At 32.8% G+C, this 57671-nt stretch carries 49 protein-coding genes and 2 tRNA genes (2 of these 51 cut by a window edge); 22 read left to right on the top strand and 29 right to left on the bottom strand.

Translation table 11 applies throughout. The annotated features are described in order from the left end of the window. Both EF513_RS00470 and fsa read right to left on the bottom strand, forming a co-directional pair. Positions 1-329, bottom strand: partial view of a tyrosine recombinase XerC gene (locus tag EF513_RS00470; RefSeq protein WP_125215457.1) — the 5' portion only. It extends 613 nt beyond the left edge of the window; 329 of the gene's 942 nt are visible here — the first part of the coding sequence; its start codon is at positions 327-329; its stop codon lies beyond the left edge, outside the window. Between the two features lie 3 nt (positions 330-332). Further along, complete coding sequence (fsa, locus tag EF513_RS00465; RefSeq protein ID WP_125215456.1) at positions 333-986, bottom strand: fructose-6-phosphate aldolase; 654 nt, start codon at positions 984-986, stop codon at positions 333-335. A 144-nt stretch (positions 987-1130) separates the two neighbouring features. On the opposite strand from fsa, the gene EF513_RS00460 reads away from it, so the two are divergent. Continuing rightward, the gene (locus EF513_RS00460) at positions 1131-2249 is read left to right on the top strand and encodes a hypothetical protein (protein WP_125215455.1); all 1119 of its coding nucleotides are present in this window, start codon (positions 1131-1133) and stop codon (positions 2247-2249) included. A gap of 977 nt (positions 2250-3226) precedes the next feature. Here the strand turns inward: EF513_RS00460 and EF513_RS00455 are convergent. Together EF513_RS00455 and EF513_RS00450 are read right to left on the bottom strand one after the other, a co-directional pair. Then, complete coding sequence (locus tag EF513_RS00455) at positions 3227-4525, bottom strand: citrate synthase (RefSeq protein ID WP_125215454.1); 1299 nt, start codon at positions 4523-4525, stop codon at positions 3227-3229. A gap of 14 nt (positions 4526-4539) precedes the next feature. Continuing rightward, complete coding sequence (locus EF513_RS00450; protein ID WP_125215453.1) at positions 4540-5343, bottom strand: uracil-DNA glycosylase; 804 nt, start codon at positions 5341-5343, stop codon at positions 4540-4542. A 135-nt stretch (positions 5344-5478) separates the two neighbouring features. On the opposite strand from EF513_RS00450, the gene EF513_RS00445 reads away from it, so the two are divergent. The 4 genes from EF513_RS00445 to EF513_RS00430 all read left to right on the top strand — a co-directional run bounded on the left by EF513_RS00445 (position 5479) and on the right by EF513_RS00430 (position 9404). After that, positions 5479-5554 (top strand) — tRNA-Lys (locus EF513_RS00445). Positions 5555-5661: 107 nt separating this feature from the next. Next, complete coding sequence (locus EF513_RS00440; RefSeq protein ID WP_125215452.1) at positions 5662-5967, top strand: hypothetical protein; 306 nt, start codon at positions 5662-5664, stop codon at positions 5965-5967. A gap of 9 nt (positions 5968-5976) precedes the next feature. Next, complete coding sequence (locus EF513_RS00435) at positions 5977-6939, top strand: M23 family metallopeptidase (protein WP_125215451.1); 963 nt, start codon at positions 5977-5979, stop codon at positions 6937-6939. 620 nt (positions 6940-7559) lie between these two features. Continuing rightward, positions 7560-9404, top strand: a complete 1845-nt coding sequence (locus EF513_RS00430) for a hypothetical protein (protein WP_125215450.1) — start codon at positions 7560-7562, stop codon at positions 9402-9404. Between the two features lie 207 nt (positions 9405-9611). Here EF513_RS00430 and trxB read toward each other — a convergent pair whose 3' ends face one another. From trxB to EF513_RS00415, 3 genes are all read right to left on the bottom strand, one after another. After that, positions 9612-10571, bottom strand: coding sequence for a thioredoxin-disulfide reductase (gene trxB / locus EF513_RS00425; RefSeq protein WP_125215449.1), 960 nt, complete (start codon positions 10569-10571; stop codon positions 9612-9614). 97 nt (positions 10572-10668) lie between these two features. Then, positions 10669-11268 carry a peroxiredoxin gene (locus tag EF513_RS00420; protein WP_125215448.1) on the bottom strand — a complete coding sequence of 200 codons (600 nt, stop codon included), beginning with the start codon at positions 11266-11268 and terminating at the stop codon, positions 10669-10671. A 34-nt stretch (positions 11269-11302) separates the two neighbouring features. After that, a complete protein-coding gene (locus tag EF513_RS00415) occupies positions 11303-12142 on the bottom strand; it encodes a 4-(cytidine 5'-diphospho)-2-C-methyl-D-erythritol kinase (RefSeq protein WP_125215447.1) in 840 nt (279 codons plus the stop codon). Positions 12143-12259: 117 nt separating this feature from the next. Here EF513_RS00415 and EF513_RS00410 point away from each other — a divergent pair, with 117 nt between their 5' ends. From EF513_RS00410 to EF513_RS00395, 4 genes are read left to right on the top strand one after another with little or no spacing between them, the layout of a single operon-like run. Further along, positions 12260-13654: a cytochrome ubiquinol oxidase subunit I gene (locus EF513_RS00410; protein WP_125215446.1), complete on the top strand. Its 1395-nt coding sequence runs from the start codon at positions 12260-12262 to the stop codon at positions 13652-13654. A 12-nt stretch (positions 13655-13666) separates the two neighbouring features. After that, positions 13667-14677, top strand: a complete 1011-nt coding sequence (gene cydB, locus EF513_RS00405; RefSeq protein ID WP_125215445.1) for a cytochrome d ubiquinol oxidase subunit II — start codon at positions 13667-13669, stop codon at positions 14675-14677. A 23-nt stretch (positions 14678-14700) separates the two neighbouring features. Continuing rightward, entirely contained in the window at positions 14701-15564 is an 864-nt protein-coding gene (gene hemF, locus EF513_RS00400; RefSeq protein WP_125215444.1) for an oxygen-dependent coproporphyrinogen oxidase, read from the top strand. A gap of 1 nt (position 15565) precedes the next feature. Beyond that, the gene (locus EF513_RS00395; RefSeq protein WP_125215443.1) at positions 15566-16495 is read left to right on the top strand and encodes a mechanosensitive ion channel family protein; all 930 of its coding nucleotides are present in this window, start codon (positions 15566-15568) and stop codon (positions 16493-16495) included. Between the two features lie 95 nt (positions 16496-16590). Here the strand turns inward: EF513_RS00395 and EF513_RS07845 are convergent, their stop codons facing one another. The 7 genes from EF513_RS07845 to gatC all read right to left on the bottom strand — a co-directional run bounded on the left by EF513_RS07845 (position 16591) and on the right by gatC (position 22712). Next, a complete protein-coding gene (locus EF513_RS07845; protein WP_164503776.1) occupies positions 16591-16749 on the bottom strand; it encodes a hypothetical protein in 159 nt (52 codons plus the stop codon). A gap of 95 nt (positions 16750-16844) precedes the next feature. Beyond that, positions 16845-17741, bottom strand: coding sequence for a lysylphosphatidylglycerol synthase transmembrane domain-containing protein (locus EF513_RS00390; protein WP_125215442.1), 897 nt, complete (start codon positions 17739-17741; stop codon positions 16845-16847). Continuing rightward, complete coding sequence (locus EF513_RS00385) at positions 17701-18645, bottom strand: glycosyltransferase family 2 protein (RefSeq protein WP_125215441.1); 945 nt, start codon at positions 18643-18645, stop codon at positions 17701-17703. Before EF513_RS00385 ends, EF513_RS00390 begins: the two co-directional genes overlap by 41 nt. After that, positions 18632-19480, bottom strand: a complete 849-nt coding sequence (locus EF513_RS00380; RefSeq protein WP_125215440.1) for an NAD-dependent epimerase/dehydratase family protein — start codon at positions 19478-19480, stop codon at positions 18632-18634. The genes EF513_RS00385 and EF513_RS00380 overlap by 14 nt, the downstream gene beginning before the upstream one ends. Before the next feature lie 8 nt (positions 19481-19488). Then, positions 19489-20934 (bottom strand): Asp-tRNA(Asn)/Glu-tRNA(Gln) amidotransferase subunit GatB, encoded by a 1446-nt coding sequence (gatB, locus tag EF513_RS00375; RefSeq protein WP_125215439.1) that lies wholly within the window; start codon positions 20932-20934, stop codon positions 19489-19491. A 6-nt stretch (positions 20935-20940) separates the two neighbouring features. After that, on the bottom strand, positions 20941-22419 hold the full coding sequence (gene gatA, locus EF513_RS00370; RefSeq protein WP_125215438.1) for an Asp-tRNA(Asn)/Glu-tRNA(Gln) amidotransferase subunit GatA: 1479 nt from the start codon (positions 22417-22419) through the stop codon (positions 20941-20943). A 2-nt stretch (positions 22420-22421) separates the two neighbouring features. Then, entirely contained in the window at positions 22422-22712 is a 291-nt protein-coding gene (gatC, locus tag EF513_RS00365) for an Asp-tRNA(Asn)/Glu-tRNA(Gln) amidotransferase subunit GatC (protein WP_125215437.1), read from the bottom strand. 84 nt (positions 22713-22796) lie between these two features. Between gatC and ruvX the strand changes: the two genes are divergently transcribed. The 6 genes from ruvX to mfd all read left to right on the top strand — a co-directional run bounded on the left by ruvX (position 22797) and on the right by mfd (position 30834). Continuing rightward, positions 22797-23249 carry a Holliday junction resolvase RuvX gene (gene ruvX / locus EF513_RS00360; protein ID WP_164503775.1) on the top strand — a complete coding sequence of 151 codons (453 nt, stop codon included), beginning with the start codon at positions 22797-22799 and terminating at the stop codon, positions 23247-23249. Positions 23250-23312: 63 nt separating this feature from the next. Further along, positions 23313-23966: a hypothetical protein gene (locus EF513_RS00355; protein ID WP_125215435.1), complete on the top strand. Its 654-nt coding sequence runs from the start codon at positions 23313-23315 to the stop codon at positions 23964-23966. A 117-nt stretch (positions 23967-24083) separates the two neighbouring features. Then, positions 24084-25415 (top strand): TldD/PmbA family protein, encoded by a 1332-nt coding sequence (locus EF513_RS00350; RefSeq protein WP_125215434.1) that lies wholly within the window; start codon positions 24084-24086, stop codon positions 25413-25415. A gap of 8 nt (positions 25416-25423) precedes the next feature. Then, complete coding sequence (locus tag EF513_RS00345; RefSeq protein WP_125215433.1) at positions 25424-27169, top strand: ABC transporter ATP-binding protein; 1746 nt, start codon at positions 25424-25426, stop codon at positions 27167-27169. Then, the gene (locus tag EF513_RS00340; RefSeq protein ID WP_125215432.1) at positions 27162-27413 is read left to right on the top strand and encodes an FAD assembly factor SdhE; all 252 of its coding nucleotides are present in this window, start codon (positions 27162-27164) and stop codon (positions 27411-27413) included. The genes EF513_RS00345 and EF513_RS00340 overlap by 8 nt, the downstream gene beginning before the upstream one ends. Continuing rightward, entirely contained in the window at positions 27406-30834 is a 3429-nt protein-coding gene (gene mfd, locus EF513_RS00335; RefSeq protein WP_125215431.1) for a transcription-repair coupling factor, read from the top strand. Before EF513_RS00340 ends, mfd begins: the two co-directional genes overlap by 8 nt. Positions 30835-30986: 152 nt before the next feature. Here the strand turns inward: mfd and EF513_RS00330 are convergent, their stop codons facing one another. After that, on the bottom strand, positions 30987-33059 hold the full coding sequence (locus EF513_RS00330) for a leucine-rich repeat domain-containing protein (protein ID WP_164503774.1): 2073 nt from the start codon (positions 33057-33059) through the stop codon (positions 30987-30989). Positions 33060-33387: 328 nt separating this feature from the next. Between EF513_RS00330 and acs the strand changes: the two genes are divergently transcribed. After that, positions 33388-35319, top strand: a complete 1932-nt coding sequence (gene acs, locus EF513_RS00325; RefSeq protein WP_125215430.1) for an acetate--CoA ligase — start codon at positions 33388-33390, stop codon at positions 35317-35319. On the opposite strand, the gene EF513_RS00320 is transcribed toward acs, so the two are convergent. The 12 genes from EF513_RS00320 to EF513_RS00270 form a co-directional block, all read right to left on the bottom strand. Then, positions 35316-37934, bottom strand: coding sequence for an ankyrin repeat domain-containing protein (locus EF513_RS00320; RefSeq protein ID WP_125215429.1), 2619 nt, complete (start codon positions 37932-37934; stop codon positions 35316-35318). The genes acs and EF513_RS00320 overlap by 4 nt on opposite strands. A gap of 403 nt (positions 37935-38337) precedes the next feature. Further along, the gene (locus tag EF513_RS00315) at positions 38338-40389 is read right to left on the bottom strand and encodes an ankyrin repeat domain-containing protein (protein WP_125215428.1); all 2052 of its coding nucleotides are present in this window, start codon (positions 40387-40389) and stop codon (positions 38338-38340) included. A 177-nt stretch (positions 40390-40566) separates the two neighbouring features. Further along, on the bottom strand, positions 40567-41031 hold the full coding sequence (locus EF513_RS00310) for a chorismate--pyruvate lyase family protein (protein ID WP_125215427.1): 465 nt from the start codon (positions 41029-41031) through the stop codon (positions 40567-40569). Positions 41032-41355: 324 nt separating this feature from the next. After that, positions 41356-41763, bottom strand: a complete 408-nt coding sequence (locus tag EF513_RS07995) for a hypothetical protein (RefSeq protein WP_206425203.1) — start codon at positions 41761-41763, stop codon at positions 41356-41358. Between the two features lie 403 nt (positions 41764-42166). After that, positions 42167-43093, bottom strand: a complete 927-nt coding sequence (locus EF513_RS00305) for a substrate-binding domain-containing protein (protein WP_125215426.1) — start codon at positions 43091-43093, stop codon at positions 42167-42169. After that, entirely contained in the window at positions 43077-44417 is a 1341-nt protein-coding gene (gene gltX / locus EF513_RS00300) for a glutamate--tRNA ligase (protein WP_164503883.1), read from the bottom strand. Before gltX ends, EF513_RS00305 begins: the two co-directional genes overlap by 17 nt. 162 nt (positions 44418-44579) lie before the next feature. Continuing rightward, positions 44580-45470, bottom strand: coding sequence for a hypothetical protein (locus tag EF513_RS00295; RefSeq protein WP_125215424.1), 891 nt, complete (start codon positions 45468-45470; stop codon positions 44580-44582). Between the two features lie 878 nt (positions 45471-46348). Next, positions 46349-47674, bottom strand: a complete 1326-nt coding sequence (locus tag EF513_RS00290) for an ATP-binding protein (protein ID WP_164503773.1) — start codon at positions 47672-47674, stop codon at positions 46349-46351. A 10-nt stretch (positions 47675-47684) separates the two neighbouring features. Further along, on the bottom strand, positions 47685-48353 hold the full coding sequence (locus EF513_RS00285; protein WP_125215422.1) for a response regulator: 669 nt from the start codon (positions 48351-48353) through the stop codon (positions 47685-47687). A 10-nt stretch (positions 48354-48363) separates the two neighbouring features. Further along, positions 48364-48918, bottom strand: a complete 555-nt coding sequence (locus EF513_RS00280; protein ID WP_125215421.1) for an SCO family protein — start codon at positions 48916-48918, stop codon at positions 48364-48366. Further along, complete coding sequence (hemB, locus tag EF513_RS00275) at positions 48915-49913, bottom strand: porphobilinogen synthase (RefSeq protein ID WP_125215420.1); 999 nt, start codon at positions 49911-49913, stop codon at positions 48915-48917. Before hemB ends, EF513_RS00280 begins: the two co-directional genes overlap by 4 nt. A 114-nt stretch (positions 49914-50027) precedes the next feature. Then, positions 50028-51542, bottom strand: coding sequence for a hypothetical protein (locus EF513_RS00270; RefSeq protein ID WP_125215419.1), 1515 nt, complete (start codon positions 51540-51542; stop codon positions 50028-50030). Between the two features lie 136 nt (positions 51543-51678). On the opposite strand from EF513_RS00270, the gene EF513_RS00265 reads away from it, so the two are divergent. Then, complete coding sequence (locus tag EF513_RS00265; RefSeq protein ID WP_125215418.1) at positions 51679-52281, top strand: riboflavin synthase; 603 nt, start codon at positions 51679-51681, stop codon at positions 52279-52281. A gap of 29 nt (positions 52282-52310) precedes the next feature. Here EF513_RS00265 and EF513_RS00260 read toward each other — a convergent pair whose 3' ends face one another. Then, a complete protein-coding gene (locus tag EF513_RS00260) occupies positions 52311-53552 on the bottom strand; it encodes a hypothetical protein (protein ID WP_125215417.1) in 1242 nt (413 codons plus the stop codon). 322 nt (positions 53553-53874) lie between these two features. Further along, complete coding sequence (locus EF513_RS00255; protein WP_125215416.1) at positions 53875-54798, bottom strand: complex I NDUFA9 subunit family protein; 924 nt, start codon at positions 54796-54798, stop codon at positions 53875-53877. 130 nt (positions 54799-54928) lie between these two features. On the opposite strand from EF513_RS00255, the gene EF513_RS00250 reads away from it, so the two are divergent. The 5 genes from EF513_RS00250 to lptA form a co-directional block, all read left to right on the top strand. Next, a tRNA-Leu gene (locus EF513_RS00250) sits at positions 54929-55017 on the top strand. A 20-nt stretch (positions 55018-55037) separates the two neighbouring features. After that, positions 55038-55646 (top strand): ribonuclease D, encoded by a 609-nt coding sequence (locus EF513_RS00245; RefSeq protein WP_125215415.1) that lies wholly within the window; start codon positions 55038-55040, stop codon positions 55644-55646. A gap of 22 nt (positions 55647-55668) precedes the next feature. Beyond that, entirely contained in the window at positions 55669-56625 is a 957-nt protein-coding gene (locus EF513_RS00240; RefSeq protein ID WP_125215414.1) for a KpsF/GutQ family sugar-phosphate isomerase, read from the top strand. 46 nt (positions 56626-56671) lie between these two features. After that, positions 56672-57244, top strand: a complete 573-nt coding sequence (gene lptC / locus EF513_RS00235; protein WP_125215413.1) for an LPS export ABC transporter periplasmic protein LptC — start codon at positions 56672-56674, stop codon at positions 57242-57244. Next, a protein-coding gene (gene lptA / locus EF513_RS00230; RefSeq protein ID WP_125215412.1) for a lipopolysaccharide transport periplasmic protein LptA crosses the window boundary here: on the top strand, positions 57241-57671 show its 5' portion. 130 nt of this gene lie beyond the right edge of the window; 431 of the gene's 561 nt are visible here — the first part of the coding sequence; its start codon is at positions 57241-57243; the stop codon falls past the right edge of the window. The genes lptC and lptA overlap by 4 nt, the downstream gene beginning before the upstream one ends.

Below are 57671 nucleotides of genomic sequence, written 5' to 3'. Positions count from 1 at the left end.
TTAAAAGAAAATATTGTTTGATTGGTAATATAATTATTTTTAATTAAAAATTTATAAAAATTTTTAATTACTGAGATTGCTCTGGCATTAGAGTTGTCATCATAATCATTGTTATGTCTGCTGCTAATCCAGCTTCTTAAATCTCTGATTTGAAGTTGATCTAATGAGGTTAAGCTTACTTCTTCGCCATGGTAATTATTTAGAAAGCTTAAGAAATGCATGAGATCATTTTGATAGGCAAGCAAAGAATGCTCTGAGAAATTTCTAAGATTTTTTAAGTATTGAGACCATTTATTAATGATATCGCTTAAAAGCTGATTGTTAATCATAAGTTAAATAATTTTTTGCCCAGCTTCCTGCCAATCTTTAAGGAATTTTTCAAGCCCTTTATCAGTTAATGGATGATAATATAAATCACGCATTAATTGAGGAGAAATAGTTGCTACATCAGCTCCAATCACTGCTGATTCAGTAACATGCTGTACATTTCTTACGGAAGCAACTAAAATTGAAGTTTTAAATTCATAGTTGTTATACATGGTTTTAATTTGCCTAATTAGTTCCATGCCATTAAGATTGTTATCTTCAAGCCTTCCTACAAACGGAGAGATAAAGGTGGCACCTGCTTTGGCTGCCAGTAAAGCTTGCGTGACTGTAAAGCATAAGGTGACATTTACATGAATATTGCGCATCGAAAAATATTTACAAGCTTTCAGCCCATCATAAGTTAATGGTAGCTTAATTACTATGTTGCTTGCTATGTTGCTAAGCACTAGCCCTTCTTTAACCATATCTTCATAATTAGTTGCTATCACTTCAGCGCTAACCGGGCCTTTAACCAGCTGGCAGATGTTATTAATAACATCTAGTGCATTATTGCCGGTAGCTGCAATTAAAGATGGGTTTGTAGTGATTCCATCAACCATCCCGCTTGAGAGAAGGTTTTCGATTTCTTTTATATTTGCCGAGTCTAAAAATAGCTTCATATCGTTTTTCAAATAATTTTATATTTAATTAATAAAAGTTCAATAGAAAAAATAGTTGCTTAAGGTTTTAATTTATTATACTATTATATGTAACAATTAACCTAAAATTAACTCCAAACCAAACTTTATTGTAGTATTATTAGCATGAGAACTATAAGCCAGCTATTAAAATCCATTACTTCTGTTCAATTAATAGAAATATTCGTTGCACGCCATTATTATAACATAATTGCTTATTTAACAACAAAATTGACTAATATATTGCATGCTACTGCACCTAAAGCAGCAGTCAAGGTGGCTGATCAATTGGCGGCTAATAGAAATATTCGCAAAATTAGCCCATACTTAAATACATTCTGGATATTTGCTATCAATATGTTAATTCAACAGAGGGTGGAAAGCATTCTTGAAAATGAATATGTAAAGAAATTGAGTAAATCTATGTTTTCTTTTTCAAATTTAATTTTATATGCTACTTCAGTATTTTTTTCACCATTTGCAACTATTATAGTGCCTATTTTGATTATAAATACCTCTATGCAATTTATTTCATATCTTGTTGCGACAGAGCAAGATATGCAGAGTAATGATTTTCACCAAAATATAAAAAACCCTCATTTTTATTTATTCTTACCTGAAATTTTAACTTATCAAATTCCAGCAATCTTAGTTTTAAAAGGGTTAATTAAAATAGCTGATTATTTTAAATTTAAAAAGATTAAAAAAACTTTAAAAAGTTATAACGATAATCCTGATAAGCTAATGGAATGGAAGGATGGATTTGTTAGCAAGCTTGCTCTTTTGAGGTTTTATAAGCTTGGTTTTACTGAAACCACAGATAACTCGCTTGCTATAGGTTTTGCTATTTTAGAAACTGCAGCTACTATGTGTGGTGCGCCTGTGAGCTTCCCTACTTACATAGGTGTGTTAACTGTGGCTTCATTAAGAGCATTATATAATTTTGAGACCTTTGAGGTATTTAATCCTAAGTTTATTGCTGAGTTAGCGAGAGGTGGAATGCCTGATAAAATTAATCCAATACGTTATTTCTCTAATTTATTTTCTGATTTATTTTCTGAAAAACCTGAAACAAAAGTAAGCGCTCCAGTATCATCTGAATTACCTACACTCAACAGCGTTAGAACAACTAAGGAATCTACAGCACCTTTACCTGGACGCCAAAAGGAAGAAATAGCTAATATTGGCATGCCTATCAAAAGACAGAGGCAAAAGCAGACACAGCAAACCGCCGGTATAGCTTAGCGCTCCAACCAACATTTTAATGGTGGGATAGTAGAACTCAGCCATGTCACTTAAGAGAAATGTGTGTTGCGCTTAGAGCCTGCATTAAAGTGTAAGTTAATTATAGAAAGCCTGTACTCTTAGCTGCTTTTTTAAAGCTGTAGTGGATTCATTGCTAGTAAAGCAGAGGTTGTATATCATGCTGCTGTTACTTGTTTCTAATCGTATGGATTATATTTAGTAATGGTCAGAATAACAAAGCAAGAAGCTATGGTAAATATAACTAGGCTGTTTGTTGTGAAAGCTAAGAGGAAACAAGCTACTTTATCCTTGCTTACAACTATCAAAATATGTTTGAAATTTAGGCTGTACTTCATTGCTATAATCTTGATCTAAAAAATTTAATGGAATTAAAGAATTAAAAAAGATTGGTATAGTTGGGATTAACAAAAGCTTAGCTTTTGCGCAAGTGGATGAATTATATCCCAATATTTATCTTAAAGCTTTTTCATTTATATGTGCTTAATCAACTGAAGGTTGATATGTATCTTACAAGCCATAGGCTTAAATTGGGTTGTAAGTGTTAGGTAAAACTCTTAAGGCGCTTGGTTTTCTTCTATACAGATTAAGGGAAGATTTATAATAGTGTATTTTAACTTTAATGTGGCTGGCTTATTTTTAAATGTTACTTTCAAAAAGTGCAAATGCCATACGATATATCTAATGACCACTCAGAATCTGGCTTGTAGCTTGAAAGAGTAACTAAATTAAACCCCAGAAAATTCAAGCTTTATGGGATGGTAATTTTAATTATAATACTGATTATATATTTTTAGAGACTAATCTCAATTCTTGTAATTGATATTCTTATAAAATGAATATACGTTGTTTTATATATCTAAAAATAACAACAAGATTGGATTAATTTGTAATCCAATCTTGTTGTTATTAGCCGCAGTGCAATCTAAGGTTGCATAAATATCTAAGGTTTACGGTCCTTATCTTTCCTCTGTTTCTACATAGTCACGTTTGGTATAACCTGTATAAATCTGACGAGGGCGACCAATTTTTTGATGAGGGTCTTCAATCATTTCTTTCCATTGAGCTACCCAACCAGCAGTGCGAGCTATAGCAAATAACACAGTAAACATTTGTGGAGGAATTTTAAGAGCTCGATAAATTATACCGGAATAGAAATCAACGTTAGGGTAAAGCTTTCTTTCAATAAAATATTCATCGTGAAGAGCTATACGTTCTAATTCTATAGCAATTTCAAGCATAGGGTCATTCTTACGGTTAAGAGCAGTAAGTACTTCATGGCAGGTTTTTCTCATTACTGAGGCGCGTGGATCGTAGTTTTTGTATACTCTATGCCCAAATCCCATTAATCTAAATCCTGAATTTTTATCTTTAGCTTTTTCTATAAATAAAGGAATGCGATCAGGAGTTTGAATTTCATTTAGCATATTAATTACTGCTTCATTAGCACCACCATGGGCTGGTCCCCACAAGGAAGCAATCCCTGCAGCAAGGCAGGCAAAAGGGTTGGCCCCTGATGATCCGGCAAGTCTTACTGTTGAGGTGGATGCATTTTGCTCATGATCAGCATGTAAAATAAAAATTTTATCCATAGCCTGTGAAATTATAGGATTAGCTACATATTCTTCGGTTGGAACGGCAAACATCATCCTTAAAAAGTTGCTTGTATAATCTAAATCATTACGCGGATAAATAAAAGGTTGGCCGATGGTATATTTATAAGCCATGGCCGCTAAAGTGGACACTTTGGCAATCATTCTATAAGCTGCTGTTTGTCGTTGTTCTTCATCATGAATATCTAAGCTATCATGATAAAACGCTGAGAGTGAGCCAACTGCACCAACCATTACAGCCATTGGATGAGAACGTCTTGGGAAGCCTCTAAATAAAAAATGGAGTTGCTCATGCACCATTTGATGATGTTTAATATGGGCTGTAAAATTTTCCAACTCATTAGGTTTAGGCAATTCTCCGTTAAGTAATAAATAGCATACTTCCATAAAATTACTTTTTTCAGCTAATTGCTCAATAGGATAACCTCTATGCCTTAAAATTCCTTCTTCGCCATCAATATAAGTGATTTTAGATTCACACGAAGCAGTAGACATAAATCCTGGATCGTAGGTCAAAACTTTTGCATGATTATAAAGATTGGTAATATCAATTCCAGATGGGCCCTCGTTGCCTGTTTTGATTGATAATTCTAAACTTTCGTATCCACTGATATTAATTGATGCCTTTTGTTCTTCCTTACTCATGGTAGGCTCCTTATCTAAAGTTTAATATGATTATTTAAAATATATTGCTTGATTTTTAATAAATCAAACCAGGTACTTTTCTTTTGGGATGGTTGTCTTAGCAGAAAAGCAGGGTGAAAGATGGTAAAGCATTTAATCTTTTGTTCTAAATAGCTATTAGTATACTCAATAGTTTGACTTCTAAGTTGGTTCATATTGAGATTAAGCCCAGTTAGATTAAAGGTGGAGACACTTCCTACCATTATTATTAACTTAGGTTTCATAAGTGCAATAATTTTTTCTAAAAAAGGTCTACATAGTTCCAATTCCTCATTAGTAGGTCTTCTATTACCTGGTGGACGCCAAAAAACTGTATTGGTAATAAAAAAATTCTTATCTCGTGATAGTCCAATTCTTTCTAACATCATGTTTAATAGCTTGCCGCTATCTCCACAAAATGGCCTTCCTTCTAAATCTTCCTGCGCTCCTGGAGCTTCACCAATCATTAGGATTTCCGAATCGGTTATACCTTGCCCTACTACAGTGTTGGTGGCAGTAAGTTTTAATTCGCATCCTTCAAAATTTTTAATCTGCTCAAAAAGTGTATGTATATCATTACAATTATCGGCAATTACTCTACTAGAGCTTTGCTCGTTTTGATTGTTTAACACACCTGAATTAAGCGGTTTTAAAGCTTTTTTATCTGTTTTAATGTTAGATAATATCTTATCAGAAGTAGCACTGCTTTGTTCAATCAGGCTTTGTTTGGTGTGACCGATTAATTCATCACCCCCGACTTCTTGATACCAGTTTAATATTTGTTCTTTCGTTTTACTCATCGATTAGTTAATAATTTAATAATTGCCTGTTATATATTTAACACTCAATATCATAAATTTATCAAGTGAAAATATTTCTGCTTGACATATTAGAAATATTCCTGCTAAATAGGCGGCGTACAAAAAATGTAATAAGTGCCCGTAGCTCAGTCGGTAGAGCATCTGACTTTTAATCAGAGGGTCACAGGTTCGAATCCTGTCGGGCACACCATTTTGTTTTCTATCCTTGCAATAATATTCTTCTGTAAAATCAAAAATCTTGTTTTAAATATTTAAATCTTTTATAATTATATACTAATAAATTCAAAAATTATATTTATGGCAGATTTTGATGAAGGCTCGATGAGTCGAGAGGTTAATTCTCTTAAAGATAAGTTTCACGCAGTATCTTCAAGTTACGGTAAAATAATAAAACTGCTGCTGGTAAAGTGGTATTATATGGTAATGATACCGGCCATAATAGCTGCCTACCAATTTTTAAAAGTGATGAATGAAAAGGGATATATTGAAGCTTTTGAAAATAATTTGAGAACTAGTATGGAATCAATCATTAATATTGCCACACATTGCTCAGTGCATTTTCCCGTTGTTTGGGATATTTTAAATTGTGCTGGTAGATATTAAGATAGCATAATGAGACTCAATTTAATATTATTGATCGTATTGCTTTTTACTGCCTGTAAGCAGCAGGTACCTACTTCTATAGATTTAAAAGGAGATAGGTATTACGGGTTTGATTATGATAAAATCAACCAAATTATTACCCCTAGGATAAGTACTCCTCATAAAGTTAAAATTGGTTATAAAATTAATACAATTAGGCTTGCTAAGCTTTATTCGGTTTATCCAGAGGATGTTGCTGCCTTAAATGACATTGATGATATCAATTCAAACCTTTCGCAATATGCTTTGATAACACTACCTAATTATATTTTACATAGAGTGTTACAAGGTGAAACAATTCATCAACTTAGCAAATTATATGCAGTTTCTCCTAATCAAATTATTGATGAAAATAATATTCATAAACCTTATTCATTAGAAAATGGTCAAATATTAAGAATTTATATAGATAGATCAGGTGAGGATGAAATTCGTACTGAATCGTTGCTTACTCAAGCAGATATGCCTCTAAGTAGTAATATAATAAATGAACTTGATACTTTCAAGCGATTAGAACAATCTGCACATAATCAATATAAGCTGAGTAAAAAAATTCAAAAAGAGTCCTTCGCTTGGCCGGTTAGAGGTAAGGTTATCCAGTTTTTTGGTAAAAGTAATCAAGGTGTAGCTAATAAAGGTATAGCTATTAAGGTTGCAAATGGCACGACTATCAAATCTATAGCTAGTGGTAAAATAGTATATGTAGGGGATGAAATACCAGGTTTTGGTAATACCACCATAATTAAACATTATGGTAACTGGCTTTCCACTTATGCTCATCAAGAGAGTATCAAGGTTAAAGTAGGTGATATAGTAAATAAAGGTGAAACTATTGGATTAGTAGGAGTCTCTGGAAATATAACGACTCCACAGCTATATTTGATTATTAAGAATAATAAAAAATATCTAGATCCTTTAAAAATCCTAAAATAATAATAATTATACTACATTCTTCTTAATTAGTTTGTTTTTAAAGCAACTGATATTGTAAAATTCTTACACCATATAATTTGTTGGTTTTATAAATTAATATTAACACAATCCAAAATGCTAAGTAGCCTGCGCTCTATGAGTTATGTGTTTTATCAAGATTTATTATTCTAAGAGTAAGAAGCAAAGAACAGAATTTAAGCATTGATAATACACAAAAGCTATTCTCATGATGTAAATAATGTAGCAAAAATCACTAAACTTGTATGTTACATTAGTGTTATTAAAGCTTTTTAAAGGTATTATATTCCCAAAAATTCCTAAAAAATGGAAAAAGTAGCTGGACATATGGATACCTATTTAGAAAACCTGGTTAAAGAGGATTATCTAAATTATTTCTCTGTTGATTATAGGTGGTAAGTTAAAGTAAAGTAATAAAGATTATATAGGAATTGAGCATTAATTTATAAACATTAAGCAACCTATTTAAGGTCAGAGGTTTATCAACAAGGCTTATAGATTATTAATTGTTTATTAAAATTACCCGAGATGCTTGCTGTTTAATATATAAGATTTAGCAAAACTAAAGTGATAGATGGATGATTAATTAAGAGATTTTTAATATGCCTAGCGCAAATGGTTTAAAATATGATGTGGCTAAAAGTATACAAAGTGCTTTTGGTGAATTACCAATAAGCATCACCGATCTTACTGGCTTTCCAGAAAATATCAATAATGAACAAAAATTATCAGTTTTTGCTGCCAAAATAAATAATATACTTTCAAGCCAAGATACAGATGAGAAAAATAAACAAGATATCAGTGTCATATTAGGTGAAGCTATTTCTGAAGAAGAAATAAATAATATTCTTCAAAGTTTAACTAATGATGCTAATGATTATGATAAGTTGTTTAATGATCCAGGTAATTATAATGGATTGGATCGTGAATGTGAAGGTGTAACTAATGGTATAGTAAGAGAAATCATAGCAGATGTTTTAACCAGAGAGATAATCTTTTTAAAAAGAAGGCTGGCAGGTAACCTAGATGCAAGGCTGGATAACAATGAAAACCTTTTGGATATAAATCATGCCAAGTTTGTTTACAATATAGATATTAGAAATGATGGAACTCAAGAAAGCTTACCGCTTATAGTTGATACAGAACTTACTGAAGATGAAAAAAATTATTTAAATGCACTTGACCTTTCTCATGTACAGCTGAAGCAAAAGATTGATGCATTTGGTGAAGAAAATAATACTAGCTTTAGTAATAGAAGAATAAGAGAAGAAATTGTTAATGAGACTATGAGCCAAGAAGTGAGACTTGGATCAATAATGCAGCTCGTTATGAATTTATTAAGAGATAGGGAAGAGCTTCAAATTGAGATTGCTGAATTAAATATGAGCTCCATCAGAACTGAAGCGGTAAGAGCTAGTTTAGTAAGAATATCTCATGAATTAACGTTACTTAAGGCTTATGATGGTAGTATAATTTCTAAATTTTTAGCAAAGATTAGGAATAGCAATAATATATATTTAATAATATTTAGTAGGTTGGTAAATGAGACTTTAATGCTTCCTATGCTTCTTCTTCAGCCCGTTATAAATTTGTTTAGATTTGTTTTGGGGCGTGCTGAATTTTTAGATATTTTTAGACCACTGAAATATTTATTCATCTCTTTAAGTTTAGATAGAGAAAGTAATAATTTTTTATATAATCTGGTGTATTTTGATGGATTACTTCCAAGGATTTCCAAAACTATATGGATAATTATAGTGCAAATTGGAGTTCTAAGCTTGAAATCAATTATTGATATTCCGGTGTCAATATACAAATATGGGTTTGTATTTGGAATAAAGCATAACTTTAAGGATTTAATTAATAATATTAAGCAAAAGGGTATTTTTGATAGAGAGGGAGGAAACTTAACTCATATTGCACGTATGGTGAGAGCGGGTGTCTTTGCTTTAGTTCCGTTAGCTATTAGCTATTTTTGTGTTTTAAGAACTGATACCAACTTTATAATGGCTCTTAAAGATGGTTTTGATATAAGTGTCGTATGCTTGCCAGTTTTTTTTATTGAACTTGATTCTAGTTTTACATTGTTAAAAATAGGGATCCAAGGATTATTAACTTTTAATTCTATTAATATTATAAAAGCTAATACTCGCAATATAGGATTAGTGGTAGCAGGATTAATTATGTCTTTAGGTAAAGATATTTTTGAAAGCTTAGGAGAGAGCCTTAAAGGGTATTTATCTTATGTGCTACCATACATAAGAGTAGAGAGTAATTACCAAGGAGGCTATGAAGATCTATTAGAGAATATAGTTGACGATGTAGAGCTCATTAGTACTATAATCACTACTCCACTACTGGAGATGGGATGTCCGACTTCTTTTGCCTTAGTAGAAACGCAAAGAAGAAATGCAGCAGTGCAAGCAGAAATGCAGCCACAGGCGTAAGCTATAAAATTATTCTACTAAAAAACACCCTAGATAATAAGCCTCCAGGGTGTTTTTTATTATAAATGATAGTATTAAATGTAGTAAAATAGGTTGTATCAAGCTGGCTTATAGGACTAGCTATCTTTAATATTACTTATTTTCGGTAGTCTAACAATCAAATATAGATTAAGCACCGAGATTCATCGAGTTAAAATAAATTAGCGCTTAAGCTACTTCTTTGTTAGATAAGTATTTTTCGGCATCTAATGCTGCCATACATCCTGTACCTGCAGCGGTAACAGCTTGCCTATAAATTTTATCTTGTACGTCACCCGCGGCATAAATTCCAGCAATCGAAGTGTAAGTAGTGCCTGGATTGGTAATAAGATAGCCTTCATTATCCATTTCAAGCTGTCCTTTAAACATATCAGTATTGGGTTTATGTCCAATAGCAACAAATACACCATCCGTTGTAATTTCAGTAATTTCTCCGGTTTGAGTATTTTTAATTTTTACTCCAGTTACTGATTTAAAAGGTTGCTCAACTCCTACAATCTCTTCTATTGCACTATTCCAAATTACTTTTATTTTTGGGTGATTGAATAACCTATCTTGTGCTATTTTTTCAGCTCTTAAGCTATCTCTTCTGTGAATAAGCACAACTTCACTAGCATGATGAGTTAGGTATAATGCTTCTTCAACTGCACTATTGCCGCCCCCAACTACGATACATTTCTTATTTTTATAAAAGAAACCATCACAAGTAGCACATCCTGAAACGCCAAATCCTTGAAATTTACTTTCGCTTTCCAAACCTAACCATTTAGCTTGAGCTCCAGTTGCAATAATTACTGTATCACCTGTATAGGTGGTACCTGATTCACCAAGAGCGCTAAAAGGACGTTTTAACAAATCTACGCTTTTAATATGATCGGTAATTAGTTGGGTCCCAACATGCTCTGCCTGCTTTTCCATTTGTTCCATAAGCCAAGGACCTTGAATAGTTTCTGCAAATCCAGGATAGTTTTCTACTTCAGTAGTAATAGTAAGTTGCCCACCTGGTTGCATTCCGCGTACTAAGGTAGGCTGCAAGTTGGCACGTGCTGCATAAATTGCTGCGGTATATCCTGCGGGACCAGAACCTATAATTAATACTTTGGAATGAATTTGTTTAGTATCGCTCATAGTTTTTGATCCTTTTAAAATAAATAAAAATATAGAATAATTAGCAATAGACAAGGCTGCCCTCAAGCAGCCTTAAAAATTCAGTTGAAAAAATTTATTAAAGTGCTTCAGCATGTTTAGCAAGGTAATTTGCAACTCCGGCTGCATCAGCTTTCATACCTTCCTTACCTTTATTCCAGTTTGCAGGGCACACTTCGCCATGTTTTTCGGTAAATTGTAAAGAATCAAGCATTCTGATTGCTTCTTCGATATTTCTGCCGAGTGGTAAGTCATTAATTACTTGGTGACGTACAATACCTTCCTTGTCAATTAAGAAAGTGCCACGTAAAGCAACTGACTCTCCAATTAATACATCATAATCACGAGCGATTGATTTAGTTAAGTCGGCAACTAGTGGATATCCAACCTGGCCAATGCCGCCTTGATCTATAGGGGTGTTCTTCCATGCTAGATGGCTAAAATGTGAATCAACACTCACACCAATTACTTCGCAATTCCTTGTTTTGAATTCTTCAATATGATTATGAAAAGAAATAATTTCTGAAGGGCATACAAAAGTAAAATCTAAAGGATAAAAGAATAAAATTGCATATTTACCTTTAATATAATTTTGTAAATTGAAATTTTCTTCAATTTTATTATCTGCCATAACAGCTTTTGCTGTAAAGTTAGGGGCTTGTTTGCCGACTAAAACCATAGATATACTCCTTAATTGTATATATAAAATATTATTAGATTTCTCCAATTTTATTTAAATAATATGGGAAAGATTTTATAAATTTCAAGTTAGAACCTACTAAATTTTCTTTATTATTAAAAATTGCAAAACAACTTGCTCCAGTACCACTCATTGATGCATACATGCAACCGGGTTGGAGGTTTAACCAATTTATTAATTCACCAACTGCTGGAAGGCAGTTGTTTGCAGCTTTAATTAGATTATTACCATATTTCTGTAAATCAGCTACTAAAGACTCTAAGTTATTATAATGTGTTTGATATTTAATCTCACCCTGATAAAAATCTTCCGGATTAATTTTATCAAATACATCCTTAGTGAGCAAGGTTTTATTAGGATTTACAATTTGTATATATAATTTAGGAAGAGTAATAAAATGCTCAATTTTTTCTCCAATACCGCTAAAAATTACGGGTTTGTTTTGATAGCAAATTGGCACATCTGCACCTATGGTAGCTAACTCATCGCTACTAAACTCAAGTTGATAATTGTCGTTTAAATATCTAGCCACTGCTGCAGCATTAGCTGAGCCGCCGCCAAGCCCTCCACCTACTGGTATATTTTTTTCTATAACAATTTTTAAGGGCGGTAAGTTTTTCTGCTTATTTAAAGCTAATTGGAATAGCTTATATAAAATATTTTCTCCAGTTATTAAATGAGCATAGTTGCCAACAACATTAATCTGCCAGTCATTACTTTCTTGAATCAATAATTGATCTTCAATTACCCCAAATACAGCTAAACTATTTAATAAATGAAAATTATTTTTTTTACCTAAAACACTTAGAGTAAGGTTAATTTTTGCAGGTGATTGAATTATAGTTTGTTTCATTTTATTAACCTACTGTTTTGATAAGCTTATATTAATAACTATTGATTGACGTTCATCTTGGTTGCAAATATAACTGGTCCAATTTGAATAACAATATATCAAAAGATTGACTTTATTATGGATCAAGAGCTTACAATTCTTTTATCAAGAATTCAATTCGCTTTAGCGCTAGCTTATCATATAATTTTTCCTACTATCAACATAGGTTTATCGCTCATTATCGCTACATTTGAATGGCAATGGCTTAAAACCGGGCAAAAACATTTTTATAATCTAACTAGGTTCTTTACTAAGATATTTGCGCTAGCTTTTGGAGTAGGGGTGGTATCGGGAATTACTTTGTCATTTATGTTTGGGACTAACTTTGCTAAATTTTCACTTGTTACTGGCAATATTTTAGGACCTCTTCTTTCTTATGAAGTGCTTACGGCTTTCTTTTTAGAAGCTTCATTTTTGGGAATTATGTTATTTGGTTGGAATAGAGTATCTGCTAAAATGCATTTTATTTCGACGATTATTGTAGCAATTGGTACGTTAATTTCAGCTTTTTGGATATTAGCTGCTAATTCCTGGATGCATACTCCTCAAGGTTTTAGTATTGATGTTAACGGGATTTTACAGGTAGAAAGTTGGCGAAAAATTATTTTTAACCCTTCTTTTCCTTATCGCTATTTCCATATGATTTTTGCTTCTTTTATTTCAGCATCTTTAATAGCAGTAGGAATTTGTGCTTATTATTATCTTAGGGATAACCAAAAAAAAGAGCATATTTCAGGCTTAAAAATATCACTATGTTTTTTAGCTGTATTAGCTCCAATGCAGCTTATTATAGGTGATTTACATGGTCTTAACACTGTGAAATATCAACCGTATAAGGTTGCGGCAATGGAAGGTAGATGGGAGAGTATGGAAGGAGCTCCGCTTATTCTTTTTGCTATACCGGATCAAGAAAATCAAATTAATCATTTTGAAATCGGTATTCCAAAGCTAGCTAGCTTAATTTTAACCCATGAAATGGATGGAGAAGTAAAAGGACTTAATGATTTATCAAAAGAAGCAAGACCATATATGGCTACTATTTTCTTTAGTTTTAGGATCATGGTAGGCTTAGGGATTAGCTTTATATTGATAGGGCTATATGGTGCCTATCTAATATATAAGAATAAATTATCAAGCAGCAGGGTATATCTTAAGTTATTACCTTGGTTTGCACCTACAGGGATTATTGCTACTATTTGCGGTTGGATAGTTACGGAGTGCGGGCGCCAACCTTGGGTAGTGCATAATGTAATGCTAACTAAAGATGCAGCAAGTATTCTTCACCCTACCACCGTTATGTTTTCCTTAATGGCTTTTGGTATGGTTTATACGCTGATCTTTATAAGTTTCTTGTTTTATTTAATAAAATTCATTAAGCATGGCATTAAAGAATATGCCTTACCATATAAACTTTATCCAGAGGATGCTAACTTAATTCATCGCACTCCATGGCTTGATGAAGAAAAAGAATAAACGAAGGGAAAAATGGATTTAGAATTTTTATTGCCAATCATTTGGAGCATAATTATTGCTATTGGCGTGGTTGTGTATGTTATTTTAGATGGGTTTGATTTAGGGGTCGGTATTCTTTTTCCGTGGATTAAGGATGAACAGCATAAAACCTTAATGATGAATTCAATAGCTCCTTTTTGGGATGGTAATGAAACTTGGTTGGTGTTAGGCGGGGTCGGTTTATTTGTAGCTTTTCCTTATGTCTACGCTACTTTGCTGCCTATAATGTATATACCACTTACCATTTTTCTGATTGCTATAGCGCTTAGAGGTGTATCGTTTGAATTTAGGTTTAAAGCTGAGCATAGCAAACCTTTATGGGATGCGGTATTTGCAGTAGGCTCAATTTTGATGGCTTTCTGCCAGGGAATTGTACTTGGCACATTCGTGCAGGGATTCAAAATGATTGGAAAGGAATTTATTGGCGGCTCATTTGATTGGGCAACGCCTTTTAGTTTCTTTTGTGGTATAGCCTTAGTCATTGGTTATGCACTGCTGGGAGCTACTTGGTTAATTTATAAAACCGAGGGTGATTTGCAACGTAAGATGTATAATTTTGCTTTTAAGCTTGCGATTGCCATCATTATTTGTATTGGGATAGTAAGCTTATGGACGCCTTTAATTTCCCAAGGAATTTTTGAACGCTGGTTTGGAAAAAATTTTAAAATATTGATTTGGCTACCGTTAATTACAGCTATTATTTCTTTAGCGTTGTTATACTCAATCATAAAGCGCAAAGAACTTAAGCCATTTGTTTATTCAATTGCCTTATTTATCTTATCTTATATGGGATTAGGAATTAGCATCTGGCCGTATGTAATACCGCGAAGTGTAAATATTTGGCAGGCTTCTTCATCGGTAGATAGCCAGCTTTTTACATTAGTAGGAGCATTAATAGTGTTACCATGTGTGTTGATTTATACTGTTAAAATTTATAGGTTATTTAAGGGTAAAGTTAAAGCAGTTGATGGTTATCCAGTATAAAGTAGTTAGGTATATAAACAAGCATGAGTGAATTATTATCAAAAGTGAATTTAAATAACCAACAGCAACAAGTCGCAGAGTGGTTTGTATCGTTGCGTAATAAAATTCGTAATGTATTTGAAGCTATTGAAGAAGATTATGCCCAAGAAAAGCAGCTTGTTGCTGGTAAGTTTGAAATAACAAGTTGGAAGCATGAGCAAGAAGGTGGGGGAGAGATCTCACTGATGAAAGGCAATGTTTTTGAAAAAGTTGGAGTGAATATTTCAATAGTCAAAGGTGAATTTAATGAAGTAATGCGCAAAGAAGTGCCTGGTGCTAATGAAAATCCAGCCTTTTTTGCAACTGGTGTTTCACTTGTTGCACATATGCATAACCCTCTAGTGCCTGCGGTGCATATGAATACCAGGTTTATTAATACTACTAAAAACTGGTTTGGAGGAGGAGCTGATTTGACGCCTACTTTTGAGTTTACAGTAGATACTGAAGATTTTCATCAAGCTTTTAAGGAATGTTGCGATAAATTTGATCCGGATTATTATGCTAAATTCAAAAAATGGTGTGATGAATATTTTTATCTACCTCACCGTAAAGAAGCTAGAGGAGTGGGAGGCATCTTTTATGATTACGTAAATAGCAGTAATTTTGAACATGATTTTGCATTTACTCAACAGGTTGGCGAGACATTTTATAAAATTTATGATTTAATAGTAAGACGGAATATGTTTAAATCATACACTGAAGAACAAAAATATCGCCAATTAGTAAAGCGCGGGCGTTATGTGGAGTTTAATTTGCTGTATGACCGCGGGACTAAATTTGGATTAATGACAGGAGGAAATGTAGATGCTATCCTGATGTCTATGCCACCTCAAGTAATTTGGGAATAATATGAATGAGCCTAGTATTTTAGAGTTAGCTAAAAATTTTTCATTAAGTAATCTAGATGCACTTTCTATAATTAGCAATTTATGGAAGGTAATATATAACATATGGAGTTATCCATTATTTCTAATTGATAAGCAAAATCCGGTAGCGATTTCTAATCTTATAATCGCCAGTATTTTGTTTTATGTAGGATTAAAGGTTGCCAGGTCTACAAGTAGGCTGCTTAGAAAGCGTGTCACTCGGCTTGTCGGTGCTCATACTAATGCTTCTACTGCCATAGAGAAGATTAGTTATTATATTTTATTAAGCATTGCAATGTTAATAGCCTTAGATATTGCTAATGTTCCTTTAACTGCCTTTACTTTTGTGGGTGGCGCGCTTGCTATAGGTCTTGGTTTTGGATCTCAAAATATTATCAATAATTTTATTAGCGGTCTTATAATGATGTTTGAGCAACCTATAAGAATTGGTGATGTTATTGAGTATGATAAAATAATGGGCACTGTTGCTAATATAGGAGCTAGATGTACTAAAATTCTTACTTTTGATAATGTTGATATAATAGTACCTAATAGTACTTTGTTACAAAGCACCATAGTTAATTTTACTTTAACTGATGAGGGTAAATGTAGAAAGTCAATAGAGCTAAAAGTCCATATGAATAATGATGTGGTTAAAGTACATAAAATGCTGACTAAAATATTTAAAAATGATACTGAGATTCTACAAGATCCTGAACCGTTAATTGCTATTTCATCGGCTAAAGATTTTTATGTTACTTTTACTATATATTATTGGATTCAGTATGGAACTAGCAATTCTAATACTATCATAGTTACTAACTTATTTTTTCAGATTTTAGAAAAGATGAAAGAAAATAACATGCAATTAGATTATCATCCTCCTTATATTAAAGAGGTTTATCTCCAATAAAACCATTAAATTTCTTTTAAAACGGAGCTGAATGTATTCTTTATTATTACATCAGCTGAATAAATTTTGTAGGGCTAACCTTTAAAATTAATGTTCTAATTTAGAAAGTGGCTGGAGTTATAAAAGGTAGTTTTAGTATCAAAAGGTGTATTGGGTGCTTTATTATCTGCCAAGGAAAGTAAAGGTAGCGCAAAGCTGAGCGTAATAAGTATAATCTTAGCAACTAACCAAGGGTCAATGCGGAAATTCATCATAAGTCCTCTTATATTAAGTTAATTGCATTTAGTTACAGAAACTATATAGCAAATAATAATATTATAGAAAACTAATGCAACAAAAATTAAAAATTTTATTTATGTTCGATCTTTATTAAAAAAGAAATGGATGATAGTATGTTTATAATAGTGCAAATGCAAAAGAAGCATAAAGCTCCGAGTAGAGCAGTATCAGCATCTATCAAGATATAATTACTTAAAAATACTAAGCAAACTTCACGTACACCAGCTCCACCCAAGGAAATAGGTACAATTAAGCTTAAAAAAGAAATGAGCGTGGCTAAAATATAATTTAAATCAAAAATTTTAACTCCTAAATCTCCATAAATTACCATTTGTGTCATTACAATTGCAATTTCATTCAAAAGTGAAAAAATAAAAGCTTTTGCAGTGGCAGCGCGCTTTTCTTTTAAGGTTTGAGCGATTATATTATAAACAATAGTTGATAAAATAATGCCAAGTGAAGTAATAATTATTACATAACTAAGATGTATTCCCTGTAAAAATTTAATATTAGTAGCTAAAAGCAATATAAAACAAGCGATAGCTATAACATATAATCCACTAATTCGGTCGGATAGACATAATTGAATTGCTCTAATTTTACTCATACCATACTGTTTTAGTAAGAGAAATTTATATCCATCTCCACCAATTCCGCCTGGCAAGCAGCTATTGAAAAATGAACAGCGGTAGGTAATGTTAATGGCGTCCTTAAGGCTATATTGTTGATTATCGTAATCTAAATAGGCTTTGAAGCGTAAAGCATTAAACAGATAAGAGATGTTAACTAGTATAATGCTAAAAATTAACGTTTTTAGTTTAATTTTTTTAAAAGTAATAAGTAAGTCATTTAAATCAATTTTAGTTAATATAAAATAAAAAAGTATAATAAAACCAATAGTTTTTAACAGAAAATTGAAAGGCTTATTATGAAATATCTTCTTCAGTTTGTTTATTATCAATTTCATAAGGCCTCTTATTTGGTGATGAAAAATATACACGTACTAATAATTCACCAATAAAGCCCAAAGCTATAAAGTGTAAAGATGAAATAAATAATAATATCACTGTGTGTATTATTAAATTACTATAAATTTGATAACATAACATTTTAGAAACTAGCAGAGCTACTAGGCCCATAAGGCCAAAACCTATCCCATATACGGCTATGCCACCAAAAAAATGCATAGGCTTTTGGGCGTATTTTTGTAAAAATAATATTAGTAGAAAATCGCTTATTACTTTAGGTATGCGGCTTAATCCATATTTAGATTTTCCTTGCAGTCTTGGGTAATGATTTACCGGAACTTTAATGACTTTTGCACCTTTGAAACTAGCAAGTAACGAAATAAAGCGATGCATTTCCCCATATAATTCAAGTTCTTTAGCAAGCTTTGCAGTAAAGACTTTTAAAGCACAACCTAAATCACTTACTTTAACCCGTGAGAAGGCGCTGATAATAAAATTGGCAACCGAGCTAGGGACTGTCCGTAAAATTAAGTGATCTTGCCTTTTTTGTCTTATTCCACATACCATATCCGCTTGATTAGATAATAGGGCTTCAAGCATGTTAGGGATGTCAAAAGGATCATTTTGTAGATCACCATCCATAGTAACGATATATTTACCCTGAGCATGATCAATTCCTGCACGTAAAGCAGGAGTTTGACCAAAATTGCGAGTAAAGTTAATTAATTTAATTTGATGGCTAATGTGCTTACTAATCTCTTCAAACGAATTATCATCTGAACCATCATTAATAAAAATAATTTCATAAGAAAAATTGATTAAAGCTTCAGAGATTTTCTTAACCAGAGGAGTAATATTCTTTTCTTCATTATAGATAGGGATGATTACACTAATTTGGGTCATATAAATGTTGCTCAAAAATTGATTTTAGGCCTTCTTTATAATTTGGGTATTTTAATTGTAATTGTAAAATATCTTTTATTTTTTGGTTGCTCACGATTTTGTTTTGATTTAAGAATTCTTGCATCATTGGTGATAAATTTGCCTGAGTATAATCAACTATCTTAGGAGAGGGTAGGCTAAGCAGCTGATAAGCATATAAGTGTATTACGGTAATACTTGCCGGCATATCGTCAGCTATATTAAAAATCTGCGTGGCTAAATTAAATTGTATAGCGTTAACTATTGCTTGGGCTAGGTCTTCTACATGAATACGGGAAAATGCTTGGTCGGTTTGTAAGATAAAACTCTTGTTATTAATGCCTTCAAATGCTGAGCGCCATGGCCCGTAAATTCCTGCTATTCTAAAAATATTTACTGCTAATCCTGGTTTAAGCTGTTCAAGTTGGAGCCAATCTTGTTCTATTTTTATGCGCCGGTAAGCTGAGCTGGTTTTTAAGGCTTTAAGTTCAGATTCTTCATTTACGACCTTGCCATCATGGTTGCCATATACCCCAGTTGAGGAGATATAACCTATAAATCTTAAGTTTGGAGCATTGTTAATAATTTTTTGTAAATAAGCCTCATATACTGCATCCATGTTATTTATTGGAGGAATGCTAATAATAATGTGAGTTATATTGGTAAAATCAATATCAGCTATAGTATCAGGGTAATTAAATGAAAAAGAGCTATGAAGTGAACGAGAAGTATGGATGATTTCGAATTCTTTAGGATTGAGGTATGCAGCAATATGTTTTGCTGCATACCCGAACCCGAAAAAAATTATTTTATTCATTGCTTAGATTAAGAAGAAAGTTTTTTCTTAAGAATACCATTTAGTATTTCAGGATTAACTTTGCCACCTGATAGCTTCATTACTTGCCCAACAAAGAAACCAAAAAGTTTATCTTTACCGGATTTATATTCAGCTACCTTATCTTGGTTATTGTTTAATACTTCCTCAATAATTTTTTCGATCGAAGAAATATCAGTAACTTGCGTTAAACCTTCTTTTTCAACGATTTCTTCTGGATCACGTTTTTCATCAAACATAATCTCAAATACTTGCTTGGCAATTTTTCCGGAGATTACATTACTTTCAATTAGCTTAATTAGCTTGGCAAGCATGTCAGTGCTAATAGGAGATTCAATGATTTCCAGATTTTCTTTCTTTAATCTGGCAAATAGATCGCCCATGATCCAGTTTGCAGCGAGCTTTGCATCGACCTGGCTTGCTACTTCTTCAAAATATTCAGCAATTTCTTTTTCAGAAGTTAATACCTCAGCGTCATATTCTGATAATCCTATAGTTTTAGTATAACGCTTACATTTTTGCGCAGGTAGCTCAGGCATGCTAGCTTTAATATTATCAACAAATTGCTGAGTAATGATAAGAGGTAACAGGTCAGGGTCAGGGAAGTAACGATAATCAAAAGCATCTTCTTTACTTCTCATGGTGCGTGTTTCACCGGTACTTACATCGTACAGCCTGGTTTCTTGATCAATTTTACCGCCATTCTCAATGATCTCTATCTGTCTTTCAGCTTCATACTCAATAGCTTTGGTAATATATCTAATGGAATTTAAATTTTTAATTTCACATCTGGTGCCGAGTTTGTGCTCACCTCTAAGTCTAACTGAAACGTTAGCGTCACATCTAAGTGAGCCTTTTTCCATATCACCATCACAAGTGCCTAAATACCTTAAAATCAGCCTTAAATTCTTCATGTATTCTGCTGCTTCTTCTGCTGATCTAAGATCGGGGCGAGAAACAATTTCCATTAAAGCAATACCTGATCTATTAAGATCAATATAAGTGTAATTAGGGCTTTGGTCATGTAAGCTTTTACCTGCGTCTTGCTCTAGGTGAATACGCTCGATGCCAATAGTTTTGGTAGTACCATCGCTAAGTTGTATAAGTAAAGAGCCGTTTTCTACTATAGGCTTATAAAACTGAGTAATTTGGTAACCTTGAGGAAGATCGGGGTAAAAATAATTTTTACGGTCAAAAAATGATACTAGGTTAATTTCTGCATCAATACCGATTCCAGTTTTAACTGCCTGTTCTACGCAAAATTTATTTAATCTTGGTAACATACCTGGAAAAGCTGCATCAATTAATGATACATTATGGTTAGGTTCTGCTCCAAATTCGGTTGAAGCTCCTGAAAATAATTTAGAGTTGGATGCAACTTGGGCGTGTACTTCCAGTCCAATTACAATTTCCCACTTGTTTAAATCAATAGTCATATCAGCTTACTCAGTTAAAATTTGTGGTTTATGTTTAAATTCGGCTGCATCTTCAAGTGCTAATGCTGTTTTATATAAAGTTAATTCATCAAATTGTTTAGCTATCAGCTGAAGACCTACAGGCAATGAATTATGATCAAGACCCACAGGGACTGACATACATGGTAGACCGGCAAGACTAGCTGGGATTGTAAAGATATCGTTATGATAAATAGTGACCGGATCTAATTCTTCTTTAATACCGAAGGCAGCCGACGGAGTTGATGGTGCAAGCAACACATCAACATCATTAAACACATTCTTAAAATCCTGGATAACGAGTGTGCGAGCTTGCTGTGCTTTGGTAAAATAGCTGCTAAAATGGCTCGAGGAGAGTACGAAGGTGCCTATTAATATTCTTCTCTTTACCTCATCTCCAAATCCTTCATCACGAGTGATGGAGTACATATCATCAATTGATTTAACGATGGAGCTGGTTCTGTAACCATATCTAACACCATCATAGCGGGCAAGATTAGAAGAAGCTTCCGCAGGGGCAAGAATATAGTAAATTGGTAAAGCATACTCGGTGTGGGGCAGAGATACCTCTTTAATTTCAGCTCCTTGAGCTGTTAGCCATTCCTTTCCCATTTCCATGTATTTTTTGATTCCTTCAGGAAGAGTGCTAGTTAGATATTCCTTAGGGATCCCAACTTTTAAACCTTTAAGAGAAGTAAGTTCCAAATTAGAAAGCTTAGGTGGGTTGCTGCTTATAAGAGTAGAATCATATGCATCAGCGCCCATAATATTTTCAAGGATAAAAGCTGAATCTTGTACATTTCTTGCAAATACACCAGCTTGGTCAAGTGAGCTAGAGAAGGCTATCATTCCAAATCTGGAACATCTGCCATAACTTGGTTTTACGCCTACAATACCGTTAAAGGCTGCTGGCTGCCTTACAGATCCACCTGTGTCACTGCCCAAAGAAGCTAAAGCAGTACGAGCAGCAACCGCAATAGCGGAACCACCAGAAGATCCACCAGGAACTAATTGCTTATTAGGTTCGGATGAGGATTGCCAAGGGTTAATGCATGCTCCAAAAGCGCTAGTTTCATTGGTAGAGCCCATAGCAAATTCATCCATATTGGTTTTGCCAACCATAATAGCACCGCTTGCAAATAACTTAGATGTTACAGTGGATTCATAAGGTGGTATAAAATTTTCCAGTATTTTAGAACACGCTGTGCTACGAAAATCTTTGGTACAAAATAAATCTTTAACCGCAACAGGAATGCCTTCTAAGGCCCTAGCTTGAGAATTATTAATATTATTCTGTGCTATTTCTGCTTGGTCTAAAGCATGCTCAAAAGTATTTAGCACATATGCATTCAGATGCGCAGTTGTTTGAACTTGCTGAATATGAGCTTCAATTAACTCTTTAGTGGATATTTGCTTGGAGCGTAACATTTTGTTAGCTTCAGCTATTGATAAATCAATTAATTTCATAACTATTCAATTACCTTTGGAACTGCAAAACAATCAAATTCTTGTTTAGGTGAATTACTTATAATATCTGGTGAGCGATTGCCATCTGTTACTTCATCTTCGCGTAATGGTAAATCTTGGTGAATTACACTGACGGTAGGGATAATATTATCAGTATTCAAGGTTTTTAACAAATCAATCATCTTTTTAATTGAGCCAAGCTGGCCAATTAAATGATCTTTTTCATGCTCTTCAAGCCTGATTCTTGCAAGCTTGCTGATCTTTTGAATTTCATTTAAGGATATTTCGCTCATTTTTACGTTCTATAAGGTTGCTTTTAAATTCAAAACACAATATTTTGCAGTTAATTTTTAGTCAAGATAAGTTTGAGGATTATAGTGATATACCAAGATTTAGAGAATTTTAAAAAGCTTATCAGTCTAGGGCCTTTAATAGGATTAGATATTGGTAAGAAGAAAATAGGAATTAGTATATCTAATAAAGATTTAAACTTAGCTAGCCCCCTTGAGGTTATAGATGCTACTGACCTTGATAGCTTACACGTAATTATCCAGGCTTACCAGCCAACCGGTATGATAGTAGGTTGGCCAGTGAGTTTAGATAATCAAGAAACCGAAGGTTGTAAGTTCATCATGAAAGTTGTAGAGAAGATTAATTTGCATTTAAACTTGCCCTGTTTTTTGTTTGATGAAAGATTTACTTCTAAAATTGCCAATAATTTTTTAATGGAATTTGATTTTTCCCGTAAAAAGCGTCATGCTCGTGATGATAAAATTGCTGCTAATATCTTGCTCAGTAATTTTTTAGATTTTTTTCATAATTCAGTATGAATTTTAATTATTTATTAATCTTAATATTTTATACTATTTGTAGTAATTGAATAATACAAGATTGTGTCTGGAAATAATAAAAATATAGCGGCTTGGAATAAAGTGTTATCAAATGCGTTTACAATGCTTGGTATTGTACATGCAAATAAATCTTTGACGGCTAATCAAGAAATTAATGGAATCCCTGGCCAACATAAAAAAGAAATTGATCATACCAAATTTACCCTGGCTGACCTAATAAGATTTGCAGCGCTGCAAGATCCTACCTCTAATGATCCGCCAATTGAAAGTAAGATCAATAAATATACTAAAAATAATGCTTTTATACATCCTACATTTAATCAAGCTGCTACCCATGCACAACGATTTAAAGCCAAAAAGGCAGAAAAGGTTCCTAATCCTTCTCCTTTTGTTAGTGATAACTCAGATTATGAGCCAAATTCTAATGAAAAAAATGAGCTGATGAACTCTACTGAAACTGATGTGGATTTTTTTAAATGGTTAAGTGATGCAGTTAAAGAAGAAGCAAAGCAAGCTAAAAACATTGAAATTATTACAGCTGGGTCTTCTGAAGCTATAGAAACGCTTTTGCAAAATAAAGAGTTTAAAAGCTTACAAAAAAATCTACAAGATGCAGTTGATGGCGACATAGATATACCGCAAGGCAAAGATCTGGAGCAGCAACCTTCCTTAAAAAAAAATAAAACAAAAAGTTAAGTATTTGAGATTATTTATCCCACTTAGTGTTTTTTAGTAATCTACTTTAGAAATTGCTTTTCATTGAAATTGATGATATCACTACTTTGTTGAAATATAGAGAATTTCAGGAAGATTATGGATTTATTGGATTTTTTAGAAACTATTAATAATAAAGCTTTAAAACAAGGTGCAACTTCTTGTGATTCAATGGCGATTAATGATGTTAGCCAAGATGTTACATGTAGGTTGGGAAAGATAGATTCTTTGGAGCGTTCTCAAAGTAAGGCTTTTGCTATAAGGGTTTTTATAGGGGATAAGCATGCAATTGTCTCTTCTTCTGACTTCTCAAGCGATAATATTGATAATCTTTTAATTCAAGCTGTCAATATGGCAAAAAATTCTCCTGAAGATAAAGATGCAGCACTCGCTGATAAAAATATGCTAATTAAGGAAGCAAAGGACTTAAATTTATATGACGGTTCTGAGCTTTCCATTGAAAAAATGATTGAAACAGCAAAAATTGTTGAAGACGCCATGCTTAAAGTGGAACATGTGAATAATTCAGAAGGAAGTTCAGTGAGTTCTACTAAATCCAAATGTGCTATAGCTGCAACTAATGGCTTTGCTGAGCAATTTTATTCCTCAGCCTTTAGTATGAGTGCTACAGCGGTAGCTTCTTCAGTGCAGGGAATGGAAACAGATTATGACTATCTTACTACTAGATTTTTATCCGATTTGCCAGATCCTATAATGCTTGGTAAGATTGCAGGTGAGAGGGCTGCAAAAAAGTTAAATCCGCGTAAAATTTCTACTTCACAACTTCCTGTGATTTATTCTACTAGAGTTGCAAGAGAGCTACTTAGTGAATTTGCATCGAGTATAAGCGGTACTGCAATTGCTAGAGGTACTAGCTTTTTAAAAGAGAAAATGGAAAATAAAATTTTCAATGAAAATATTACCATTACCGATAATCCCCATATTATCAAAGGGCTTGCTTCACGCAGTTTTGATGTAGAAGGATTGCCTACATCTAAAAGAAATTTAGTTGAAAATGGAATATTAAAAAGCTGGTTACTTGATTTGAAATCCGCACGTAAATTAGGGCTTAAACCAACAGGGCACGCTACGAAAGGACTTGGTAGTAATCCTTACCCTAAAGCCACCAACTTATATATAAATAACGGTATGGATAAGCTTAGTGATTTAATTAAATCTATTAAGCAAGGCTTATTAGTAACTGATATTTTTGGCGGCGGTGTGAACTTACTGAGTGGTAATTATAGTCAAGGAGCTTCTGGTTTTTGGATTGAAAATGGTGAGGTAGCTTATCCGGTCAGTGAAATTACTCTTGCTTCTAACCTAATTGAGATGTTTTTAAATATGATACCTGCCAATGATTTGGAAATGAAATATCATATTAACTCTCCTAGTTTATATATTCCCAAAATGACAATTGCTGGTATGTAGTAAAATTTATGGAATATTCTACTAAAAGCTTAATATCAAGGTTGCTTAATGAATATGTTAGCAAATATTATTTGTTAATAGTATTTTCAATTTTATCTATGTTACTTGTGGCTGCCACTACTGGGGCTAATGCATATTTGATTCAGCCTATGCTAGATCAGATTTTTGTCTCACAACAATCTGAAATGTTATATGTTTTAACTTTTGCTGTATTTTCAGTGGCGATCGTTAAAGGTTTTGCTAGTTATTTTCAAACTATTGCTATGAAAACTCTAGGGCAAAAAATCTTAACTGATATGCAAATCAAGCTATATAATCACTTGCTTCATGCAGACATGAAGTTAATTAACACTTATTCCAGTGGAAAGCTTATATCTAGCTTTACCAATGACATTTCGGTTATGCGGGCTACTGTATCTACTATTATTACAGGGGTTGCAAGAGATTTATTTTCAGTAGTAATTCTGATAGGCGTGATGTTTTATCAGAATTGGTTGCTGGCCTTATTTGCATTTACTGTTTTTCCTATAGCCATATATCCGATTATACGACTTGGAAAACGTATGAAGAAAATTGCAGGACATACACAAGAGGAACTAAGTAACTATACTTCAAGATTAGATGAAAGCTTTAAAAATTTAAAGGTAATTAAATCATACAACCGCGAAGAATTTGAAGTGGATCGTGCACACAGCATGATTAGTAAAATTTTAAATTTATATATTAAGGCAGCTAGAGTTGAATCTCTATCTTCTCCTATCATGGAGTCTTTAAGTGGATTTGCTATAGCTTTTGTTATTTGGTATGGAGGCAGTCAGGTAATAGAAGGGGTTACTACTGCAGGAAGTTTTTTCTCTTTTATTGCTGCAACTCTTATGGCTTATAAGCCTATTAAAACTCTCACAGATTTAAATACCTCTTTGCAAGAAGGGTTAGCTGCAGCAGCACGCTTTTTTGCTTTAATGGATACTAAACCAACTATAGTTGATAGTGACATCTCAACTGATTTAATAGTGGATCAAGGTGAAATTATTTTTGAAGGGATAGATTTTAATCATCAAGATCGCGAAAAGCTTTTTGAGAAATTTTGCCTTAATATTCCCTGTGGTAAAACTGTAGCCATTGTAGGAGAATCAGGTGGCGGTAAATCTACTTTGATAAACTTATTATTCAGATTTGTTGATCCTCAGTATGGTAAAATTTTAATTGATGGCCAGGATATCAAAGCTGCAACCCTAAAATCTCTAAGAAATACTCTAACTTTAGTTACCCAAGAAGTAAGTTTATTTGATGAGAGTATTTTAAATAATATTAAATATGGTAAGTTAGAGTCAACTGAGCATGAAGTTGAAGAAGCAGCACAATTAAGCTTAATTACTGAATTCACTAAAATGCTACCACAAGGGTTGAATACTAAAGTGGGTCAAAGTGGAGTGCATCTTTCTGGCGGGCAAAGACAAAGAGTAGCCATTGCTAGAGCAATCTTAAAAAATAGCCCAATTTTAGTATTAGATGAAGCAACTAGCGCTTTAGACGCTATTACCGAAAATGAAATTTGTAGTAATTTAAAAAAGATTCGTCAAAATAAAACAACCATCATTATTGCCCATCGGTTATCTACCATTATTGATGCTGATATTATTTTTGTTTTAAGTGCTGGTAAGCTAATCGAAAAAGGTAAGCATGATGAGCTTTTGGCTAATAAAGGCTATTATCATCAATTATACCAAAAATATGGTTTAACCGATGATTGATGAAAATCTCTACAAAAAGTTATATTATAGAAGCTGCCATCGTGGCTGTAAAGAATCGGATATTATTTTTCAACGTTTTGCTGATAAGCATTTAAAAACCTTATCAGGTGTGGAATTACAGCTTTATATTGATTTCTTAAATGAACTTGATGCAGATATAATGGCTTGGATTATGAATCAAGTGCCTTTTCCTGATAAGTATTTGTTAATTAAAACTAAGATATTAAGCACTATCGATGGCTAAGAATTATATTGCAAATATACCTAAAAACAGTTTTGGGTATGTGGTTAGTAACATAATTAAAACCAACTCAAATAAAACAAACATCATCTTAGCGAAAGATGAAGAAGAGCAGATATTACTTACTGATCAATTAAAATCGTTGCGACCGGGAGAGGAAGTATATCCTTTTTATGCATGGGATACATTACCGTATGATAGGGTTTCGCCTCACTTTGAAATTTTAGCTGAACGTATTTTTATTCTGGATAAACTGCTAAATTTTAGTGAAAATACTCAAACCTTAAATATTGTAACTACTTATAATGCCTTGCAACAAAAGCTAATTCCTAAAATCATTTTAGAAATTTGGCCAATTAAGTTGGTTAGAGGTTTTAAACTAGGTAGAGACCATCTTACAGAAAAGTTAATTACATTAGGCTATAACCGCAGTGAAACGGCTAATGAAGTTGGAGATTTTGCAGTCAGAGGTGGAATTATTGATTTTGTTACCGCCGGTAATGTAGGGATACGGGTTGATTTTTTTGGTGATAATATTGATGAAATTAAGCAGTTTGATCCTTCTACTCAGCTTACTCTTAGTAAGCTTGATAGCTTTACATTATTACCGGTTAATGAAATTCTCTTTGATAATGAAGCGTTAGAAAGCTTTAAAACTAATTATACTAAGCAGTTTACCATTACACAGAATGATTATCTTTATCATAATCTAGTTGAAAGCCAAAAATTCCCTGGATTTGAGAACTGGTTGCCATTTTTTTACGAAGAATTGTCTACTTTTTTTGATTATCTACCAACAGATCCCATATTTTATTATTATAAAGATGATATAGGATTAATAGAAACCTTTAGTAAAAAAGTGAGTGATACTTATCAATTAAGATTAAATACGAGCTCTAAGGAGAATGTATATAATCCTGTTAATCCTCAGCAACTTTATTTAACTAGCAAAGAGATAGAAGATATTTTAGAGGCTTATCAGGTTAATGTGTTCTCACAATTTGATTTAGCAAATAATGTCAGTAATCAAAAAATAGCAGCCCTGCTATTTAATAAATCTAAAAATCCATATGAACAGCTAAAAGAATATCAAATAGCTGATGGTGTAAAAAAAAGAAAAAAGATAATAGTTGCCTGTAATTCTACAGGTTCTCTAGAGAGATTAAGAATCATTTTAACTAACCATGAATTCTTTATAGTTGAAATTGATAATATTCATGATTTAAGCAAGGTAAGTGGTAAAACTCTTGGGATTACTATTTTTCCTATTACTAACGGCTTTGAAACTGAGAATTTAATTATAGTTAGTGAACAAGATTTACTTGGTGAAAAGTTAAAGCGTAAGGCAACTAGCAAAGCTAAAATTGAAAATTTCTTGCTTGAAGCAAATTCACTTAGTGAGGGTGAACTAATTGTTCATAAAAATCATGGTATTGGTAAATTTATAGGGCTTGAGACTATTAATGTAAATAATCATCCGCATGATTGTGTAAAATTAATCTATGCAGGTGAAGATAAATTATATATTCCGGTTGAAAACATAGATTTGCTTTCGAAATATGGCAGTGATGAAAGCGCTGCTTTAGATAAGTTGGGTACAGCAGCATGGCAAGCCAGAACAGCAAAACTTAAGCAGCGTATTAAACTACAGGCTGAAGCAATTATTAAGCTGGCAGCCGAAAGAAGTTTAAAAGAGGCTCCTAGTTTAATGCCGCCATTAAGCCTTTATGAAGAATTTTGTACTAAATTTCCCTATGCTGAAACCGATGATCAATTAACTGCAATTGATGATATTCTACAAGATTTTACTTCAGGTAAGCCAATGGATCGTTTAATTTGTGGTGATGTTGGTTTTGGTAAAACAGAAGTGGCGATGCGTGCAGCATTTGCAGCACTTTTTGGATTGGTTGAGCAAAATGGTGAAAAATCTCAAATAGCTATTATTGCTCCTACTACTTTATTGGCAAGGCAGCATTATAATAATTGCTTAAAACGCTTTGAAGGATTACCAGTAAGAATAAAACAGCTTTCAAGGTTAGTCTCAGCCAAAGAAGCAACCAAGGTTAGAACAGAATTATCTGAAGGTAGCATTGATATTATTATTGGTACGCATGCACTTCTTGCAGAAAATATTAAATTTAAAAATTTAAATTTAGTTATAATTGATGAAGAACAACATTTTGGTGTAGCACAGAAAGAAAAGCTTAAAAAGTTTAAAGCTAATATTCATGTGTTAACCCTTTCAGCAACGCCTATTCCTCGAACGATGCATATGGCAATTTCAGGGATGCGAGATTTAAGTCTTATTGCTACCCCTCCAGTAGATAGGCTTGCTACTAAAACTTTTGTCATGCCATATGATCCGATCATTATGCGTGAAGCTGTATTAAATGAGAAGCATAGGGGTGGTAGGATTTTTTATGTGGCTCCTAGAGTTTCTGATTTAAAGCAAATAGAAGATAATTTAAAAGAGCAAGTGCCAGAAATTAAATATAAGGTGGCTCACGGTCAAATGAGCCCTGTTGATCTGGATAAGATCATGAACGGGTTCTATGATGGTGAGTTTGATCTGTTATTATCTACTACTATTGTTGAATCAGGGCTAGATGTGCCTGCTGCCAATACTATTATTATTCACCGTGCTGATATGTTAGGACTTGCTCAACTTTACCAGCTGAGGGGTAGAGTAGGAAGAGGTAAGATAAGAGCGTTTTGTTATTTTACTACTCCTCCAATTCATATATTAACTAGCGCTGCTAAAAAAAGACTAGAAGTACTTAGTAAGTTAGATAGTATCGGGGCAGGATTTAGTTTAGCAAGCCATGATATGGATATAAGGGGTGTAGGGAACTTACTAGGTGATGAACAGTCCGGGCAAATTAAAGAGGTAGGCGTTGAACTTTATCAAGAAATGCTTAAAGAAGCTATTGAGGAATTAAGGTTCAAGCAAGATCATACTACAGAAGCTACAGATAAAATATATGAAAAATATAGTCCGCAAATTAATCTAGGATTACCGGTGCTTATTCCTGAGAAGTATGTAAGCGATCTAAACTTAAGATTGGGTTTATATAGGCGTATTGCTGCCATTACTACCCGCGAGGAGTTAGATAGTTTTTATGCAGAAATGATTGATAGATTTGGTCCGATTCCAGAAAATACCAAACACTTATTTACTATAATTGAGCTTAAGCAGCTTTGCTTGCAGGCTAATATAGAAAAAATTGATTCTGGTCCTAAGGGAATTGTTATTACTTTTCATAAAAACCAACCTAAAAACTTAGATAAGTTACTGAATTATATAAAAATAGATCCTATTAATACCAAATTGCGCCCCGATCATAAATTTGTGATTATGCGTGAATTTAAGGATGATCTCCATAAGGTGGAAGTGATGAAGAAGATGTTAGGAAATATAATTTAGTTATATAATATTGCCTTATTTAGCTAATAGCTAAAAAATTTAGGGAGTTAAATATATTACAAAGGCCAATAGGTTACAAGAGATAAGAAAGGCTGGCATGGCAGCCAGCCTTAAACCTAAAGTATAAGAAAAATTTACTATTATCTATTTATCTATTGTTGTAACCCTATAGATGTTTTAGCTTGGTTAGATAGCTTAGATACAAAGCCTCCGCTCTGTTCTATAGTTTTATTAGTTATAGGTAGTGTAGAGGAAATAGCTGTTGTATGCTCTGCCTCTTTTTCTCTGCTGCTTTGATTTCTACATTCATTGTAAGCATTCTGAAGCAACTTATCATTAAACTTAATGTAGAAAAAATGATATGGCATTTTACTAATAAATTCACCTAAAGCCCTAGCATTTTCTACTCCGATATTGCCAAAGGAAAGTTTCACAATAGAGAATATTTCGTATTGTGATAGCTTTCTTGCTAAATATTCAATAGTTTCCATTTCTATTTGGTTATTGGTTAAATCAAGGTGGTAAAAGCTGGTACGTAATGTACAAATTTCTGATAAATATTTAGCTCCTTCATTTCTTATCTCGTTAGCGCTCAAATTAATACTTGCTAAGCTAGTACAGTTTGATATTGTATCTGCTAACTCTTTGGCCCCTTCATCTCCTATTCCATTAGAACTTAAATTAAGAGTTTCTAACTTAGTACAATCTGATAGAGCCTTTTTTAAATATTTAATCCCATCGTCTCCTATTCCATTAGAACTTAAATTAAGGGATTGTAAGTTGTTACATTTATGTAAGCTTGAGAGCAAATCATTAATTAATTGAGGACCGATATTATGCGTATAATATTGAGTGACCGTAATAGTAGATATGCTAGAAGCAAATTTATCATTTATATTTATTTCACTAATTAGTGGTTGAATAATGTTGCTAATGACCTCAATATTTCTACTAAACTTTGGATACAACTTTTGTAGTAACGGAGATAGCTTTGAAAAGGTAGTAAAGTCAATAGGATAAATATTAAATATTACCTCATCGTTACTAACAGGCTCTAGTTTTTCTAAAGCTTCCTTTGGAACTGTTTTATCTTGTAGTAATTGCTGCCAAATCTCTCTTATATTATTTTTGATTTGTTGCTTTTGAATTTTATCAATATTTAAAGCATTGATTGATCGAATAATATCTACTTTAACGGTTTCACGATTCAATCGTTTCGATACCTTTAGTATAGCTGCTGGATGAAATTTTGTATAATTAATTCCTACAGCTTGTAAAAAAGAGGGGTGTACTAAACTTATGCTATTACTATACAGTTCTTTATAAGTTAAATACTGAAAAATATGATCTGAAAATAATTGAGTAATGTATATAACTTTAAAGTTTGGATATAATTTTTTTAGTAACGGGGAGAATTTTGCAAAAGTATCCTTATCCTTATGGCTTGTAAATATTACCTCATTGTTAGTAAGAGGCTTTAGTTTTTCTAAATCTTCCTCTGGAGCTGTGTTGCCTTGTAGCAATTGCTGCCAAATCTCTCTTATATTATTTTTGATTTGTTGCTTTTGAGTTTTATCAATATTTAAAGCATTGATTGATCGAATAATATCTACTTTAACGGTTTTATGATTCAATCGTTTCGATACCTTAGCTATAGCTGCTGGATTAAATCTCGTATAATTAATTCCTGCAGCTTGTAAAAAAGAGGGGTGTACTAAACTTGTGCTATTACTATACAGTTCATTATAAGTTAAATACTGAAAAATATGATCTGAAAGTATATCATCTGGTAATTGTGTAATGTTATGTATAACTTTAAAGTTTGGGTATAATTTTTGTAGTAACGGAAAAAATTTTGCAGAAGTATCACTTTGGATTGTAAATATTACCTCATTGTTATAGAGAGGCTTTAGTTTTTCTAAATCTTCCTCTGGAACAATTTCGCCTTGTAGCAATTGTTGCCAAATATTTTTTATATTATTTTTAATTTTTTGCTTTTGGGTTTTATCTACATCTAAAGCCTTTATGAATTGAATAATATCTCTTTTAATGTTTTTAAGATTCGATTCCTTTAGTGTAACTATCGCATTAAATTTAGTATAATTAATATTTGCAGCTTGTAAGAAAGAAGGGTGCGCTAAACTTGTGCTATTAAGCGGTTCTTGGTAATCTAAATATTGTAAAGTATCATCTAAAGCGTCTGGTAATTGTGTAATATTGCTCATAATATTTTATTTATTAATAATATTATTATTAATATCAAGCTAACATTAAAGTTAATATGATGTAAAGATGCTAATTGATACCGAGAAAATTATCATAATTTAACTTAATGGTTGAAATTTAAAAGCTTTTAGGTGTGTAATAATATATTACCACCATCGTTTATCACTTTTTAGATAAATAAGCTCAATAAATTAGAAAATATAGATTTGGTTGCTATTTTCATTATTGTGTAACAATGTGGGTTCTGTAAAATAAACTTATAAATTACTTATATAAAATAATAAGCTTGCCAAAATTTTTGATATTAAACTAAACGGTATTTATATTATGCAACAATCAAATGTAACAGCAATCCATCCTTCCATAAGGCAAAATGCTCATATTAATGAAGAGCAATACCACAAATTATATGAGGAATCGGTTACTAATCCTGAGCAATTTTGGGCAACACAGGCAAAAAATATTAGTTGGTTTAAAGAATTTACCATAGTTAAAAACACTTCTTTCAAACAAGAAGAGTTATATATTAAATGGTTTGAAGACGGCATTTTAAATGCGTGCTTCAATTGCGTTGACCGTCATTTACCTACCAAGGCAAATCAAATAGCCTATATTTGGGAGGGCGATGAGCCACATCAAACTAAAAGCATTACTTACCAAGAACTTTTCGATCATGTGAATGAATTTTCATTAAAATTAAAAAAATTAGGAGTTAAAAAAGGAGATATAGTCGTTATTTATTTACCTATGATTCTTGAAACAGTCTATGCCATGCTTGCTTGTGCAAGAATTGGGGCAGTGCATTCACTAATTTTTGCAGGATTTTCCTCTGATTCATTGCGTGATCGTATCAGAGATACTAAAGCTAAACTAGTTATTACTGCCGATGGTGGTAAGCGCGGTGGTAAGCCTCTTCTTCTTAAAGATAAAGTGGATCTTGCAGTTCAAGAATGCGAAGAAGTTGAGAAAGTGTTGCTTATAAAATACTTAAGTCATGAAGTGCAAATGTCAGCAAAAGACATCTGCTATGAAGATATTAAAATAGATAATAATGAAATATGTGAACCAGAAGCTATGAATGCAGAAGATCCATTATTTATACTTTATACTTCAGGATCAACTAATAAACCTAAAGGCATAGTGCATACTACTGGGGGTTATCTTGTATATGCATCTTTAACCCATAAATATATATTTGATTATAAGGAAGGCGAGATATATTGGTGTACTGCTGATCTTGGTTGGGTAACGGGTCATTCTTATGCTTTATATGGTCCTTTATGTAATGCGGCCACCACATTAATTTTCGAAGGGGTACCTTCTTATCCAAGCTATGCTCGAACTTGGGAGATAGTTGATAAGCATAAAGTAAATATTTTATATACTGCGCCCACGCTTATTAGAACCTTAAAGAAAGAGGGAGATCATTTGGTTCAAACTTCCTCTAGAAAAAGCTTAAGAGTATTAGGTTCAGTTGGCGAACCAATCAACCCTGAAGCGTGGAAGTGGTTTTATGATATTGTAGGAGAGAGCAGATGTCCTATAGTCGATACCTGGTGGCAAACGGAAACAGGCGGTATATTAATTACTCCACTTATTGGCGCTACTCCTCTTAAAGCTGGTTCTGCAACTAATCCATTTTTTGGCATTACCCCTATACTTGTCGATAACGAGGCGCAGGAAGTTATAGGAGAGGGCGAAGGAAATTTATGTATTAAAGATAGCTGGCCGGGCCAAGCGCGCACTATTTTAAATGATCATAACAGATTTTATGAAACTTATTTTGCACCGTTTGAAGGTTATTATTTCTCAGGTGATGGAGCAAAAAGAGATAGCGATAATTATTACTGGATTACTGGTCGTGTAGATGATGTCATTAATATCTCCGGCCATAGATTAGGCACAGCAGAGCTGGAAAGTGCCTTAGTTGCGCATAATTATGTGGCAGAAGCGGCAGCTGTAGGATATCCACATGAAATTAAAGGGCAGGGTATATATATTTATGTGGTTTTAAAGCCGGAAATTGCTCCTAGTGATAATATAGTTGATGAGTTAAAAAGTTGGGTTAGAAAAATTATAGGGGCTATAGCTACTCCGGATATTATTCAAATATGTGCTGATCTGCCCAAAACGCGCTCCGGAAAAATCATGAGAAGAATTCTGCGTAAAATTGCAGAAGGGGAGTTTGAAGCGATTGGAGACACCAGCACTTTGGCTGATCCAAAAGTGCTGGAAGAAATTATCAAAGGGAAGGGTTAGTTTATTCCTCTCTGATTATCTTGGGACAATCTTCTTTGTTTTATAGCCTGCTGATGAAAGTTTGCATTTGTACTTTCTGTTATTGAATTGTTATCTTTTTGCTTGGCCATAGCTTCGGTTAAGAGCTTTTCTATTTCTGGGTTTTTATAACCTGCTTGTTTAACAAGATCCAATGCTGTTTTGCCATTATTATCTGTAGCATTAACGTTAGCACCTAGCTGGGCTAAAACTTGAACTGTTTCTGCATGTCCATATTCAGCAGCATAATGTAAAGCTGTTTTGTCATCGTCATCCTTGGCAGCAATATCAGCACCTAGCTCTTGAACTAAAACGCGAACTGTTTTTATATGTCCGCACTCAGCAGCAATATGTAAAGCTGTTTTGCCATCTTTATCCTTGGCATTAACATCAGCACCTAATTCTTTTAAAATACGAATAGTTTCTGTTTGTCCAACGGTAGCAGCATAATGTAAAGCTGTTCTGCCATCTTCATCTGTGGCATTAACATCAGCTTTTAACTCTTGTACTAAAACACGAACTGTTTCTGTAGGTCCGCATACAGCAGCATAATGTAAAGCTGTTTTGCCATAAAGAGCTTGGGTATTAACATTAGCACCTAGCTGGACTAAAATTCGAACTGTTTCTGTATGTCTGTGCTGGGCAGCATAATGTAAAGCTGTTTTGCCATTAGTATCCGTGGCAGCAATATCAGCACTTAGCTCTTGTACTAAAACACGAACTGTTTCTGTATGACCACGCTCAGCAGCATAATGTAAGGCTGTTTTGCCATCTTTATCTATGGCTTCAACATCAGTACCTAGCTGGGCTAAAATTTGAACAGTTCCTGTATGTTCACGCTCAGCAGCATAATGTAAAGCTGTTTGGCCATTATTATTTGTGGCAGTAGCATTAGCACCTAGATCTTGAACTAAGACACGAACAGTTTCTGTATGTCCATTCTCAGCAGTAAAGTGTAAAACTGTGTTGCCATATTTATCTATGGCTTCAACATCAGCACCTAGCTCTTGAACTAAAACACGGACTGTTTCTGTATGCCCATTCTCAGCAGCATAATGTAAAGCTGTGTTGCCATAAAGATCTGTGGCATTAACATCAGCTGTTAGCTCTTGAACTAAAATGCGAGCTGTTTCTGTATGTCCGCGCTGGGCAGCAATATGCAAAGCTGTTTGGCTAGGATACGCCACCACCTTGGCATTAACATCAGCTCCTTGTTGTATAAATTTAATAATAGTATCACTAAAGTGGTCACTGTTAATAATCTCAAGTAAATTTTGGTTAGCTCCTTCCAGCTTGATTTTATTATGATGTAGCTTGTTTTTAAGTTCAGCTTTTTGTTCTGCACTTAAGTTGCTATGCTGTTCAAAATAATTTTCATCAATGAGGTCGGTGAGTTTCAGTTTCAGTTTCAGTTTTAGTTTTGGTTCTTTTAATCTGCATATATCATATAAAGCTTGCAGTGTGGATTGCTGCTTTGAGGTGAGCTGATAATCATTCGCTGTTGTTTCAAATGTAGCAACCAGCTCGTTTATTAATTGCTCTAACTGCGCTTTATCTAAAGCTTGTGGTAATGGAGTTAAACTTATTTTGTTACTAGGTATTAAGTGTAGTAGCTGGAGTTTAGTATTTACGTCTTGTGTTTTTATCAACACATCGCTTAAATGCTCTGCTACATACTCACTAACAAGAATGGCCTCATTTTCATCTTCTGTATAATATAAATTCAAATTAGCTTTAGGGTTGAGTAATAAGGCTTGTAATATATAGAGTTGATTGCTTAGGACGTTAATATCATTTTGGGCTTCTACTATATTAATTACGGTATTAATAATAGGATTGGCACTAGTTAATGAATGTTGCTCTTTTTTATTATCATCTATCCACCTAACAGCATCTAAGCTTAAATTTACATCATGATAATTATTTATTAGCATTTGTGCTATATCAGTTGGTGTATGTTCTAAAGCTAGTGGTAATAATTTGGCAAGTTCTATAGCAGTAGCATTTTTGGGTAATTGGTTTTTAATAATGGTAATAAACTGTGCTATTTTTTGGCTTCTGTCATTTAAAGTCGCATCAGTAGATGGGTTTGTTAAAAATAATTTAAGTTTTGCAATATCTATAGTGCCTTGTGCTATATCGCTAAGTTTAATTAATTCTAGGTTTGTAAGTAGGGTCCAGGTAAAATCAGTATTATTTACTTCAGTTGCTTTGAGTAAAACTGAATATTGATTAGATATATGTTTAAATTGCTGTTGTGGATTTTTTCCTGCAACTACCTTAATAGTATCTTCTGCTATAGCATCCTGGGCAGGGACTTCGGGCTCTATAATATTTAGTGCTTTAATTAGATTTTGAGCATGAGGATTATTAAGTAGGGCTCTAATTAATGCTAGCCGATGTATTTCTGCTTGTTTTGTAATCTCCCATTGCAGATAAAACAGATATTCTAGTAAAGTTTTAGCTTCTGCTTCACTCAATGTGTTAATTAGCGCAATAACATCTTCAAGAGGAATTCCCGAAGCATTATCATTAATAAAATCACAAATAATTTGCTGATTTTGTGATTGTGCTAGAATATTTGCAAAAGAAAACATACTATATTGCTTTAATTTAAGTTAAATTAACAAGGATATGTTAACGTAAAGTTAATATATAGTAAAGAAAATAATCAAAACCAATGATAAAGCCGGCATTTTATTTGATAGGATGGCTTAAATCCCGAATTATAATAGATGATAGCCATACAAATAGCTGATCCAGCTACCCCAAGAAGTATTTTAAAAGCAAATTGATATAAATTGTTTTGAAGAGCTGAACTACTTTGTTTATTGAGGATTGTGAGGTGTTATGTTCTTTTGGTTGTCTTTGCTGTTCTTCTCGTGTGGCTATAATAAGTTGCATTCTGCGTAAAATTGCAGAAGAGGAGTTTGAGGCTATTGGAGACACCAGCACTTTGGCTGATCCAAAAGTGCTGGAAGAAATTATTAAAGGGAAAGGTTAATTCATTCCTCTCTGATTATCTTGAGATAATCTTCTTTGCTTTATTATAGCCTGCTGATGAAAGGTTGTATTTTTGCTATTTTGTATTGAAGCATTATCGTTTTGCTTGGCGGCCATAGCTTTGATTAATATTTCTTCTAATTCCGATTTATCTTTAGCATTCACATTAGTACCTAACTCTTGAACTAAAACGCGAACTGTTTCTGGATGTCCACGTTGAGCAGCATAATATAAAGCTGTTTTGCCATGTTTATCTGTGGCATTAACGTCAGCACCTAGCTGAGCTAAAACACGAACTGTTTTTGTATTTCCATACAGGGCAGCATAATGTAAAGCTATTTTGCCATCTTTATCTGTGGCATTAATATTAGCACCTAATTCTTGAACTAAAACACAAACTGTTTTTGTATCTCCATTCTGGGCAGCATAATATAAAGCTGTGTTGCCATAATTATTTGTGCCATTAACATCCGCACCTAATTCTTGAACTAAGATGCGAGCTGTTTCTGTTTGTCCAAGCATAGCAGCATAATGTAAAGCTGTGTTGCCATCTTTATCCTTAGCATTAACGTCAGCACCTAGTTCTTGAACTAAAACGCGAACTGTTTTTGTATCTCCATTCTGAGCAGCGTAATGTAAAGCTGTTTTGCCAGCATACCTCTCCTTGGCATTATTAACATCAGCTCCTTGTTGTATAAATTTAATAGAATCACGGAAATTTAAAAGGTTACTAACAATCATAAGTAAATTTTGGTTAGCTTCTGCCAGCTTGGCTTTATTATTATGTAGCTTGGTTTTAAATTCTGCTTTTTGTTTTATATTTAAGTTATCGTGTTGCTCAAAATAATTTTCATCAATAAGGTCGGTGAGTTTCAGTTTTGGTTCTTTTAAACTGCATATAGTATATAAAGCTTGTAGGATAGATTGTTGTTCTGAGGTAAGTTGGTAATCAGCCTTCATTGTTTCAAAGGTCACAACCAGTTCATTTATTATTGCTTTTAATTGCGTTTCATCTAAAGCTGTTATTAAGTGTAGTAGCTGAAGTTTAATATTTCTGCCGTGTGCTTTTATGAATACATTGCTTAAATGCTTTACTACATACTCACTAACAAGAATGGCTTCTTTTTCATCTTCTGTATAATATAAATTCAAGTCAGCTTTAGGGTTGAGTAATAAGGCTTGTAATATATAGAGTTGATTGCTTAGGGCTTTAATATCATTTTGAGCTTCTACTATATTAATTACGGTATTAATAATAGGATTGGTATCAGTTAATGAATGTTGCTCTTTTTTATTATCATCTATCCATTTCAGCTCCTCTAAGCTTAGATTTACATCATGCTCATTATTCATTAGCATTTGTGCTATATCAGTTGATGTATGTTCTAAAGCTAGCGGTAATAATTTAGTAAGCTCTATAGCAGTAGCATTTTTGGGTAATTGGTTTTTAATAATGGTAATAAACTGTGCTATTTTTTGGCTTCTATCATTGACAGTAACCTTAATCTTGTGATCATCATCCGCTTCTTCAATAGATAAGCTCTTTAAAAATGACTCAAATCTCGCGATATCTATAGTGCCTTCTAATATATCGCTAAGCTTAATTAATTCGGGGTTTGTAAGTAAAGCCCAAGTAAGATCAGTATCATTTGCTTCAGTTGCTCTAAGTAATACTGAATATTGATTAGGTATATGTTTAAATTGCTGTTGCGGATTTTTTCCTGCAACTACCTCAATGGTATCTTCTGCTATAGCATCCTGGGCAGGGACTTCGGGCTCTATAATATTTAGTTCTTTAATTAGATTTTGAGCATGAGGATTATTAAGTATAGCTCTAATTAATGCTAACCGATGTGTTTCTGCTTGCTTTGTAATCTTCCATTGCAGATAAAACAAATATTCTAGTAAAGTTTTAGCGTCTTCTTCGCTCAATATTTTAATTAGTTCAATAACATCTTCAAGAGGAGTTCCCGAAGCATTATTATTAATAAAATCACAAATAATTTGCTGATTTCGTGATTGTGCTAGAATATTTGAAAAAGAAAACATACTATATTACTTTAATTAAAGTTAAATTAACAAGGATATGTTAACGTAAAGTTAATATATAGTAAAGTAGGTATTAGGTGTTCATAAAAGAAAATATATCAAAACCGATGGCAAAGCTAGCAATACAACCTAATGATAATATTGATCATATCTAATGAATCTTACCTGGTTACTGGTTTAGAACTCAAATTCTTTATTAAACCCTTCGGTCATTGCAATTAAGAATTTTTGCGATTTAATAATAGAAAAGCGATAAAAGAATTTATCATCATCTGCATATAAATAATTTTTTCTTTCATAAGGTTCGTTGTAGATAATAGAACTAATTGGCTTGCTACCCAAATTTTGTAGTTCAGCTATAAAATCTTGATTTACATCAAGAGGCGCTACAGTACGAGCTTTAATGGCCAGCGTGCCATTTACCAGCATTTCTACTTCTCTTATCCAGGCATTATTTGCTTTTAAATCTAGCTGCTGTTGTTCAAATTCATTTAGTAATTCGAATCCTTCATGTATTACTTCGATTTCTAAATTTTCTTTGCCAAATTTATTATGTAGATATTGAGTAGTTGATTTAGCTTGAATGATTGCAAGAGGATTAAGAAGAAGGGTGTGAAAAACACAATGTGAAAGTATTAGCATTACTCATATGGGCAAGAAATTTTATTATTTTCATTATATAAATAATATAATAATTTTGCTATACAATTTAAGTTAAACTTCATGATAAATATTTTTATTAGCATCAAATTACTATCTGGTTATTCCTATAGCTAATAGTCCTGTAAGTTCTATTGCTAGGCTTTTTACTTTGCCTTCTGGCAATGCTATGTATGTTGGTGTTTATAGTGAATTAGAAAATCATTTTAAGTCATGCTGCCTTTAATTCTAAGAGAAGTTTACTATAAAAATTCCAGTTTTAATTAAAAAGCATTAAAGTTAACAGGTAGATAAATGATAAGATGGTTATACTTTGTTATAATCTAATTTAAATACTAGTATTATAAAATATATGGTTAATATTATTAACTTGTAGGTGGTAGAGCTTTGTGTAGCTTTGTAAAATATTTTGTTCATGATTATTTTTATAATAGCTATCTTCTTATGTAATAATTTTTTGTTATCTGCTATGTAGCTGATAAGTGCGCTTAAATATTTACCAGACATGTAAAGCATTAAAAATGTAATATCATAAGGGTTGTTATTACTTAAGCAGCTAGCATAAATACACATCAGTAAAATTATTTTATTGTCGAGAATAGCAATTTTGGTTTTGCTGTGAGAATTAGTATTTTGTAAAGTATATAATCTATCAATTATTACTAATAGTAAGTATATAATAATAATCTTAAAATTATCATTAAAAATAAACATTAATACTCCTCTTAATCACAAATAAAATAACTTGGAATAATTTTAAAATTGAATGGTGGGATGCAAATAAGGCGGTAATTATGAGTCTGATGCTGAGCAAATTACATTGCTCAATCAGTAGATTTATCATTCGTTTAAATATCATAAATTTAAAGAGTGAAGTGAATCTATAAAAACCAAATTCATTAAAGTTAATTTTAATCAATGAGCTAAAAATTTTTATTTTAATATCTGCAATCATTAATTTTTTCCTGTTTAATTACTGTAAATAAATCAATTTAATTAAAATTATTTTTATAAAGTAAATTTTAATGTAATGATTTACTCTTTCTAAAAGCTATTCTTAGAAAGAATTTTTATAAATGCAACTAAAAAATTGCAAAAATACAACTTGTGGTAGTGATTAATTGCTTACAGGAGTGATACCAAGGGCTGAAAAGGCCTCTCTTCGCTTGGTATAATATTTTTTCAAATAATCTATTAAATGTGCAAACTTAGGATCGGATTTAATCATTTGTTCATCATAATATAATATAAGTTTACGGCTTAGTGCATAATTCCCATTAAGGATATTTTCATCATTAACAGTAAAGTCATCAAGCGCTAAAATCCTCAATTGATGAGTATTAGCATAAAAATATCCAATATCAATTAAACCAAGGGCATAAGGATCATTTACAATTTTTTGAATGATTAAATTTTGATTATTACCATTTTCTATATACATGTTTTGTTTTATACTATTAGTTGTGTTTTTTGTAACAATATCCTTGATGATATCATAACCACCACTATTAGAATTAGGACCATGAATTTTAATAACTTTTTTAGGGAAACTAGGGTTTATATCTCGCCAGGTTTTAAATTTAGGATGAGCAAGAGTGTTAACAAGCTGCTCAGTTGAGAGAGAGGTAATACCAAGAGGGGTATTTTTACTAATAGCAATAACTAGAGCATCGGAACCAATTACTAGCTTGGCAATCTTATTAATGCCGTTCTGTGCACATAATTTGACTTCTGATTGTGTTATTGGCCGAGAAGCCATTACAATTTGTGGGGAATAAAATTTATTTAAACAAAATAATCTAAACCCTGGGCCACTTCCTACGTTTTCTACAATAGGTGCAGGATAATTAAAATCTTCATGATAGTCTTCAGCAATCACGGTCATTAGCGGGTAAAGCACCAATGAGCCGGACATACGGAAGCTAGATTCTGCCATACCTAAGTTGCTATAACTAATAAAGCTAATCGCAATTATTAGCTTGGATATTATGTTAATTATGCACCGTTTAATTTGAGTGTTACCAATACTAACCATTTTTACCATTTAATCTTTTAATCGCTCTTTCCTTACCAATAAGAGGTAATAATAAATTTAATTCTGGGCCATGATCTTTAGCTGTTAAAGCCTTACGAATGGGCAGAAATAAGTCTTTGCCTTTTAATCCTGTAATAGCGCTCAGTTGTTTACTCAGTGTTTTCCAAGTGTTATTATCCCATGGCTCTTCAGGTAGGTTATCAATAGCATGCTGTAGTAACTCAGGATTTTCAATTATAGGCTTCATTTCTTCAAAACAGATTTGCCACCACTCACTAGCTTCATCAATAGTTACTATATTTGATCTAATTGCTAACCAAAATTCAGCCGTTACGTTATTAAGTCCTAATGCTTTAAGTTGGGCTTCAACCTGTTTAAATTCTAGTATACCTAAGGTTTTATGATTAAAATTAATTAATTCATGTTGATCATAATTGGCAACAGCCTTATTAAATTTGCTAATATCAAATTCATCAATGATTTCTTCTAAAGTGGCTCTAGGTTGAATAGGATCGCTAGTTCCTAATTTTGCCAGCATGGTAGCAATTGATATTGCTTCAATGTGTTTTTGTTGTAACGACAATACCTCAAAGCCACCAATACGCTTAGACATTTCTCCTTCTGCTGCTTTTATTAAAGCCAAATGCCCAAACTCAGGAATAGTAGCATTTAAAGCTTTAAAGATTTGCACTTGAATAGCAGTGTTCGAAATATGGTCTTCACCTCTAATTATATGAGTTATGCTATAGTCAATATCATCAATCACTGAGCATAAAATATAGGTAAAGCTCTGATCTTCTCTGACTAAAATAGGATCAGAAAGATTAGATCCTTCAAACTTAATTTCTCCGCGCACCATATCATTCCAAATGATAGCTTCATCTAACATCTTAAAGCGATAATGGGGCTTTTTGCCGCCTGCAACCATCTTTGCTACTTCTTCTGGAGATAACTTAAGTGCAGCGCGATCGTAAATAGGAGGTTTGCCGCGGGTGAGTTGCATTTTGCGTTTGATTTCCAATTCTTCAGGAGTTTCAAAACAAGGGTAAAGTCTACCAGCATTAATCAATTGCTGCTTAATTTCTTCATAACGAGTAATGCGATCAGATTGTTTAGCAAAAATATCCCAGCTAAAACCTAACCATTTGAGATCATGCTCAATTTGTAAAGCATATTCAAGTTTTGAACGTTCTGGATCAGTATCATCTAAACGTAGCATAAACTTACCATTATGCTTTTTGGTATATAGCCAGTTAATAAGAGCAGTTCTTACATTTCCAATATGTAAAAGCCCGGTTGGGCTAGGGGCAAATCTAGTGATTACAGTCATGATCTATGGCTCGAGTTAAAAAGTTATCATAACATATTTTTGTAACTGTTAAATGTCAATATAATATAAAGAATTAGCTTAGCAAAATGCTGAGATCACTGGGCTTGTGAGGAAAAATATAGTTTAAAAGGACTCAAGCCTTGAGAGCGTTATTTATTAGCTAAATTAACGGCCGTTATCCTGTATTTTAGGTTGCAATTTTACCTTGGTAGTATGCTTAGTATTAGTTGTATATCTAGCTTTAGTGTTAGTACCTTGTTTTCCCTTTTTGCTTTTATGCTTCTCTTGCTGTTTTTCTCTGGTATCTTGTTTGGATATCTTGTTTAGCTTTGATGTTGTGTCTGGTGTGGTATTGTTTTGCGGGGCTATTATATCTTGGGCTCTTGGGGAATGTTGCTTAATACGTATAGGTTTGTGGTGTTCAGTATGTTCAGAAAGACCATATTGTCCAACATTTTTGCCAGTGGCTTTATATACAATATAGTCACACATATGTAGGATAAGTTCTTTAATAGAATGAAGAATTTTAATAAGGTTAAAAGTGAGCTTTAAGTCAACAATGTGACTTTCTAATTGAATAAATGTAATGGTTTTATTATCTTTATCTGTAGTTTTACCTATCAAAATTTCTTTAAATAGGTTTCCTGCTCTGATGCCTCCTTCAATCTTGTCTGCCGCTGTAGGGTAGTGGGAAGAATGGCGGGCTGCTACTAAGCCAGTTGTATTAAAATGCTGAAAAAGCTCGCCATTATCTTCAATTACAAAATGGGCACCTTTTAAAAATTTAACTAAATTATCCCCATTAATAAATTTAATTAAAGCATTATGTATAGCTTTTACATTTTTCTTTTCTGTGGGTGTTAAAGAATGAAAATTATCAGTTAACACTTGGCTTAGATTTAATCCTTCCACAGATGAATTAATGATAACTAAGATGTCTTTTAAAGCATCATTTAAGAAATTATTTTCATCTGTAGCAGCTGGAATACGAGATAATTCTGTTATCAAAGGTGAGAAATCAATTTTTATATCAAAGAATCCCATAAACCAAACCATCTCTCGTGTTTGCTAATTATTAATAATAATACAAAAAAATTAATTTGTAAACATTTTTGCTGTGTTGTTAAATAGGCCAGTAGGTAATTATTATCCTATAATATTGATTTAAATTGAGAATATACTCTTTTATGCTTTTATTAGTTCATAGCTCTTCAGTGTTGCAAAAGATAACTAATACTAAGATTTTTAAAATATGAGCTGTGTAGGTTATTATAATAATTTAAAATTTTGTTGCTTGGAAGTAAGGTCTGTGTGTAGCTTTGTAAGCTTAGCTATCTGGGTTGGAAGCTTGTAGAGCAGCTGATTGTTTTTTAATTATATAATAGTGAGCGCTGTTGCCGTTAATCTACTATATTCTGCTTGAAAATTTGATGATTTTAAGAAATCAGCATGAAAGGTTTTTTCAGGATAGTCTAAAAAATATGTTCTACTTTTTAAATTAACTCAATATTGATAAACCTACTTTCAAAACAGCAGTCGCTATAATAATAAATTCTCTAATACTTATATTGTTTTTAAGATTTTCATTTTTATCAAAAGAGATAGTTATTGGATCATTCCGAAAGATCTCAGTAAGTTCTGCTCTTACTGTGCGATTTAAATTAAATAAAATTTTTGTAGGCTTATAAGTTGAAAAGGGAAAAATTTTATTAAAAAATGCTTCTTTTGGTACGTTAAATAGATGTTTTCTTTATTTAGCTATTTTTGTAGCAAAGCTAGAATTTGGTTTTTTCTTACTGTATTTCTCAAGCATTACTATGCCATTCCTTAAATTAAGCTTAAATAAAATATTTTTAATTTAAAATCAATTACCAGTGAGGGTAATTTAAAAATTAATAAACAAATAATACACTTGAAGTAAAATTAAGAGGTGGTTAACTAGGTAATTCAATTACAAAGCTGGCGCCGTTCAATTTATAATTTCTTTTAGAAACATATATATTACCACCATGAGTAAGTATAATATTTTGAGAAATGGCAAGTCCTAGGCCTGCGCCGGCTTTGTTTAAATTGCGTGCATAATCAGCTCTATAGAATGCCTTAAAGATTTTATCCTCCTCCTCCTTAGGGATTCCCGGGCCATTATCTTCAATAATAATCTTTATGGTTTCAAAGTCTTTACGTATGTCAATCCAAACTTTATCGCCATGTTTAAAAGCGTTATCAATGATGTTAATTATAGCTCGTTTAAGAGAAAAAGGCTTAATTAGAATTTGTAATTCAGCAAATTGGGGACTAAATTCAATATTATGGATATCAAATTTTTTGATAATATCTTTAATCATTTCAATAATATCAATTTCATTAAAATCTTCTAACTCATCTTGCGAGCTAATTAACTCTAAATATTCACTGATCATATATTGCATTTCATTGATATCTTCTTGAATTGCTTCGATCTCGCTATTTTCTGGTAGCATAGCCAGCCTTAATTTGATCCGTGTTAGAGGGGTTTTTAAATCATGCGAAACCCCTGCTAGCATAAGAGTTCTTTGAGTAAATTGTTGTTCGATCCGATCCTTCATTTTTAAAAAATTTATTCCTGCAATTCTAACTTCTCTAGCACCTTCCGGCTTGAAATTGCTGATATCTTGGCCTCTACCAAAGCTTTCAGCGGCTGTTGCTAGTTTTATAATCGATCTTACTTGATTACGCATAAAAATAATGGCAATTACAATTAGAATGATAGCAGAAGAAACTATCCAAGTTAAAAATATACCAATAGTAGGCGTGATAATTCTCTTGCGCGGAATCTCTATTAAATAATAATTGTTTCTTTGTTTGGTAATAATTATAATATCTTGATCTTGCTTATCTTGGTATAGGCCAAATTCCTCATCAAGGACTCCTTGCAGTTCACGCGAAAGATGTTGTAATATTTTATGTTTGTTGCTTTTATTAATTAAGTTTACTGCATCCTGCCTGCTAATTTTTTTAATTTCAAAAGATAAATAATTGGCTGCATAATCAATAATTTGTTCTTCTTGATACAACTGATCGTTATAAAGTCTTACAATGATTCTAATATCATTAATAAGAGATTGTTTCATATAATAGCTTACACCCTCCCAATGGCGATCAAAAAAGATGTAAATAGTAATGGCTTGCAAAGTAAACCAAGGAATTAGAATAATAGCTAAAAATCTTGCGAATAACGATTGTGGTTGTAATTTTTTAACGATGATTTTAATATTTTTCATATATAGATACTTATATAAATAGCCCATATCCCTGGTTACGTACGGTGATAATATATTTAGGTTTTTTAGAGTCATCTTCAATTTTAACTCTAAGGCGTACAATTTGAACATCAACCGAACGATCGCTAATCCCAAAATTAAGTTGTGCTAACTCTTCCCTACTAAAAGGATGGTTAAGCTTGGATGCTAAAATTTTTAATAAGCTTGCTTCGGTTGAGCTTAAATCAATGGGTTGCCCTGATTTATGCAACTTTAAGCTTTTTAGGTTAAATATTAATTCACCAAATTCAACTATATTGCTGTGATCATAGGTAGTACGGGTAATAAGTTTTTGTATTCTAAGTAATAATTCCTTAGGTTCAAAAGGTTTGCCAAGATAATCATCGGCACCTACTTCAAGGCCGTTAATGCGGCTGGAAGCATCACCAAGCGCACTCAACATTAAAATGGCAATGTTATTATATAAATTATGGGATTTCAAAAACGAAGCGAAGTTAATACCAGATTCGCCCGGCATCATGACATCTAAAATTATAAGATCAATTTTTTCGTTGAGAAGAATTTTCTTGGCTTGCTCAGTATTAGAAGCTGTAAAGCATAAAAAATGCTGATCGGTTAAATATTTATGTAGCAGTGATCTTAATTTATCATCATCATCTAAAATTAAAATCACTGCCATAGTTTAGAATTTATTTCTTAAGTAATGATTTAAGCCGTTTTGCCATAGCCTTACCGGTTGCCTCATGCTCAAAATGGGTGATATAATTGCCATCTGGACCCATTAAATAAATAAAGCTTGAGTGGTTAATTAAATATTCGCCTTTATCATTCACTTCCTGGGTTTCTTGTGTAAATACACGATATGAATTAATAGCTTGTTCAATTTGCTCTTTGTGACCAGTTAGACCAACAATTTTAGGATCAAAGTTACTCATAAAATCGGTGAGTTTTTTAATATCATCACGTCTAGGGTCAACTGTAATAAAATACATACCAACTTTCTTAATCTCTTTTTCAGTGAGATAGTCATAAACGTTAGACATATTATTTACGGCCATAGGGCATATATGAGGGCAGGTGGTAAACCCAAAATATATTAATGTATATTTCCCTAATAACGCCTTTTCTGTTACAGTTTGATTTTGAGTATCAATTAATTGGAATTGGCCGCCAATTGCAGCTTTCTCAGCATTGGCAAAATTGGTAAAAAAGCAAATAATAATGCCTAAAATAAGTCGCTTCATAAGGTTTCTCCTAGTTTTAAGATTTTTGCAACATCAATAGCAGCATAAGATATAATGCCACTACATCCAGCACGTTTAAAGCAAATCATGGTTTCAATCAAGGTTTTATTATAATTTAGTGCGTTATTAGCCGCAGCAAACTTAAGCATTGCATACTCGCTGCTGACATGATAGGCAAAAATAGGTGTATTAAAATTATCAAATGCTCGTGCTATAATATCTAAATAAAGAGTGCCAGGTTTTATCATTATAATATCTGCTCCTTCTCTGATATCTAATTCTATTTCTCTTAATGCTTCTCGAGCATTTGCCGGGTTCATTTGATAATGTTTTTTATCCTTTTTTTGTAGAGTGCTACTTGATCCCACTGCATCCCTAAAACTTGCATACAGTCCTGAGGCATATTTGGCTGCGTAGGCAAGGATAGGGATGTCGTAAAACCCTTGCTGATCTAAAGCATGACGAATAGCACCAATTCTACCATCCATCATATCAGAAGGCGCTACCATGCTGCATCCGGCCTGAACTAAATTTAAAGCTTGCTTGGTTAAAATTTCAATCGTGCGGTCATTGTCCACTAATTCTTGGTCGTTTAACACTCCATCATGACCGTGGGTGGTGTAAGGATCAAGCGCTACATCGCAAATGATTCCTAATTCTGGATATTTATTTTTAATGGCCTTAACAGCTCTGCTAAGTAAATTATCTGGATTTAAAGCTTCAGTGCCCATTTCATCCTTCAGCTTTGGATCAATGCTTGGGAATATGGCAATGGCTTTAATGCCTAGTTCTACCGCTTCTTCTAATTTAATCAGCAGCTGATCAATCGAATATCTATAAACATCGAGAAGGGTAGGGATTGCTTTTAGAAGGTTTGTTCCTTCTGTGATAAAGCATGGCCAGATTAAATCATCGGTAGTTATTACATTTTCAGCTACAATATCGCGTAGCCATGGTTGGTTTCTAAGTCGTCTTAAACGAGTGGTAGGATACATAAATTATAAGCCCTTGAATTTGGCATCTTCAATTAAAATATTAAAGTCTGCCAAAAAATCAAGAGCTTATATTGGTAGATAGAAATTAAGTACCTTACCTTGTGGTTTGATTCACTAGAGGAGAGCTTGTTCAGGAGCTTGTTCTGCTGGTTTAAAATATCCATTAGGGCCAATTAAGGTTGCAATACAAACATTCAATGCCTCCTTCGTCGCTGGTAGAATCTCTGTATCAGTGGTACTGGTAATGAATTGTTGTATTATACTAACATTGCTGTAAATTCTTTGTAATATGACGTTAACTGATACGGAATCTAGGCCTAGACCTTTAGCTTGCAATTCCTCTAGCTTTGTAAGATTCTTGTTTATCAGTTTATCTAAATTATTACGGGCATTTACTTGACCATCCTTAAGATTAGGTAAATAACAAAATTGAGTCCTTAGCTCGTTAACATCAGTAAGAAAATCTCTTGGTGTTTTAGCTTTTAATACTTCTAGTTTAACGTTTGCACGTTGCTTAAAGTTGTCATCCTTACTTCTATCCATTGCGGCGAACATTTCAATTAAGTTTTGCCTAATTTCCAGTTCAGTTTGAGCATCCATCCAATCAGAGTTAAGCCATCTGAGATTGCTTTTTGATTTAAATACAGCGTAATCAATTTCCATCCCCGGATTGCTAACCAGCCAATTCTTTAGGTCTTTAACTTGCTTTTCAAATAATACTGAAGAAATTATGTAAGCAGCTGCACCTAAATAGGTTCCTTTTTTAAGGGAATCAAGGATAGCAAAGTTTTTATCTAATCTATGGAAATAGTTTAAAGCTGCATTTGAGTAATATGATAAGCTTTTATAAATAGAAGCTGAATGGCCGGATACAGCGACGGAAGTTGCATAAATCATGCCTAAATTACCGGTTACATATAAAGCGGCAACTGTTGCTACTCCACCAACTAATAACCCTGCCACCACCCATAAAGCAGCTTTAGTTATGTTTTGATTATATTTTTTGTTGGTTGTTATAGATTTAGTTTTTTCTTTGATTAGGTTGTTAGCAATGCTTGTAAATAGGTTAGTTATTTCATTTGTATTTAAATGACTCTCTGCTAGCAAATCGTCGTCAAATCTGCCTTGGTCTTTTAGTTTTTTTAGGGCGACTATAATGTCTGTTTGGCACTTTTGAATTTGTGCTAGCTTATTATCGGGATTCATTGCTTCTGTATCTAGATTTTCAGAAGCCTGAATATTTGCTATATTTGTGAATTCTAGCAAATTTGCTGAGCCTAATAAGTTGCTGTATTTAATTGCGGGATCGCTATTTTGATCTGGAATATTTAAATCAATACCATTAAGATCTATAGTTTCTAAACCCTCTAATGCTTTGTTAATATCTTTAACTGCGCCATTTATTTTGTCTTGAACGGTTTCTAGGTGGGATGCTAGTCCTGCATTTTGAATTTTAGTTGTAGTAAATTTATGAGATCCTGCTGCCATCGCTGCATATTGGGTAAAGAGGCTATCCTTAAATAATTCTGCTTTAAAGCCTTTTTGCGCTTTATAACCTGCTCTTAAGTCGTCTTTTAATTTTTTACGAGTTTTCTCTGCTAATTCTGCAGTAGGAGTAAGATTTGACATAAAGACCTTGCTTTTCAAGTTGCTATATTTTATTTTTACGTATTATAACATAAAGTAGCTTTGAAAGCTACTATGCATTTAATATTAAAATTATTTTTAATAAAAAATTTAATCTTTTCAAGAGAAATAATTAAAAATGTTTACTGGAATAATAAAAAATCAAGGTGAAATTAATAATATTGATTTAAATAGCCAATCTGCAAGAGTGGAAATTACAGTTAATCCTGCGTTAAAAACGCAAATTGGCGCTTCAGTTGCCTCTAATGGTGTGTGTTTGACTGTAGTGGGGATTAAGGAAGATATGTTAACTTTTGATATCTCAGTTAATACTCTTAATAAAACTACAGCAGGCAGTTGGCGCAAGGGACAGCTGGTTAATATTGAATCTGCAATGAAAATGGGGGATGAGCTTGGTGGGCATATTATATTAGGCCATGTTGATCAAATAGCACGTGTTATTAAAATTACCCCGGTGGATAATTGTTATTATGTTGATATTGAAATTCCTGCTGAGTATAAAAAATATTTGGCTCATAGAGGCTCAATTAGCATTGATGGAATTTCTTTAACTATTAATGATTTGAGTAACAATATAGTACATTTATGTATTATTCCACATACATGGGAAATAACTAGCTTTAAGCATTATGAGGTGGGTACTCTAGTTAATTTTGAAGTGGATTATTTTGCACGGCAAATTGTGGCCTTCCTTGAACAGAGAGAGCAGAGTAAAACCTAAACTAAAGCAAGTTCAGTTTAGGATATAAACTAAAGATGTTGCTGTGATCCTTGGATAAACTGCTGTTTAAATTCTGTTGTAAAGTTATCTAAAAATTTGTTAATTTTTTTAATTAAAGCTGATGTTTGCTCAGTAGGAACCTTAGGGGCTATTTCTTGCTGTATTGTTTGCTTAATTTTATCTAATTCTTTATAAATATTAGTTAAAATTATATTTGTAGCTTTTGAAGTAGGATCTTTAATTTCACTGAGTTGTTGGATTTTTGTTTCTACAACTTTGCTAAGTATATTAAGTTTTAAATTATTGTCTTGATCCTGGCTTGCTATTTTATCTAAGGTTGATTTGATATTCTCAAGCTTGTCAGTTAAGCCTCTAAGTGGATCTAAAGCTATGACCGCTTTCATTAAGTAAGTTTGGGTTTTTAAAATTGTTTCAGTTTCAAGCCAGTTATGACTCAATTTATATTTAAAGTAATCTAACTCAGGGGTTAGTTTGTTCTTAATCGCCTGTTCAAATTCTTTAAATGGTTTAACTAGGTAAGTGGTAGCAATTTCTAATACCTCAGTACCAAGCTCGGTTTGTTTTAGTAATGATTTTACAATATTGCCGAGTGTGCCTAGTTGAGAATAAGTGCCTAATGCGGTTAAACATAAGGCGGCTGTGGTTTGAAAAATCTGAGCTGATTGAACGGAAATTAAGCCTAATCCTCCGTAAATTAATGCAATTTGTGAGGTGGCTAAAAGTATGGCAAGTCCTTGGGCTCCTAAAATTGCAGATATAACCACAATAGAAACTACTGACTTCACTTGATTTTTAAAACTATTATTAATTTTAGATAATTGTTTTCTTTCCTCGATTAGCTCTTGAGCTAAATTGTTAACAATCATATTCAAATTTTCTGCAGTCAACCCATTGGTAGGTTTTGCTTTTTCAATTACAATATCTTTTAATCTATTAAATTCTTTGGTTATATTTTGCTTAATTTCAACATCTGGTACTCTGTTAACTTTTTTTAATTCTATATAAATTTTTTTGATTATGCCATTTTCTTCCTTTCCTTCCAGGGCTTTTTTAAGCTTGGAGTAATAAGCGTAATCTGCTATTTGTGGAGTTGGATAAAAATTCTTTGAATTGGCAATGGTGGCTAAGGTTTTATTTAAAAAAGTTTTTCCTGCCTTTAAGTTATTCATGGTTTGAAAACGGACGCGTGTAGAGGTAGAGCGGTCTATTTTCTTAAGAAACTTATGCGAATATTTGTGCGCATCACTCATGATTAACCTACTAAATTAATAGTTTAAATGTTAATTATATTACTGTAATATTAATATTGTAACCTTTTATTGTGCGTTTGGCTATCTTTTCTATATATAAAGTAAGAGTAAATGTTAAATTAACATTAAAGAACTTTTTGATCAGATCTCTTGCATAACTTAGAAATAGTAAGGAATTTTTAGAATAAACTTTAGAGAGCATCCTAAAGTACTTAAATCTATTTAGAAAGAGTAACCTAGTTTTATCAACAAAATTATAGTCAAAGGTACCTTTATCAATAGGTGTATATCATACTTTTAAAATATAATATTTGCTCAGAACTTATATTATCGAATTTCTATATCGCCCCAAGTAATTTGGTATGATTTGCTCTGCATCGGTAAGATTAATTAACCATAAATTTTTAATGGTTGGAAACTGATCATTTACAATGCTATCGGTTTTAAGGGTATCAACTTGATCCATGGTTAATATGGGTTCAGGTAAAATTTGTAAAAACATGCCCATAAATTTAGCTAGCATTTCAGGTATATTAATAAGGAGTTTTTTTCGCTTAGTGTATTTACAGATAAGCTCCATAATTTCTCTTAGGGTATAAACTTTATTGCCTGCTAGTTGATAAATATCAGGTTTGATTTGTGGGTGCTTAATAATATTAATTGTAGCTTGAGCTACATCTTTGACGTAAATAGGCTGAAATTTAGTATTACCGCCCATAATTAATGGTAAAAAAGGTGAGTAAGTGGCTAGGTCGGCAAATATATTGAAAAAATTATCATCGGGTCCAAAAATTATGCTAGGTCTAAGGATATAATAGTTTTTAAATTCTTTAATAATTGCTTCTTCGCCACGTAATTTAGATCTGGCATATTTGCTGTGTGATTTATCAGCCCCTAATGCTGAGAAGTGAATTAATTTTGGTATGGCTAGTTCGTTACAAAGTCTAGCTAATCTTTCTGGCCATATAATATGCAAGTTATTAAACTTAGCTTTATGGGATTCATGTAAAATGCCAACCAGGTTGATTACTGCTTCGCTGTGTTCAATTATTCTTTTAAGTTTTGATAGATCCTCTAAATCGCAAGTAGTTAAATGAATTTGTCCCACTTGGCCGGCGGTTTTAAGATATTGGGCTTGTTCCGGATATCTAGTAACTATTACTATGCTATAACCTAACTTAGCAAGCTCTCCTACTATATACTTACCTACGAAACCTGAACCGCCAAAAATAGTAATTTTATGCATTTACTATCGCTTTAATTAAATTTTTTTCCTAAATAAATATATAGTTCAATAATATGCCACTTGTAAACTTGAAAATAGATTGACTAAATATTAATAATCTGTACATTTTCGAGGTAGTTTAAGTAACATTGCCCGGATGGCGGAATTGGTAGACGCGCTAGTTTCAGGTACTAGTGACCGTAACAGGTCTTGGAAGTTCGAGTCTTCTTCCGGGCACCATCTATAAAGGTAAGTTTCAAGTGAAAGTAGTTCTCCATAAAAATGATATTCCATCCTTCCTTGATTTGGGCGATCAAATTGCTATTGATACAGAAGCAATGGGTTTAAGAAATCACCGCGATAGACTATGTGTAATCCAGCTATCAAGCGGCAATGGACAAGCGCATTTAGTACAATTTACTGATAAAACTTATGATTGTCCTAATCTAAAAAAGTTGCTTGCCGATCCAACTAAACTTAAAATACTGCATTTTGCTAGATTTGATGTGGCAATTATTAGAAAATATTTAGGGATAACTTTAAATCCTGTATTTTGTACAAAAATAGCTTCCAAGCTCGCTAGAACTTATACTGATCTACATGGTCTTAAAGAATTATGCCGTGAACTGACCGGTACAACCATTTCTAAAGCACAACAAACTACCGACTGGGGTCATCCTAATCTCACTAAGGAACAGCTTGATTATGCTGCAAGTGATGTTCTTTACCTCCATGAGATTAAGAAAAAGCTTGAGCATATGCTAGCAAGAGAAGGTAGAAGCGAATTAGCAGAGGCTTGCTTTAAGTTCTTACCTTTTAGAGCTGAATTAGATTTGCAAGGCTGGGAAGAAGATATTTTTGCACATTAATAAATACAAGTAAGGCTAAAATATGACTAAGCTTGATTTTGCACAAATTATCAATCATGTGTGCGAAGCGAACATAATAGCAATTAATCAGATAAAAAGCATTATTGATCCTTTTATATTAGAAAAAGTAGCTAAAGCAATTTTAGCTGTAGAGGGGAAGATAATATTTTCCGGAATTGGTAAAAGTGGCCATGTTGCTAAAAGAGCAGCAGCAAGTTGTGCTTCGATGGGAAGTCCTGCTTTTTATCTTCATCCTGCAGAAGCAAGCCATGGTGATCTAGGAATGATATCCTCTAATGACTTATTGATTGCTGTGTCATATTCAGGGAATAGCTTTGAATTAAAATCAGTTTTAGAATATGCTAAAAATATTAACTGCCCGATAATTGGTGTTGCTTCTTGCGAAGATTCTATTGTAGGCAGTAAATCTGATCTAGTAATAAAAATTCCTAAAATTACTGATATTACTAATTTTCCAGCTCCGTTTGTTTCTACTAATACTATTTCAATTTTGCTTGATATAATTATTTTTGCTGTATTTGAAAATAAATCTTTTAGCAGAGAAGAGTATAAACGCTTACATCCTGGAGGTAATATTGGTATATTGATGCTCAAAGTAAAAGATTTAATGCATCGAGGCCAAGAATTGCCGATCGTACGCTATAATCAGCAAATGGACCAAGTTTTGCTGGAGATTACCAGTAAAAGATTTGGCTGTGCGGGAGTGGTTAATCAAAATGATGAATTTTTGGGTATGATCACAGATGGTGATATTAGAAGGCATATGGCAGGTAATTTGCTGCAGCTTACCGCTCAAGAGGTTATGACACCTTTACCCAAAACTGTACTCCAAGAAGATGAAATTGCAGAAGTTTTAGTAAAATTTACCCAATATAAAATTACTAATGCATTTGTTGTTAAAGAGAAAAAAATTATTGGATTAATTCATATTCATGATATTTTACAAAAAACTAATTAATTGTTATAGTACCTATAAAGTTAAATTTTTGTAGATTGTTAGGGTGATGTTAAATCAAAATGCTAAATTGGTTAAAACAATTAGTTTGCTGCTTTTATTGTCAGTAACTATAACCGTAGCTATATTAATGATTAGTAATGCTAAGAACAAGCTGGTTTTAAAGACTGTAGCTTTTAATAAAGAAGAAACCATTACTCAAAAAGTAATTAATCCTTTTTATACCACCTTAGATAGTAAAAAGCGTCCGTTTAATATTAGTGCCGTAGAGGCGGTAAAAATTGATGAAGATAATCTTAAATTAGATAATGTTAACGCAGCTCTAGATATTAATGATCAAAAAAAGATAACAGCGAGCTCTGATCAAGGAATATATAATTCCAAGGAAGATAAAATATATTTATCAGGCCACGTACGGGTAGTTACTAATGATGGTTCATCAGTTAGTACCGAATCAGCTGATTTAGATATCAAAAATTCACTTATTTTCTCCAATAAATTTGTAGAAGTTAAAACGGAAAGTTCTTACCTGACCGCCCAAAATGGATTTGTAATTACCAATAATGGTAAAAACATTTCTTTTAAAGGACCGGTGAAAATGAAAATTTGGAAGAGATCATGAATTTTTCAAAATATATTTTAATAATTTTTTGTTTGATTTCTTTTGGTTGCTGGGCAGAAGCGCTGCCGGCTTCTGATGTTGCACCTAAAATGAAATCTGAAGAACCAATTAATATTGCTGCAGATAGCTTAGATATTGATCAAGAGAAAAATATAGGCACTTTTAAAGGTAATGTTATTGCAGAACAAGAGAATATTAAAATTGTAGCAGATAAAATGGTAGTACATTATACTGCCCAAGATAAAAATAAAGATAGCTCTCAAGCACAAAGAGGTTTTGAACAAAAAATCAGTAAGATCGAAACCTTTGGAAATGTTAAAATGTTTGCTGAGCAAAAGGAAGCTTATGCAGATCGTGGTGAATATGATATTGAAAAAGATTTATTGTACTTATTTGATAATGTTAAGTTAATTCAGGATCAAAATAT

It is taken from the genome of Rickettsiales endosymbiont of Stachyamoeba lipophora, assembly GCF_003932735.1.
In the GTDB taxonomy this organism is placed as follows: Bacteria; Pseudomonadota; Alphaproteobacteria; order Rickettsiales; family 33-17; genus RICK01.
Note: the sequence above shows the minus strand (reverse complement) of the source record. Positions and strands in the feature narration are given on the sequence as shown.

Coding starts and splice junctions, on each gene's coding strand:
- gatA (WP_125215438.1), bottom strand. CDS start 22,419: ATGAAATTAATTGATTTATCAATAGCTGAAGCTAACAAAATGTTACGC.
- EF513_RS00270 (WP_125215419.1), bottom strand. CDS start 51,542: ATGTCAAATCTTACTCCTACTGCAGAATTAGCAGAGAAAACTCGTAAA.
- trxB (WP_125215449.1), bottom strand. CDS start 10,571: ATGAGCGATACTAAACAAATTCATTCCAAAGTATTAATTATAGGTTCT.
- EF513_RS00460 (WP_125215455.1), top strand. CDS start 1,131: ATGAGAACTATAAGCCAGCTATTAAAATCCATTACTTCTGTTCAATTA.
- EF513_RS00345 (WP_125215433.1), top strand. CDS start 25,424: ATGGAATATTCTACTAAAAGCTTAATATCAAGGTTGCTTAATGAATAT.
- gatB (WP_125215439.1), bottom strand. CDS start 20,934: ATGACTATTGATTTAAACAAGTGGGAAATTGTAATTGGACTGGAAGTA.
- EF513_RS00240 (WP_125215414.1), top strand. CDS start 55,669: ATGACTAAGCTTGATTTTGCACAAATTATCAATCATGTGTGCGAAGCG.
- EF513_RS00435 (WP_125215451.1), top strand. CDS start 5,977: ATGAGACTCAATTTAATATTATTGATCGTATTGCTTTTTACTGCCTGT.
- hemB (WP_125215420.1), bottom strand. CDS start 49,913: ATGTATCCTACCACTCGTTTAAGACGACTTAGAAACCAACCATGGCTA.
- EF513_RS00440 (WP_125215452.1), top strand. CDS start 5,662: ATGGCAGATTTTGATGAAGGCTCGATGAGTCGAGAGGTTAATTCTCTT.
- EF513_RS00410 (WP_125215446.1), top strand. CDS start 12,260: ATGGATCAAGAGCTTACAATTCTTTTATCAAGAATTCAATTCGCTTTA.
- EF513_RS00315 (WP_125215428.1), bottom strand. CDS start 40,389: ATGTTTTCTTTTTCAAATATTCTAGCACAATCACGAAATCAGCAAATT.
- EF513_RS00415 (WP_125215447.1), bottom strand. CDS start 12,142: ATGAAACAAACTATAATTCAATCACCTGCAAAAATTAACCTTACTCTA.
- EF513_RS00430 (WP_125215450.1), top strand. CDS start 7,560: ATGCCTAGCGCAAATGGTTTAAAATATGATGTGGCTAAAAGTATACAA.
- EF513_RS00255 (WP_125215416.1), bottom strand. CDS start 54,798: ATGCATAAAATTACTATTTTTGGCGGTTCAGGTTTCGTAGGTAAGTAT.
- lptC (WP_125215413.1), top strand. CDS start 56,672: ATGTTAAATCAAAATGCTAAATTGGTTAAAACAATTAGTTTGCTGCTT.
- EF513_RS00330 (WP_164503774.1), bottom strand. CDS start 33,059: ATGAGCAATATTACACAATTACCAGACGCTTTAGATGATACTTTACAA.
- cydB (WP_125215445.1), top strand. CDS start 13,667: ATGGATTTAGAATTTTTATTGCCAATCATTTGGAGCATAATTATTGCT.
- EF513_RS07845 (WP_164503776.1), bottom strand. CDS start 16,749: ATGATGAATTTCCGCATTGACCCTTGGTTAGTTGCTAAGATTATACTT.
- EF513_RS00260 (WP_125215417.1), bottom strand. CDS start 53,552: ATGAGTGATGCGCACAAATATTCGCATAAGTTTCTTAAGAAAATAGAC.
- EF513_RS00385 (WP_125215441.1), bottom strand. CDS start 18,645: ATGACCCAAATTAGTGTAATCATCCCTATCTATAATGAAGAAAAGAAT.
- EF513_RS00380 (WP_125215440.1), bottom strand. CDS start 19,480: ATGAATAAAATAATTTTTTTCGGGTTCGGGTATGCAGCAAAACATATT.
- EF513_RS00455 (WP_125215454.1), bottom strand. CDS start 4,525: ATGAGTAAGGAAGAACAAAAGGCATCAATTAATATCAGTGGATACGAA.
- EF513_RS00350 (WP_125215434.1), top strand. CDS start 24,084: ATGGATTTATTGGATTTTTTAGAAACTATTAATAATAAAGCTTTAAAA.
- gatC (WP_125215437.1), bottom strand. CDS start 22,712: ATGAGCGAAATATCCTTAAATGAAATTCAAAAGATCAGCAAGCTTGCA.
- EF513_RS00265 (WP_125215418.1), top strand. CDS start 51,679: ATGTTTACTGGAATAATAAAAAATCAAGGTGAAATTAATAATATTGAT.
- EF513_RS00290 (WP_164503773.1), bottom strand. CDS start 47,674: ATGAAAAATATTAAAATCATCGTTAAAAAATTACAACCACAATCGTTA.
- EF513_RS00320 (WP_125215429.1), bottom strand. CDS start 37,934: ATGTTTTCTTTTGCAAATATTCTAGCACAATCACAAAATCAGCAAATT.
- EF513_RS00395 (WP_125215443.1), top strand. CDS start 15,566: ATGAATGAGCCTAGTATTTTAGAGTTAGCTAAAAATTTTTCATTAAGT.
- EF513_RS00305 (WP_125215426.1), bottom strand. CDS start 43,093: ATGGTAAAAATGGTTAGTATTGGTAACACTCAAATTAAACGGTGCATA.
- EF513_RS00340 (WP_125215432.1), top strand. CDS start 27,162: ATGATTGATGAAAATCTCTACAAAAAGTTATATTATAGAAGCTGCCAT.
- acs (WP_125215430.1), top strand. CDS start 33,388: ATGCAACAATCAAATGTAACAGCAATCCATCCTTCCATAAGGCAAAAT.
- EF513_RS00390 (WP_125215442.1), bottom strand. CDS start 17,741: ATGAAATTGATAATAAACAAACTGAAGAAGATATTTCATAATAAGCCT.
- mfd (WP_125215431.1), top strand. CDS start 27,406: ATGGCTAAGAATTATATTGCAAATATACCTAAAAACAGTTTTGGGTAT.
- EF513_RS00280 (WP_125215421.1), bottom strand. CDS start 48,918: ATGAAGCGACTTATTTTAGGCATTATTATTTGCTTTTTTACCAATTTT.
- EF513_RS00310 (WP_125215427.1), bottom strand. CDS start 41,031: ATGCTAATACTTTCACATTGTGTTTTTCACACCCTTCTTCTTAATCCT.
- EF513_RS00420 (WP_125215448.1), bottom strand. CDS start 11,268: ATGGTTTTAGTCGGCAAACAAGCCCCTAACTTTACAGCAAAAGCTGTT.
- EF513_RS00450 (WP_125215453.1), bottom strand. CDS start 5,343: ATGAGTAAAACGAAAGAACAAATATTAAACTGGTATCAAGAAGTCGGG.
- fsa (WP_125215456.1), bottom strand. CDS start 986: ATGAAGCTATTTTTAGACTCGGCAAATATAAAAGAAATCGAAAACCTT.
- EF513_RS07995 (WP_206425203.1), bottom strand. CDS start 41,763: ATGTTTATTTTTAATGATAATTTTAAGATTATTATTATATACTTACTA.
- EF513_RS00295 (WP_125215424.1), bottom strand. CDS start 45,470: ATGGTTTGGTTTATGGGATTCTTTGATATAAAAATTGATTTCTCACCT.
- EF513_RS00285 (WP_125215422.1), bottom strand. CDS start 48,353: ATGGCAGTGATTTTAATTTTAGATGATGATGATAAATTAAGATCACTG.
- hemF (WP_125215444.1), top strand. CDS start 14,701: ATGAGTGAATTATTATCAAAAGTGAATTTAAATAACCAACAGCAACAA.